This window comes from Streptomyces sp. PTY087I2, assembly GCF_001687325.1.
Taxonomy (GTDB): domain Bacteria; phylum Actinomycetota; class Actinomycetes; order Streptomycetales; family Streptomycetaceae; genus Streptomyces.
Window position 1 is genome coordinate 56,233 of sequence record NZ_LZRD01000006.1, and the last position, 57,671, is coordinate 113,903.

Genomic DNA, 57,671 nt, shown 5'->3' on the forward strand with positions numbered 1-57,671 from the left:
ACCGATCCAGGCGTTCCCCGTCCGCCAGGAGCCACAGGCGGTGCAGCGCCTCCCGGTCCTCCGCCGGTGCGCCGCACAAGCGGGCCAGCCGTTCCACCGGGGCGAACTCCGCGGGCACCGTCCGCCCCGTGCAGTACCGGTGCAGCGTCGAACCGCTGACCCCGATGCGGCGGGCCAGCGACGCGTACGTCCGGCCCGAACCCTCCCGCAGCGCGCTCAGCCGCTCCGCCAGCACCGCCCGTGCGGCGCCCTCGGCGTCACCCGACACGCTCGACCTCCCCTGCCGCTGTTCCAGGGCGTTCCAGCCCTTCGAGAACACCCACGTCACCGGGGGTGGGACGGTTCCAGCCCGGCCGGAAGCCGTGTCGCGCTTGTCGGGATCCGGGGCCGCGGCCCAGGCTGGTGCCCGTTCCGTACCGCCGCCGTACGGGCCCGACCGGGCCCCGTACGCCTCGGCGCGACGCCGTACGTACGAGCACGGCCGCACGGTACGGACCAGCCGACCGCACCATCCGAAACGGGGAACCTCACCATGCGCAACCTCCGCACCGCCCTTCTGACCGTCATGGCCGCGGGCCTGGCCGTCACCGCCCTGGCCCAGGTGCCCGTCGCCGCGGCCCCGGCCCAGGCCCCCGCCCAGCCGAAGTTCCTCAGCGCGGGCCAGCTGCCCGCCTCCCACACGCCCTGGACGGCCGGTCCGGTGCGCAAGGGCGTGCCCGCGGAAGGGTCCGTGTGCACCGCCGGGATCGCCCCGGCGGCCGGCACCCGCCACCGGGACTTCCGTACCGAGCTGGACACCACCGCCCGGCAGACCATCACGGTCGCCCCCACCACCGCCCGGGCCAAGAAGCTCGCCGCCGACCTGCGGAGCGCCCTGGAGAGCTGCCTCGACCGGCTGAAGGAGCAGGACCCCGGCCTGGAGGGCGAGGCGTTCTACCACGGCCGGATCGACGTCGAGGAGGGCGCGCACGTCTACAGCATCGACACGTCCTACCCGGAGGTCGGCTCCACGGACATCGGGCTGTTCTCCGTGGGCCGCGACGGCCGGGCCGTCACCGTCGTCGAGTGGGGGCAGCTGGGCGATCTGGACGGCGCTCCGCTGGAGGGGTTCAAGAAGACCACCCGCACCGCCGTCGCCAAGCTGTACTGATCCCGCCTCCGGCGACCGGCCGCCACAGGGGAGTGGCCGGTCGCCGAAGGTGCGGGGTACCCCGGATCGGGAGCATGCTGGCAGTGTGACCCGGCACGAAACGCCCCGGTCTTCCCCGCCCGCCGGAAGCGGAACCGCCGCCGGGGCGGCCGATGTCGGCCGCGTGCCCGACGAACTGTCCCTCGTTCTCGCCCAGGCCCTCGTCAGCGCCGTCGAGTCGAGCGACGGCTACGCGGGCGGCGTCTACCTGCGCAGCGGGACGCCGGGACTTCTGCGGCTCGCGGTGCTCGCCGGACTGCCGGGCGTGCTGTTCCGGCCCTGGTGGCGGATGCATGTGAACCGCCCCTTCCCGGTCTCCGAGGCCTACCGCTCGGGGCGGCCCGTGCTGCTCTCCGACGCGGAGGAGGCGATGCGCCGCTTTCCGCAGCTGATGGCCGGGCTGCCGTTCCCGTTCGGTTCGCTGTGGGTGCCGATCACCGGACCCCGGGGAAGCATGGGCGTCCTGGCGGTCCTGCGGTCCTCCACCCCGGGGCGGCCCGTCGCCACCGCCGACGGCGAACGGCTCCACCGCCTGGGCCACCGGCTCGGCGCAGCGCTCACCGATCTGGAGCGGCGGGGTGTCGACTGCGTGTGGGAGACCGAGCCGGTCCCCGTGCAGCTGCCCGCCGCCACCACGCCCCCGGTGCGGGTCGGCCGCTTCGACTGGGACCTGCACTCCGGGAGAGTCTCCGCCGACGACGAACTCTGCGCGATCCTCGGCTCCGAGCCCGCCGCCTTCCCGGGCACCGTCGACGCGCTCGCCGAACGGCTGGTCCCCGAGGACGTGTACGGGCTGTGGGCGCTGGCCCGGCAGACGGTGGAGTCCGCCGAACCGGTCGTCCGCCGGATGCGGCTGCGCGGCCCCGACGGCCGGTCCCATCTGCTGGAGCTGTCCGGCCGCTGGACGCACCCGGACGGCGATGTGTCCGCCAGCCATCTGACCGGCTTCCTGGTCGACCTCGGCGCGGGACCCGTCGTACCGGAGGCCGCCGACCGGCTGCCCCGGGGAATCCTCTCCCTGGACCGGCTGGGCCGGATCACGTACGCCAACGGCCTCGCCGAGGAACTGCTCGGCCACTCCCGTACGGAGCTGGTGGGCCATCCGGTCTGGCAGGCCCTGCCGTGGTTCGGGCACGAGGCCTACGAGGACCACTACCGGGCTGCCCTCATCGCCGACGAGCCCGTCCACTTCCTCGCCCGGCGCCCGCCCGCAAGCTGGCTTTCGGTGTCCCTGTACCCGGGGCACGACGGGGTGAGCGTCGTCCTCCAGGCGACCGACCAGCCGGCCTACGCCCCCGGCTCCGTCACCGCGCCGGGTCTCGGCATCGGCTCGACCGCCGACCGTTCCTCCGCGCTGTACCGGCCGGTCGCCCTGGCCATCGCGCTGACCGAGGCGGTCACGGCCCGCCAGGTCTCCTCGGTGGTCACGGACGAGCTGCTGCCCGCGTTCGGCGGCCGTCAGCTCGCGATCTACCTGCTGAACGAGCGCCATCTCCATCTGGCCTGGGAGACGGGGTTCCCCAAGGGCTTCCTCGACCGGTTCGACGGGGTCGGGCTCGACGTCAGCATCCCCGGCGTGGAGACCCTCACCACGGGCCGCCCGATCTTCTTCGAGTCCATGCAGCGCCTGGCCGAGGCCTATCCGGGCATCCCGATCGACACGGACGTGGGCGCGCGGGCGTTCCTGCCGCTGATCGCGTCGGGACGGCCCGTCGGCTCCTGCATCCTCGGCTTCGACCGGCCGCGCGGCTTCAGCCCGGAGGAGCGTACGGTCCTCACCGCCCTGGCCGGGCTGATCGCGCAGGCCTTGCAGCGCGCCCAGCGTTACGACAGCGAGTCGGCCCTCGCCCGCGGCCTCCAGGACGCCCTGCTGCCGCACCGGCTGCCCGAGGTGGACGGGGTGGACACGCTGGGGCGCTATCTCTCCGGCACCCAGGGCATGGACGTGGGCGGCGACTGGTACGACGTCATCGAGACCGGCCACGAACTCGCGCTGATCATCGGCGATGTGCAGGGCCACGGGGTCGCCGCCGCCGCGACCATGGGGCAACTGCGCAGTGCGGTGCGGGCGTTCGCGCTGAGCAAGCACGATCCGCAGGAGGTGATGAGCGGCACGAACCGGCTGCTCATCGACCTCGATCCGGGCCAGTTCGCGAGCTGCTGCTACATCGCCCTCGACCCGGCGACCGGCGTGGCCCGTGCCGTACGGGCGGGGCATCCGCAGCCCGTGCTGCGGCGGCCCGACGGCCGGACGGAGGTGCTGGACCTGCCCGGCGGCATCGTGCTCGGGATCGACGGGGACGCGGCCTACCCGGTCACGGAGATGCGGCTCGAACCGGGGGCGATGCTGGCCCTGTTCACGGACGGGCTGATCGAGCGCCCGGGGACGGACATCGACGAGGGGATCGAGCGGCTGCGGGCCACCGTCGAACGCATCGGCGCGGTCCCGCTGGCCGAGACGGCCGACCAGGTCATCGGAGAGGCCCGAGCGGCCACCGACCGCCCCGACGACATCGCGCTCCTGCTCGCCGCCCGCTGGGCCGAGGCTCCCCGGGCCCGCCCGCCCCGGACGGCACAGGAGCACGGGCCCGGACCCGATCTGTGGCGCACGTTCAGGAGGCCGGACCCGGGGCCCACGACGGGTACCCCGGATCCGGCCTCCTAGAAGACGTCCGGAAGGCGTCCGGACCGGCTGGAAGACGTCCGGAAGGATTCCGGAGGACGTCCTGCGATCAGGCGCCGGAGGCGTCCAGCATGCCCTCGCGCTCCACGACCTTGATCCGCTCACGGCCCTGGGCCGCACCGAGCGCCTGCTCGTGGGCGTCCAGCTTGTGCCAGCCCTCCCAGGTCGTGTAGCGCACGCCCCGGTCCGCCAGGAACGCCTCGACGGCCTCCGGAGCGGGCGTGGCCGGCTCGGGCAGACGGCCGGCGGCCCGGTCCTCCAGGACGCAGGCGACCGTCTCGTTGGCGTCGCCCTTGGTGTGTCCGATCAGGCCGATCGGACCGCGCTTGATCCAGCCGGTGACGTAGACCGAGGTCATGTGCTCGTCCCCGGCGATGACGCGGCCCGCCTCGTGCGGGACGGTGCCGGAGGTGACGTCGAAGGGGAGCTTGGGCAGCTCCTCGGAGTAGTAGCCGACGGCACGGTAGACGCTCTGCATGTCCCAGTCGGTGAACCGGCCGGTGCCCCGGACGTTGCCGGTGCCGTCCAGCTCGGTGCGCTCGGTGCGCAGCGCGGTGACCTTGCCGTCCTCGCCGAGGATCTCGACGGGGGACTCGAAGAAGTGCAGGAACAGCTTGTGCGGGCGGTCGCCGACGTCGCGGATCGCCCAGTTCTCCAGGGTCTGCGCGACCATGTTGGCCTGCTTGTTCTCGCGGCGGGTCGCGATGGAGCCCTCGTCGTACTCGATGTCCTCGGGGTTGACGATGACCTCGATGTTGGGGGAGTGGTCCAGCTCCCGCAGCTCCATCGGGCTGAACTTGGCCTGCGCCGGGCCACGCCGCCCGAACACATGCACCTCCAGCGCCTTGTTCTGCTTGAGGCCCTGGTAGACGTTGTCCGGGATCTCGGTGGGCAGCAGCTCGTCGGCCGTCTTGGCCAGGACCCGGGCCACGTCCAGGGCCACGTTCCCGACGCCGAGCACGGCGACCTTCTCCGCGGTGAGCGGCCAGGTGCGCGGGACCTCGGGGTGCCCGTCGTACCAGGAGACGAACTCGGCCGCGCCGTAGGAGCCGTCCAGCTCGATGCCGGGGATGTCGAGCGCGCGGTCGGCCTCGGCACCGGTGGAGAAGATCACCGCGTCGTAGAACGACCGCAGGTCGTCGAGGCCGATGTCGTGCGGGTAGCTGACGTTCCCGAAGAGCCGGATCTGGGGCTTGTCCAGCACCTGGTGCAGGGCTTTCACGATGCCCTTGATCCGCGGGTGGTCGGGGGCCACGCCGTAGCGGATGAGGCCGAAGGGCGCGGGCATGCGCTCGAAGAGGTCGATGGAGACCCCCGGGTCCTGGCAGACCTCGGATTTGAGCAGCGCGTCCGCAGCGTAGATACCGGCGGGGCCGGCTCCGACAATGGCGACGCGGACGGGGCGTGTCATGGCGTGGTGATCCTTCGGGGCGGGCGAACGCGGGCAGGTACAGCGTACGTCGGAGGTAAGGGTTGGCTTACTAGTCTCCACCCCACACCGTAAGCGATCGCCGCGCGGACCCTTCGACCGGCCCTGCCTAGAGTGCCCGATTAGCCCTTTTTGTTATTCCGATATGGTCGATTTGACCCCTATGGGCCCACTGGTTCATAAAGGGCTTATTGGGGTTGCTGGGGCATTTGCTTGGTCTCGATTTCGCCACCGTCGCGAAGGAGTGGTGAGCGTCACGTCCGAGAGGGCGGACGTCGAAGCGGACGTATCGGTTCCCTTCTGTGCGAAGAAAGTTGACGCCATGACGGCGCGGCCCGATCCGGGAATTCTGGAATTCGATCATGTACGGAAAAGGGAATCCGGAATGCGGGGCTTGTTCCTTCCGATGTTTCTCGCCTACGGTCACCGTCAATCCGGATGGAACGCCGAATCCTGCCGCCGTCCGGGAATCCGAAACCCACTCACGTACGGCAGGAGCGGGGGACCCAGGTAAGTCGCCGATCCGTAACCGGAACGGCTTGGGGTGAAGTCGCACGACCGTGCGGCCAGACATCTCCCGTCTGAACCCGACAGCTCACCTCGCAGGCGCCGGAGAGGAAATCCCCCATGCCCGCACAGGGTAAGCACCGCCGTCCCAAGTCCACCTCGCTCGGCCGCGGCATCGCCGCCGTGACCACCGGTGGAGCCGTTCTCGCCCTCCCGGTGATCGGTGCCACCAGCGCCTTCGCCGCCCCCGCGCCCGCCGCGGCCCCGCAGGCCGTGGCGCCCGCCGCAGTGGCCCCGCAGGCGAATTCCGCCGCGAAGGCCGCCCCCGCCAAGCATTCCGTGGTGGCCGGCGAAACCCTTTCCAAGATCGCCCGCGAGCATTCCGTCAGCGGCGGCTGGAAGAAGCTGTACGAAGGCAACCGGAAGATCGTCGGAGCGAATCCCGACCTCATTCACCCCGGTATCAAGCTGGTCATCGGCGCCAAGTCCGCAGCCGCGTCGGACGACAAGGCGGCCAAGGCTTCCCCGTCCGCCGCGCGCGGTGCCTCGGCGGACCGCGCCGACCGTTCGGAGCGCATCAACGCCGCCCCCGTGGCAAAGGCCGTCACCTACACGAACGACCTCGACGGCTGGATCAGGGAATCGCTGGCGATCATGGCCGAGCGGGGTATCCCCGGCACCTACGAGGGCATTCACCGCAACATCATGCGCGAGTCCTCCGGCAACCCGAACGCCATCAACAACTGGGACTCCAACGCGGCCAAGGGCATCCCGTCCAAGGGCCTGCTCCAGGTCATCGACCCGACCTTCCAGGCCTACCACGTGCCCGGCACCTCGACCGACAGCTACGACCCGGTCGCCAACATCACGGCCGCGTGCAACTACGCCGCGGACCGCTACGGCTCGATCGACAACGTCTTCGGCGCCTACTGATCCCCGCGCGACCGAACAGCACGAGGAGCCCCGGACCGCAATGGTCCGGGGCTCCTTCGTCGTACCCGGGGAACCGTCGGGAAGTTACCCCCAAGTTTCTCGTGACTTACCACGCGAACGGCAGTAGAACCTGTTGCACTCTGCCGAGAGTGAGGGAGGTCACATGAGCGACCCTACCATGCAGGACAGCGGGACCAAGGGCGTTTCGCGACGAAGATTCATCACAGGAACAGGTTCTCTTCTCGGGGCCGCGGCGATCGCCGGGCACGCCCCGCTGGCCTGGGCGGGTGTCCGCGCGGCAGCGGCGCCGATCGGCTCCGGGGCCCATGTGCCGGTGCTCGTCATCGGCACCGGATACGGCGGCTCCGTGGCCGCCCTCCGCCTCGCCGAGGCCGGCACGGACGTCCACATGGTCGAGATGGGCATGGCCTGGGACACCCCCGGCGCGGACGGCAAGATCTTCGCCAACACCACCAGGCCGGACGACCGCTCCTTCTGGCTGCGCACCCGGACCAAGCAGCCGCTGAGCAACTTCCTCGGCTTCCCCCTCGACAAGGACGTCAACCGCTACACCGGCATCCTCGACGCCGAGGAGTTCGGCGGCATCACGGTCTATCAGGGCCGGGGCGTCGGCGGCGGATCCCTGGTCAACGGCGGTATGGCCGTCACCCCGCGCCGCGAGAACTTCGGCGCGATCCTCCCGACGGTGAACGCCGCGGAGATGTACGACACCTATTACCCGCGCGCCAACAGCGGGCTCGGCGTCACCACCATCGACCCCGCCTGGTTCGACAGCGTCGACTGCTACCAGTACGCCAGGGTCGGCCGAAAACACGCCCAGCGCTCCGGCTTCCCGTTCCTCTTCGTGCCCGCCGTCTACGACTGGGACTACATGAAGCAGGAGGCGGCCGGGACCGTCCCGAAGTCAGCCCTGGACGGAGAGATCCTCTACGGCAACAACCATGGCAAGAAGTCGCTCCAGAAGACCTACATCGAACGGATCAGAGCCACCGGCCGGGTCACCATCTCCCCGCTGCACAAGGTCACCACGGTCACCCCGGCGCCGGGCGGCGGCTACACCGTGCTCATCGACCAGCTCGACACCGGCGGCCGGACCACCGTCACCAAGACCGTCACCGCCGACAAGGTGTTCTTCGCCGCGGGCAGCGTCGGCACCAGCAAACTGCTCGTCGGCCTCAAGGCCACCGGCGCGCTGCCCCTCCTCAACGACGAGATCGGCCGGGGCTGGGGCGACAACGGCAACGTCATGTGCGGCCGGGCCAACCACCTCTGGGACCCGACCGGAAAGGTGCAGTCGTCCATCCCCACCGGCGGCATCGACAACTGGGACGCCGGGGGAGCGTTCGCCGAGATCGCCCCGCTGCCCACCGGCATCGAGACCTGGGCGTCGTTCTACCTCTCCATCACCAAGAACCCCCACCGCGCCCGGTTCACCTGGAACGCGGCGGCGGGCAAGGCGGAACTGGACTGGCAGACGGCGTGGAAGCAGCCGTCCATCGACGCCGCGAAGACCATCTTCGACAAGATCAACCAGAAGGAGGGCACGATCTATCGCACGGACCTGTTCGGGGTGTACAAGATCTGGGGCGACCACCTCACCTACCACCCGCTGGGCGGCGCGGTCCTGGACAAGGCCACCGACAACTACGGCCGGCTGCACGGCTACTCCGGCCTGTACGTCATCGACGGGGCGCTGATCCCCGGCAACACCAGCGTCAACCCGTTCGTCACCATCACCGCGCTCGCCGAGCGCAACATCGAACGGATCATCGCGACCGACCTGTAGGCGACCCGCACACAGCGGGGAAGCCCACGGAGAGCCCGGGGCCGGGAGTGCCAACCCGGCGGCCCCGGACTCCGTCAGTGACCGGGCAGAACGCACACCGCGTCGATCCCCAGCACATGGTTGAGCCGCCCGAACGCCAGCCACGACCCGATGCTCATCGTCAGCTCCACGATCTCCGCCTGGCTGTAGTGCGCGGTCATCCGCTGCCAGAACGCGTCGTCCAGACCGTGGTGGTCGAGTGTGTACCGCTCGGCGTACTCCGCTGCGAGCCGGGTCCGCTCGTCGAAGGCGTCGGTCGTACGCCAATGGGTCACCGCTTCGGCGAACTCCTCCTCGACCTTCGCCCCGTCCCGCTCGGTCCGCCAGTCCAGGCAGAACAGGCACCCGTTGATCTGCGCCACCCGCAGCCGGGCCGCCTCGAACTCCCGCAGCCCCAGCGTCGTGTGCTCGTAGACGGACATCGAGAACGTGGCGGCGGCCATGCCGATACCGGGGACCATCTCCCCCCACACGTAACCGATGGGCTCCTGACCCTCCGGAACATCGATGATCATGCCGGTCTCCTTCCCAGCCTGCCGACCGCAGGCCGCAGCGGAACGTCGAGTGCGTCGTACAGCCCCGGTTTCGCGTCCACCAGCCAGTCGATCGCCGAGACGAGCCGCCCGACCGCGGTGGCGTTCCCGCCCGCCGACCGGTTCTCGCCCTCGTCCGAGGCCTCGACCGTCACCTCGATACGGGGCCGCCCCTCGATCACCACCCGGTGCGCGCCCACCCCGTCGGGCGGGGACGGCCAGTCCGGTGCGCACGAGGCGTGGATCCGGGTGATGTGCTCGATGACGATCCGGGGTTCGCCGCCCACGACGCCCTGCACCTCGAAACGCACGGCGCCCCGGGTGCCCGCCGCGAATTCGCCCATCGTGCGCGTGGTCACCGCCGTCTCCAGTGCCCGCCGGTCCAGCGTCTCGCGGATCTCGTCGAGTTCGACGCCCAGCGCCCGCGCCATCAGCCGTATCTGACCGCCCCACACCATCGTCGGAACGCCCTCCGCCAGCATCAGCGGCTGGTAGTCCAGCGGGTGCCCCATCCCGATCAGATGGCGTACCGAATCCTCCTGCTCGTACGTGGAGTAGTCGAAGATCTCCTGGCAGCGGATGACGTCCACCTCGGTGCCGAGGCCGCTGACCAGCAGCGGCAGGACGTCGTTGCCCCAGCCGGGGTCGACGCCGGAGACGAAGAGGGAGCCGCCGCCCTCGGCGACGGCGGCCAGGACCGGGTCCCGCAGCTCGGGCGGGGCGTTGCGCTGGTCGTAGAGCGGATACAGGGAGGGCGTGACGACCACCGCACCGGCCCGGATCGCCCGGCCGACGTCGGCCAGGGCGTCATCGGGACGGATGTCGCCGGACGCCGCGTAGACCACCGCCCGGGGACGGGCGGCGAGAACGGCGGCGATGTCGTCGGTGGCCGCGACCCCGAGCGTGCGCCCGAGACCGCCGAGTTCGCCCGCGTCACGGCCGGCCTTGGCGGGATCGTGCACGAGGACGGCGGCGAGTGTCAGTGCCGGATGGGCCTCGACGGCGCGGATCGCCGCGCGGCCGACGTTGCCGGTACCCCAGACAACCGTGGGAATCATGCGCGGAGGGTAGCCCCGGGACCTTGCACTTCCCAGAGCCGTGACACCACCAAATCCCCCGGGGGAAAAGGGTGTTCCCGGGCCGGCGGAGATCCGCAGGCCCGGGAACCGTTCAGCGGGTTCAGTGCTTGGCACCGGCCCCGTTCGGGGTGCCGGAGATCGTGAACTGCGAACCCGGCTCGATCAGCACATGGCCGTCGCGCGAGTCCGTGATCGTCACGTCGGTGAGCGTCGCGTTGCCGCGCGCGCCGCCCATCGCGAGGATGCCGGAGCCGTTGTTGGACTTGTCGATCCGCACGTTCTGGATCGTGACGTCCGGCATCAGGCCGCCGCCCGTCTTGAACTGGATGCCGTCATAGGTGGAGTCGATGATGTCCGTGTCGCGGATCGTGACTCCGGGGATCGGCAGGTTCTGCGGGAAGAGGGTGATCGCACCGAACTCCTGGTCCTCGTTCCAGAAGGCTCCGCCGGTGCGGTACAGGCCGTTGTTGGCGATCAGCGTCTGCCCGGAGAAGGGCAGCGGGTCGTGGTCGGTCGCCAGCATGATGGCCGGGTAGTTCATGGTGTCGGAGATCAGGTTGTTCTCGATCTTGTTGCCGTAACCGCCGTAGATCGCGATGCCGTTGGCGCGCCAGGGGAGCTGGATGGTGTTGTTGCGGAAGCTGTTGTCGTGGCCGATGTCGACGGACTGGTCCTTGACGTACTTGCTGGACCAGACGGCGAGCGCGTCGTCGCCGGTGTTGCGGAACGACGAGTTGTAGACCGTGGAATTCCGGGTGCCGTTGGCGAAGTTGATGCCGTCCGCGTACGTGTTGCGGATCCGCATCCCGGTGAACTCGACGCCGTCGCCCGGGTTCCACAGCTCCGGGATGTTGTCGAAGTCGCGGCCGGCCCAGACGCCCACGTTGGCGTGCTCGATCCAGACGTTGCTGATCTTCGTGTTCTTGCCGAACCGGCCGTTGAGCGCGACGCCGCCCTCGTGGTTGCCGTCACCGCCGCGGATGGTGCCCGAGCCGAAGATGGCGATGTCGGAGATTTGCGTGTTCTCGTCGATGTCGAAACCGAAGTTGCCCTCGTGCGGGTGGTTGATGCCGCCCGCCTCGTGCGGCGGGGTCAGCGTGTAGAGCTGGGAGTGCCACATGCCCGCGCCCCGGATCGTCACGTCCCGGATGCCGACCTGGTTCCACTGGCCCCGGTCGAGCGGGTCGTCGGTGAGGATCTTCTGCTCCTGGCGCCATTGGCCCGCCGGGATCCAGACGCAGTCGATCTCGCCGTTCTGGTTCGCCGTCACCGCGCGCTGGATGGCGTCCGTGTCGTCGAGCCCGTCGTTCGCCACCGCGCCGTACGTCGTGATGGAGACACAGCCGGACGGCTGGGAGGCGGGCGCCGCCACCTGCTCCAGGTCGATCAGGTCGATGATGTAGAAGGCGGCGTCGTCGCTCGCGTCCCGCTGGAGACGGAACTTGGTCCCCGCCGGGTAGGTCTCGGTGAGCAGGGCGTGGGACTCGTCGAACAGCCGCCGCGCGTCGCCGCCCGGCGTGTTGGTGAGCCCTTCGGGGCTGTCGGTGTTCCCGTACAGCCAGCTGTGCTTCGAGGAGAGGTCGAGCTTGCGGACGAACTCGCCGTCGGCGTACAGGCTGATGGTCGCCTCGCGGCCGCCACCGCCCGGGGCGTCGGGGATGGAGTTGCGGACGACGATCGAGTTCGCCGGGGCGGTCGAGGTGAACTCCACGTACTCACCGGTGGAGTCGAGCCGGACCGACTCGCGTCCGGAGGACTCGGTGGCGAAGTTGGTGTGCCCGAAGGTGCGTTCCGCGTCGGACCGGAGCAACGTGCCCTCGTAGTCGGCCTTCTCCGCCTCCAGTTCGGTGTACGGGACGGCCGCGCCGCGTCCGACCACGATGGACCGGGCGAAGGTGTTGTTGGTCTCGTTGGTCTCCGCGACCAGGTCGGTGGCGTCGGCGGTGGCGGTCAGGGTCGCGCCGCCGCTCGCCGCCGTCCAGCTGCCGCCGAGGGTGACGTTCGCGGTGGCGCCCGCGGCGATGGCCGGGGTGGTGCCGTTGAGCGTGGTGGAGCCGACGGTCAGCCGGGTGACCGTGCCCGCGCTCACCGCGCTGGTGCCGCGGTTGTGCACCGCCACGGTGAAGGTGACCGTCGCGCCGACGGCCGGGCTGGCCGGGTCGGAGGAGATGGAGCGGACCTCCAGGTCGGGGCCGGGGCTCTGGCCGACCACCAGTGGGGAGGCGGTGGTGCGGCTGTTGTTGGTGTCGTCCGACTCGACGACCGCGTCGGTCGGGTCGACCAGCGCCGAGACGGGGTACGACCCCTGCGGCCGCTTGCCGGCCTCGACCGAGAACGGGGCCGATGCCCCCGCCGCGAGCGGGCCGACCGGGGCGCTGCCCACGACCACGCCGCCCAGGCTCACATTGACGACGGTCGCGGGGGAGGCTGCCGATCCGATGTTGCGGACGGTGCCCTCGACGGTGATGTCGTCCGTCTCGGACGGCGCCGACGGGCTCCAGGACAGCGCGCTGACGGTCAGGTCCGGGTTGGGCGCGGCCGTCCCGAACACCTGGATCTCGGCGACCTGGGCGCCGGGCGCCTCGGTGTTGGAGAAGAACTTCAGCTGGACGTCGGCGAACCGGCCGTCCACCGGGATGGTCACGGTGTTCTGGTTGGAGCCGGGGTTGAACACATGGCCGGCGCGGGCCCGCAGCGAGGTGAACGCGGTGCCGTCCTGCGTCCGGCCGAGCACCTGGATGTCCTGCGTCCGCGTCGCCCAGGCCGGGTCCGGGTTCAGCTTGACGACCACGGACTCGAGGTCCGCGTCCGCCCCGAGCTTCACCGTCAGATCGGCGGGGTGGCCGTCGGACTCCCAGTAGCTGTCGATCTTGCCGTCGTTGGCGTTCGCGGCCGGGTATCCGCCGTGCGATCCGCTGGCGGTGACGGTTTTGCCCCGTGCGAGGTCGGTCGCCTCAGCCGCGCTCGCGGTGACGGGCAGGAGCCCGGCGGAGATCAGTCCGGCTGTCAGCAGCCCGGCGACCGTCCGTCCGGTGAGTCGCTTCCATCTCATGATGTCCTCTGCTTCCACAATATTTGAGCCCACAAGTCAATCTTTTGCGGCCAGAGGTTCACAGATTTCTGCGCTGTTTCTGATTTGTCAACGGTCTTCACATGGTCATGTCATCCGAGCGCGTAACATGACGACCCGTCAGGCGAGCTCTGTTGCGGGCCTGTTCAGCCCGCCGCGACACCCCGGACCAGCAGCAGGACCAGATCCACCGCCGCCACGGCCACCGCTCCGGCCAGTGCCGCCTTGCGCCACCGCCTGCCGAGCGCCGGGCCCGCGAGCGACACCGCTCCGGCCAGGACGAGCGCCGCCGCACCCCCGGCGTCCACCGGTCCGGGCGGCCCGAGCGCCAGCACCGCCGTCGCGCCGAGGAGCGGCAGCGGCAGCAGCAGCCGGGTCCCCTTGTCGCCCAGCCGGTGGGGAAGACCCCGGATCCCGGCCGCCCGGTCCGCCGCGATGTCCGGGAGCGTGTCGGCCAGATGCGCCGCGAACCCGAGCAGGGCCCCGGCCGCCACCGTCCACCACCGGGGCGCCGGCCCGCCGGGCAGGGAGAGGGCGACGGCGGCGGGCAGGGCGCCGAATCCGGCCACGTACGGCAGCCAGGAGAGGGCGGTCGCCTTGAGCCGCAGGTTGTAGAGCCAGGCGGCCGCGACCGCGGCGAGGTGCACCGTACCGGCGAGAGGCCCGCAGGCCAGCGAGAGCGGTACGCACAGGGCGAGCGCGCTGCCCGCCGCCGCCCACACCGTGCCCGGCGTCACCGTGCCGTCGGCTGCGGGCTTGCCCCGGCGGCTGGCCCGGGCGTCACGCCGCGCGTCGTACGCGTCGTTGCACCAGCCCACCGAGAGCTGGCCGGCCAGTACCGCCGCCGTGACCAGCGCGGAGCGGGGGCCGCCGAGGCCGGAGCCCAGGGCGAGGGCGCAGGCGAGCGCCGTCACCGCGAGCGCGGGGCCGGGGTGACACGCGAGCGCGAGCCCCACGACCCGCCCACCCCGCCGCGCGGCACGGACCGGACCCGCGTCGACCGGACCCGCGTCGACCGGGCCCGGGAGAGCCGGCCCCGCACCGTCCCGGCCCGTACCGCCCGGCTTCGCGCCCGCCGGACCGGAATCCGTCGGGCTCACCCTCTCCGTGGCGTCCATCGGGCGATCGTAGGGTCTGTCGCCCCGTCAATGCGGCGACCAGGCGGGTCTTTTACGGCGTTTCAGTCGACCATGTGGGCAGGATGGGGGCATGACGCCACCGAAGCAGGAGACAGGATGACCCGCATCGCCGCGGTGCACGGGGCTCTGCCGTCGCACCGTCACACTCAGCGCGAGGTCACCGACATGGTGGCCCGGACCTGCCTGCCGCCCGGCGCCGACCGCCGGGTCCTCGACCGGCTCCACGAGAACGCCCGGGTCTACAGCCGGCACACCGTGCTGCCGCTGGACGGCTACCGCGACCTCGACGGCTTCGGCCCCTCCAACGACGTGTTCATCCGGTCCGCCGTCGACCTCGGCGCCCAGGCCGTACGCGGCGCGCTGCGGACGGCGGGACTCCGGCCCACCGACGTCGATCTGCTGATGTTCACCTCCGTCACCGGCATCGCCGCCCCTTCGGTCGACGCCCGGCTCGTGACCCGCCTCGGGATGCGGTCCGACGTCAAACGGCTGCCAATCTTCGGCCTCGGCTGCGTCGCCGGAGCCGCCGGAACGGCCCGGCTTCACGATTACCTCCTCGGCCACCCCGACGACGTGGCCGTGCTGCTGTCCGTCGAACTCTGCTCCCTCACCTTCCAGCGCCACGACATGTCGCCCGCCAATCTCGTGGCGACCGCGCTGTTCGGCGACGGAGCGGCCGCCGTCGTCGCCCTCGGCGGCCGCCGGGCCGTCGCCGGGCCCGAGATCGTGGCGACCCGCAGCCGGATGTACCCGGACACCGAGCACGTGATGGGCTGGGACATCGGCTCCACCGGATTCCGCGTCGTCCTCGATCCCGGCGTGCCCGATGTCGTACGCCAGTATCTCGCCGACGACGTACGGGAGTTCCTCGGCGAACACGGTCTCAAACCGAAGGACATCGCCCACTGGGTCTGCCACCCGGGCGGCCCCAAGGTCCTCGAGGCGGTGACCGAGGTCCTCGATCTGCGCGACGGGGCGCTCGACGTCACCTGGCGCTCGCTGGCCGACATCGGCAACCTGTCCTCGTCCTCGGTCCTGCACGTCCTGCGGGACACCATCGAACAGCGCCGGCCGGAGCCGGGCACCCCCGGGCTGCTGGTCGCCATGGGCCCGGGGTTCTGCTGCGAACTGGTGCTGCTGCGCTGGTAGGAAGGAACAGCCCATGATCTGGTACACCGCCCTCGTGCTCGCCGTCGCCGCCGAGCGACTCGCCGAACTCGTGGTGGCCCGCCGCAACACCCGCTGGAGCCTCGCCCGGGGCGGCGTCGAATCGGGCCGGGGACACTATCCGGCGATGGTCGCGCTGCACACCGCGCTCCTGATCGGCTGCCTGGCCGAGGCCGGGTTCGCCGAACGCCCCTTCCCGCCGGTCCTCGGCTGGGTGATGGTCGCCGTCGTCGTGGCCGCGCAGGCGCTGCGCTGGTGGTGCATCCGGGCGCTCGGACCCCGCTGGAACACCCGCGTCATCGTCGTCCCCGGCCTGCCCCGGGTCACCGGCGGCCCCTACCGGTGGCTGAGCCACCCCAACTACGTCGCCGTCGCCGCCGAAGGCCTCGCCCTGCCCCTGGTCCACGGGGCGTGGGTGACCGCCCTCGTGTTCACCGTCCTCAACGCCGCGCTCATGGTCGTACGGATCCGCTGCGAGGACGGGGCGCTGGCCCGCCTCCCGGCGGCGGACGCACGCGCGTGATCGACGTCCTGGTCGCGGGCGGCGGACCGGCCGGCCTCGCCGCCGCGATCCGGGCCGCCTCCGCGGGCCTGGAAGCGGTGGTGGCCGAGCCGCGCACCGCCCCCGTCGACAAGGCGTGCGGCGAGGGCATCATGCCCGGCGGCGTCGCGGCCCTGCGCGACCTCGGCGTCCGGGTGAAAGGCCACGAACTGCGCGGCATCCGCTACACCGACGGCCGGCGCAGCGCGGAAGCCGCCTTCCGGGGCGGCCCGGGCGCGGGCGTCCGCCGCACCGAACTCCACACCGCCCTGCACGACCGCGCCACCGCCCTCGGCGTCCGCTTCGTCCCCGCGAAGGTGGGGGAGATCCGGCAGGACCGGCACACCGTCACCGCCGCCGGACTCACCGCACGCTGGCTCATCGCCGCCGACGGGCTCCACTCGCCGCTGCGCCGCGCTCTGGGCCTCGACCGCCCGGTCCCCGGCCCCGGACGCTACGGGCTGCGCCGCCACTACCCGATCGCCCCCTGGACGGACCACGTCGAGGTGTACTGGTCCCGGCACGGCGAGGCGTACGTGACCCCGGTCGGCGAGCGCCTGGTGGGCGTGGCCGTCCTGAGCCGCGACCGCCGCCCCTACGACCAGCACCTGGCCGCCTTCCCCGCCCTCGCGGCCCGGCTCGCGGACGCCCCGGGCGCCACACCCGTACGCGGAGCCGGTCCGCTGCGTCAGCGGGCGCTGGGACGGCGGGCCGGGCGCGTCCTGCTCGTCGGCGACGCCGCCGGGTACGTGGACGCCCTCACCGGGGAGGGCATCGCCCTCGCGGTCGCCACCGCGACGGCCGCGGTCGACTGCCTGAGCGCCGGGCGGCCCGAGGACTACCCCCGCCACTGGGCGCGGGCCACCCGGCGCTACCGCCTGCTCACCGCGGCCCTGCTGAGCGCGGCGGGCCACCCGTCCTCGGGCCGCCTGATCGTCGCCGCGGCCCACCGAGCGCCCGCCCTCTTCCGCACCGCCGTCCGCGCGCTCCAGTGAAGCCGCGGCGGCTAGGGGGTGTCTTGCCGATCATGCCGGGCTCGCGTGCCCTGGCACCGCACCTCGCCGCGTTGTCGTCACTCGCCATGGCTCCGCCATGACTCCCTCCTCCGCCTTGCGATGCACGGCACCAGACCCCGCTCCCTGATCCGGCCTGATCGACAAGACACCCCCTAGTGCGGCGGGCCGCCCGCTCGAATGGCAGGGTCCCCGGTTCCGGCTTAACGTCGATCGGGTGAACGCCCGCGCTCACGCGGGGCACTGCCCTCGGCACGAGAGACGGACCCCACCATGACGGGCTCCCGCGCGACACCCACACCCACGGCCACGGCACACGACAGGCACCGGAGCGGACTGGCGCTGCTGGTCATCGCCTCGTGCCAGCTGATGGTGGTGCTCGACGTCACCATCGTCAACATCGCGCTGCCGCACATGCAGAAGGACCTGGGGTTCTCCACCGAGAACCTCTCCTGGGTCGTCAACGCGTACACGTTGACCTTCGGCGGACTGCTGCTGCTCGGCGGACGCCTCGGCGACATCCTCGGCCGCCGCAGAGTCTTCATCTTCGGCGTGCTCCTCTTCGTCTTCGCCTCCCTGCTCGGCGGACTGTCCCAGGAGGGCTGGCAGTTGCTGGCCGCCCGCTCCCTCCAGGGCGTCGGCGGCGCGATCGCCTCGCCGACCGCCCTGTCGCTGATCACCACCACCTTCCGCGAAGGCCCCGAGCGCAACCGCGCGTTCGGGGTCTTCGCGGCCGTCTCGGCGGGCGGCAGCGCGATCGGTCTGCTCGCCGGCGGCCTGCTGGTGGAGTGGCTGGACTGGCGCTGGGTCCTGTTCGTCAACGTGCCGATCGGCCTGCTGATCGCCATCGCGACCCCGCGCTTCATTCCCGAGTCCGAACGCCGCCCGGGCCACTTCGACCTCCTCGGCGCGCTCACCTCGACGGTCGGCATGGTGCTGCTCGTCTACGGCTTCATCCGGGCCTCCGAGGACGGCTGGACCGACGCGCTCACCCTCGGTTCGTTCGCGGTCGCTGTGGTGCTCCTGACGGTCTTCATCCTGATCGAACGCGGTTCGAAGCAGCCCATCACCCCGCTGTGGATGTTCCGTGACCGCAACCGCGCCGGGTCGTACGCGATGATGCTCAGCCTCGCCGCGGCGATGTTCGGCATGTTCTTCTTCCTGACCCTGTTCGTGCAGAACGTCCTCGACTTCAGCCCGCTGCGGGCCGGTCTCGCCTTCCTGCCGGTCAGCGCCGTCATCGCGGTCAGCGCCGGCCTGGCCTCCCAACTGCTGCCCCGCTGGGGACCCAAACCCTTCATGGTGGTGGGCGCGCTCCTGGCGGCCGTCGGCCTCGGCTGGCTGACGCTGACCGACGTCCACAGCTCCTACCTCGGCTCGATCCTCGGCCCGATGCTCGTGTTCGGCTTCGGTATGGGCATGCAGTTCGTGTCGCTGACGCTGATGGCCGTCTCGGGCGTCGCCCCGAAGGAGGCGGGCGCCGCCTCCGGCATCCTCAATGCCACCCAGCAGGTGGGCGGCTCGCTGGGGCTGTCGATCCTGGTGACGACGTTCGGCACGGCCAGCCGCCACGAGGCGACCGACCAGGTGCCGAAGTTCCTCGAGGAGGCCACGCCCGCCCAGAAACTGGAGTTCCAGAGGACCGAGGTGCTGCCGGCGCCCTGGGGCGACCAGGTGCTCACCTCGGGTGTCTCCAGTGCCTTCGTCGTCGCTGCCTGCTTCGCCGTGCTCGCCGCCCTGGTCGCCCTGTTCGTCATCCAGGTCCGGCCCGCCGACCTGGCCCGCCTCCAGGGCGGCGCGACGCCGCTGGTCTCGGAGGCGGAGGCGGAGGGGACGGGCACCGGCGGGACGGACGAGCCGGCGCCCGGCGCAGACGCCACCCGGCCCGACCCGGAGGCACCACCGCCCGACCCGGAAGGGCCACCTTCCGACCCGGACACCGACCGACCCGCGAAAGGGCACTGACCCATGGACTGGACCCTCGAAGTGATCGTGCTTCCCGTGACCGACGTCGACCGGGCCCGGGACTTCTACCGGGACAAGCTCGGCTTCCACGTCGACATCGACGCCGAGGTGATGCCGGGCGCCCGTGTGGTCCAGCTGACGCCGCCGGGATCCGGCTGTTCGATCGCCCTCACCGACGGCCTGCCCAACCCGACGGGAACCCCGCGGCCGGGCACGTACCACGGGCTCCAGCTCTGTGTCACCGACATCGCCGCCGCGCACGCCGAACTCGTCGGCCGGGGCGTCGAGGTCTCCGAGCCGCAGCGATACGCCCCCGACGACGGGGCGACCTTCATGTACTTCACCGACCCGGACGGCAACGGGTGGGCGGTGCAGGAGTACCGCCGCCGGGAGACCGAACCCCTGCACAAGCTCCTCGCCGACCAGGCCGCCGCCGGGAACGGATCGAACGCGGGGGACACGGTGGGGTGAACCGGATGTGGAGGTGGATCGCGCCGCGTCCGGTCCACCAGAATGCTCCCCGTATCGAGTGCAGAGATCCATCAGCGCAAGGGAGCGGCATCCACATGGGCGGCAACGCAGAGATGGTGGCCTTCGTCCGGGCGCGGCTCGCCGACGAGGAAAACGTCGCACTGGCCGCCGGCGGGGACCGATGGCGGTGCCCGGCCGACGTGCCGGGCGAGGTCCACGACCGCACGGGAGGCGTGGCGTTCACGGTGCGCGGCCGGGGCTTCGACCAGCACATCGCCCTCCAGAACCCCGCGCGGGTCCTGGAGCGCATCGAGACGAACCGCGTGATGCTCGGCGAGTACGTCGAGGTGGCCGACCTGGACACCGACCGCCCGGCCGAGGACTTCCGCTCCGGCCGCGCGGTGGGTCTGGGCTTCGCCGTGCGGCAGCTCGCCGCCGAGTACGCGGGCCACCCGGACTACCAGGCACGTTGGCTGCCCCGGTTCATCCAGTAGCCGAAATCGCCCGAACGGGTGGCGGCCACTGTCGTACGAGCCGGTGACCAAGAGGATGATCCACGCCAAAATGGCGTTGCTCTCTGGTGAGGAGTGATCCCGCCGTGTAGCGTCGCCGACAGATGTCGTGGTTCGCAGTACCTGCCCGCGCCTGGCGCGGGCGTTTTGCTGTGCAGTGCCTGAGAACCAGGGCGATCACCTCCGGGTCCGCGCGGTGCGGATCCGTTTACTGCTGAGAGGTACAGGCATGGCCAGCGGAACCGTCAAGTGGTTCAACTCGGAAAAGGGCTTCGGCTTCATCGCGCAGGACGGCGGCGGCCCCGACGTCTTCGCGCACTACTCCAACATCAACTCCACCGGCTTCCGTGAGCTCCAGGAAGGCCAGGCGGTGACCTTCGACATCACCCAGGGCCAGAAGGGCCCGCAGGCGGAGAACATCACCACCGCCTGATCCGGGTTGACCGACCCTGGAGCCCCGGAGCGCACCGCGCTCCGGGGCTCCAGGGCGTTCGGGGCGTCCCGCCCGCACCCCGGGCCCGGGAGAGTCCGGCAGAAGATGCGAGGCCCCTCGCGTACGGCCATATTGGGAGTCCCGGGCCGCGGAGGCGTCGCCCGGGGCGTGTGGCCCGCCCGGGCGCGGGTACCCGTGGCGTCGATCCGGCTCGGGCGCACGTCGCCCCGACCGCTGTCGAGCGTCGAAGGGGAGGCCCCGTGGTCCGCACGGTGGGAGTCGAGGAAGAACTGCTGCTGGTCGACGAGGGCAGCGGAGAGGCCCGGGCGCTGTCCTCGGCGGTGCTGGCGATCGCCGAGAAGGACACGGCGGGGGAGTCGCCCTTCGAGCCGGAGCTGCACCGTCAGCAGCTGGAGTTCTCCACGCACCCCTGCGCGGACATGGGCGAACTCGCCGGGTCGGTCCGGCGGTGGCGGGCCCAGGCGGTCCAGCACGCCGCCGACGCCGGGGCGTCCGTCGTGGCCCTGGCGACCTCCCCGCTCCCGGTCAGCCCGAAGATCGGCACAGGAGAGCGGTACCGGTGGATGGCGGAGCGCTTCGGTCTCACCGCCCAGGAACAGCTGACCTGCGGCTGCCACGTCCATGTCTCGGTGGACTCGGACGAGGAGGGCGTCGCCGTGCTCGACCGGGTGCGCTGCTGGCTGCCCGTCCTGCTCGCCCTGAGCGCCAATTCGCCGTTCTGGCAGGGGCAGGACAGCCGGTACAGCAGCTACCGCAGCCAGGTGTGGGGCCGATGGCCCTCGGCCGGCCCGGTGGACGTCCACGGCTCCGCCGAGGCGTACCACGCGGGTGTGCGGTCCCTCGTCGCCACCGGAGTGCTCCGGGACGAGGGGATGGTCTACTTCGACGCGCGCCTCTCGCACCGCTACCCCACGGTCGAGGTCAGGGTCGCGGACGTCTGTCTGGACCCGGCCGACACCGTGCTGCTCGCCACCCTGGTACGAGGACTGGTGGACACGGCCGCGAGGGAGTGGCGCGCCGGTGAGCCGCCGTCCGGGGCCGGTACGTCCCTGCTCCGGGTCGCCTGCTGGCAGGCGGGCCGCTCGGGCCTGGAGGGCCGTCTTGTCCACCCCCGGACCTGGCGGCCGGAGCCCGCGCCCGATGTCCTCACGGCCCTGCTGGACCACGTGCGGGACGCGCTGGAGGACAGCGGCGACCTCAAAGCGGTGGAGACGGCCCTGACCACCGTGGTCCGGCGCGGGAACGGGGCACGGATCCAGCGCGAGACCCTCGCGCGGACCGGCAGCCTGCGCGACACCGTGGCCGAATGCGTACGCATCACGGCCGGATGAGCCCCCGCCGCCCCCCGCCGCGAACGTTCGAACAGACGAACACACCCGGCATCACAGGAACGGAGCAGTCCATGTCCACCACCGCTCTCGACGACCGCCGGATCCTGGCCGTCGTCACCAACTACGGCGTCGAGCAGGACGAACTCGTCGTCCCCGTGAAGCACCTGCGCGACCACGGGGCGCAGGTCAGCGTGGCGGCGGTCTCCGCCGACACGATCCGCACCCTCGTCGGCGACCGCGATCCCGGCGAGACCGTGCGGCCCGATCTCACCCTGGACGACGTCGACCCCGCCGCGTACGACCTCCTCCTCGTCCCGGGCGGCACGCTGAACGCCGACTCGCTGCGCCTGGAGGACGCCACCACCCGGATCGTCAGCTCGTTCGCCGCTTCCGGCCGGCCGGTGGCCGCCATCTGCCACGGCCCGTGGGCGCTGGTCGAGGGCGGCTACGTCCAGGGCAAGACGCTGACCTCGTACGCCTCCCTGCGGACCGACATCACCAACGCGGGCGGCACCTGGGTCGACAAGCCGGTGGTCCGCGACGACGCCGAGGGCTGGCCGCTGATCACCTCCCGGAACCCCGGAGACCTGGACGACTTTCTCGGCGAGATCGACGCGGTGCTCGCCGAGAGCTGAGGCGGCCGCCACGGGGCGTCCTGTAGGGGCCCCGCGACAGGTGCGCCCGGGCAATAGGGCCAGGCCGCACTTACCGGCCGGGACGTGCGCGGGGTATCCAGGAAACAGGCTGCTGGCCAGAGATCCTGAAGCGGGCCGACCCGAGGAGGGCCCATGAACCCCCCGACCGCCACCACGGCCGACGCGGACGTGACCGAAGCCCCTCCGGAAGACCCGACCGTTCACATTCTGTGGATCAACGCGGGGCTGAGCTGTGACGGGGACTCGGTCTCCCTCACCGCCGCCACCCAGCCGAGCATCGAGGAACTGGCGCTCGGCGCGCTGCCGGGTCTGCCCAAGGTGGCCGTCCACTGGCCGCTCATCGACTACGAGTGCGGGCCCGTCGAGGGCGCCGACAACTTCGTGGAGTGGTTCTTCAAGGCCGACCGGGGCGAGCTGGAACCCTTCGTCCTGGTGGTCGAGGGTTCCATCCCGAACGAGCGCATCAAGCCCGAGGGCTACTGGTGCGGCTTCGGCGACGACCCCGAGACCGGCCAGCCCATCACCACCAGCGAATGGCTCGACCGCCTCACTCCCAAGGCCCTCGCCGTCGTCGCGATCGGCACCTGTGCGACGTACGGCGGCATCCACGCCATGGCGGGCAACCCCACCGGGGCGATGGGCGTACCGGACTACCTGGGCTGGGAGTGGAAGTCCAAGGCGGGCATCCCGATCGTCTGCATCCCCGGCTGCCCCGTCCATCCCGACAACGCCTCCGAGACCCTGCTGTACCTGCTCTACCAGGCCGCCGGCGCCGCGCCCATGATTCCGCTGGACGAGGAGCTGCGGCCCACCTGGCTGTTCGGCGCCACCGTCCACGAGGGCTGCGACCGGGCCGGCTACTACGAGCAGGGCCAGTTCGCCGACGCGTACGGCTCCCCGCAGTGCCTGGTCAAGCTGGGCTGCTGGGGCCCGGTCGTCAAGTGCAACGTGCCCAAGCGCGGCTGGATCAACGGTGTCGGCGGCTGCCCGAACGTCGGCGGCATCTGTATCGGCTGCACCATGCCCGGCTTCCCGGACAAGTTCATGCCGTTCATGGACGAACCGCCCGGCGGCCATGTCTCGGCGGCGGCGAGCGGTGTCTACGGCTCCGTCATCCGGCGGCTGCGCCACTTCACCGAGAAGACGGCCGACAAGGAACCGAAGTGGCGGACCAAGACCGAGACCATCAAGACCGGCTACCGGCCGCCCTGGTGACCCGCGCCCCCGGACACCCCGGAGGGCGGTCAGGGCCAGGGCGAGCAGCACGACCTACCAGGAAGGCGGCGCGGGACCATGGCGACTGCGACCGGCAAACCCGTCGTCGACGCTGACGGCCTCATGGAGATGTCGTGGGACCCGATCACGCGCATCGTCGGCAGCCTCGGCATCCACACCAAGATCGACTTCGCCGCGAAGCGGGTCGCGGAGTGCTACAGCACCTCGTCGATCTTCCGTGGCTACAGCGTCTTCATGAAGGGCAAGGACCCGCGCGACGCCCACTTCATCACCAGCCGCATCTGCGGTATCTGCGGTGACAACCACGCGACCTGTTCCGTCTACGCGCAGAACATGGCGTACGGGGTCGCGCCCCCGCACCTCGGCGAGTGGATCATCAACCTCGGCGAGGCCGCCGAGTACATGTTCGACCACAACATCTTCCAGGAGAACCTGGTCGGCGTGGACTACTGCGAGCGGATGGTCCGCGAGACCAACCCCGGCGTCCTCGAACTCGCCGAACGCACGGAGGCCCCGCACGCCGCCGACCACGGCTACCGCACCATCGCCGACATCATGCGCTCGCTGAACCCGCTGGAGGGCGAGTTCTACCGTGAAGCCCTCCAGGTCAGCCGCTACACCCGCGAGATGTTCTGCCTGATGGAGGGCCGTCACGTACACCCGTCCACGCTCTACCCGGGCGGTGTCGGCACGGTCGCCACGATCCAGCTCTTCACCGACTACCTCACCCGCCTCACCCGCTACGTGGAGTTCATGAAGCGGGTCGTCCCGCTCCACGACGACCTCTTCGACTTCTTCTACGAGGCGCTGCCCGGCTACGAGGAGGTCGGCCGGCGACGCGTCCTGCTCGGCTGCTGGGGCGCGCTCAACGACCCGGAGTTCTGCGACTTCACGTACGCCAACATGGAGGACTGGGGCCGCAAGATGTTCGTGACCCCCGGTGTCGTGGTCGACGGCAAGCTCGTCACCAACAGCCTCCTCGACATCAACCTGGGCCTGCGCATCCTGCTCGGCAGCTCGTACTACGAGGACTGGGCGGGCATGGGCAAGTTCGTCGAGCGCGACCCCCTCGGCAACGAGATCGACGAACGCCACCCCTGGAACCAGCACACCGTCCCGGCCCCGCAGAAGCGGGACTTCGACGACAAGTACAGCTGGGTCATGTCGCCGCGCTGGTTCGACGGCACCGACCACCTCGCCCTGGACACCGGCGGCGGGCCCATCGCCCGGCTCTGGTCCACGGCCCTGTCCGGACTCGTCGACATCGGCTTCATCAAGGCCACCGGCCACAGCGTGCAGATCAACCTCCCGCGCACCATGACCAAGCCGGAGATGGCGCTGGAGTGGAAGATCCCGAAGTGGTCCAACGCCCTCGAACGCAACCGGGCCCGCACCTACTTCCAGGCGTACGCGGCCGCCGCCGCCCTCCACTTCGCCGAGCAGGCGATGGAGGAGGTACGGGACGGACGCACCCAGACCTGGGAGCAGTTCGACGTCCCCGACGAGTCGATCGGCTGCGGCTTCACCGAGGCCGTACGCGGCGTCCTCTCCCACCACATGGTCATCCGGGACGGGAAGATCGCCAACTACCACCCCTACCCGCCGACCCCGTGGAACGGCAGCGTCCGTGACATCTACGGCACCCCCGGACCGTACGAGGACGCTGTCCAGAACACGCCCATCTTCGAGGAGAACCCGCCCGAGAACTTCAAGGGCATCGACATCATGCGGGCCGTCCGCAGCTTCGACCCGTGTCTGCCGTGCGGCGTCCACATGTACGTCGGCGGCGGCCGGACCGTCGAGGAGACCCATATGCCGACCGGGCTGAGCGGACTGGCGGGCGGCTGAACCCACCGCACCGGGCGCGTACTTCGGAAAGGGGCCCACCATGGCGGGAGCCGACCCCGGCGCACACATCGGTGAACTGCTGGACCGACTGGGACGCGAGGCGGGACCACGCGCCCGCGAGACCGCCGACGAACTCGTGCGCAGTGTCGTCGAGTTCTACGGCGAGGGCCTGGCCCGCACCGTACGGCTGCTGCGCGCCGCCCCGGCCGGCTCCGACCCGCTCGCCGTGCTCACCGCCGACGAACTCGTCGGCGACCTGCTGATCCTGCACGACCTGCACCCCGACGACACCATGACCCGGGTCGGCCAGGCCCTCGACAAGGTCCGCCCCTACCTCGGCTCCCACGCCGGGGACGTCGAGGTCGCCGGACTCGACCCGGACGCCGCCGAAGGGCCCACCCTGCGCCTGCGGTTGCGCGGCAGCTGCGACGGCTGCCCGTCCTCCACCCAGACCGTGCGCTGGACCATCGAGGAAGCCGTCGCCCGCCTCGCCCCCGAGATCGCGCACATCGAGGTCGAAGGCGTCGCCGAGGCAGCTCCGGCCGAGCAGCCGCTGCTCCAGATCCAGCCCCGCCCGCCCGACGACATCCCGGGCCCGCCGCCCGGGTCCGGGAACGGGTCCGCGTCTCCGGCGGCCGACGCACCGGCCCGGGCCCCCGGACCCCCGCCGGCCGACGCCTCCGCCGAACCACCCCGCTGGCACACCCTCGCCGCCCCCGCCCTGCCCGCCCACGACCGCACCACCCGCGTCGCCGACATCGACGGCAACGCCCTCCTGCTCGTCCGCCTCCCCGGCAACCTGTACGCCTACCGCGACCGCTGCCCCGGCTGCGGGGCCGACCTGCGCACCGCCCCTCTCGACGGCGAATTCCTCAGCTGCGCCGCGTGCGCCGCCCGGTTCGACGTACGGCACGCGGGGCGCGGCGACCACACCCACCTGGAACCGCTGCCGCTCCTGGAGGAGGACGGGGCGGTGCGGGTCGCGCTGCCCGAACTGCTGGGAGCCGGGCCGTGAGCACCAACCCGGCCGGTGTCCTGGCCCAGTTCACCCGGCGGCCGCCACCGCCGGGGGAGCGGTGCGAACTGTGCGGGGAGCCGCTGCCGGACGAGCACCGGCATCTCGTCGACACCACCCGCCGCTCCCTCAAATGCTCCTGCCCGCCCTGCCATCTGCTCTTCACCCGGCCCGGCGCGGGCCAGGGCCGCTTCCGGGCCGTCCCCGACCGCTACCTCACCGACCCCGGCTTCGCCCTCGACGGCGACCGCTGGAACCGGCTCCAGATCCCCGTCGGGCTCGCCTTCTTCTTCCGCAACTCCGCCCTCGACCGGCTCGCCGCCTTCTACCCGAGCCCCGCCGGAGCCACCGAGAGCGAACTCGACCCCGCGACCTGGGACGCCGTCATCGGCGGCACCCGGCTCGCCGGGCTGCTCGAAGACGATGTGGAGGCGCTGCTCCTGCACGCCGAGCGCGGGGAGCCCGCCACCTGCACCCTCGTCCCCATCGACGTCTGCTACGAACTCGTCGGCCGGATGCGGCTCCACTGGAAGGGCTTCGACGGCGGAGCCGAGGCCCGCGCGGCCTTGGCCGAGTTCTTCGGACGGGTCGAGAGCCGCGCACGGCCCCTGCCGGCCGAGGACGGGGGCGCCCCGTGACCGACCTCGACTTCCGCTGCACCGGTGTCCGGCCCGAGCCCTTCGGCGCGAGCCCCACGCTCCTGTTCGGCCTGCGCATCGAGGAACGCGACCACCAGCCCGTCCACGCCGTCGCCCTGCGCTGCCAGATCCGCATCGAACCCGCCAAGCGCACCTACGACCCGGACGAGGTCGACATGCTCGGCGACCTGTTCGGCGAACCCACCCGCTGGAGCAGCACCCTCAAACCGCTCCAGTTCGCCCACGCCTCCATCACCGTGCCCGCCTTCAGCGGCACCACCCACGTCGACCTCCCGGTGCCCTGCACGTACGACACCGAAGTGGCCTCCGCCTCCTACTTCCGGGCCCTGGCACGCGGCGAGGTGCCGCTGCTGATGCTCTTCTCCGGCACGGTCTTCACCGGCCACGACCGCTTCCGCGCCGAGCCGATCCCCTGGCACAAGGAGGCGTCCTGCCTGATGCCGGTGGCCGTCTGGCAGGAGCTGATCGAGGCCTACTTCCCCAACACGGGCTGGCTGCGCCTGCGCAAGGACTGCCTGGAGGATCTGCGCCGCTACCGGTCCGCGCACGCCCTGCCCTCCTGGGAGCGCGTCTTCGAAGACCTGCTGGCCGCAGCCGGAGCCGCCGAGCCGAAGGGGGCCGAGTGAGATGACCGCCCCGCACCTCGAAGCCCCCCTGGACGAAGCGCTCGACCAGGCCCGCGCCGTCGCCGACGCCGTCCTCTTCGAGGGCTACGTCCTCTACCCGTACCGCGCCTCCTCCGCCAAGAACCGGATGCGCTGGCAGTTCGGCGTCCTGGTACCGCCCGCCCGTACCGCCGACAACGGCGAACACGCCGAGCAGCGCACCGACCTCCTCCTGGAACCCCGCTCCGGCGACCGGCTCGACGCCGAACTGCGCTTCCTGCACGTGCGGCGGCGGACCGTCGAACGCCTCGAACCCGACGGCTCCTACACCGAGGTCCCCGAACTGGAGCTGCCCGACCGGGTCCTGGTCCCCTGGGACGAGGGCCACGAGGAACGCATCCGGCTCCACGCCCCCCTCGCCGAACTCACGGGGGAGCAGGCCCACACCCGTAACGTCACCTTCGACCTGCCGCCCGGCACCGAACACGAACCGGTGCTCGACGAGGACGGCCGGACCGTGGGCCGGCTGGTACGCCGGCGCGGCCGCCTCTCCGGCGAGATCCGCCCGTACGTGGAACAACTCCCCGGCCCCTACCGGCTCTCCCGCCTCACCGTCACCGTCCACAACACCGTCGACGCGCCCCCGCCGGCCGACGGCGGCAGCCGCGACGACGCCCTCCCGCACAGCATGATCGGCGCCCATCTGCTCCTCGCGGTGGAGGGCGGCCGCTTCCTGTCGATGACCGACCCGCCCGAGTGGGCCCGACCCGCCGTGGCCGAACTGCGCAACGAGAACACCTGGCCCGTCCTCGCCGGACCGGCGGACCGGCAGGACGTCGTGCTCTCCTCGCCGATCATCCTGGAGGACCACCCCGCCCTCGCCGACGAGAGCCCCGGCCCCCTCTACGACGCCACCGAGATCGACGAGATCCTCTCGCTGCGCACCGCGGCCCTCACCGACCACGAGAAGCGCGAGGCACGCGGCACCGACGCCCGCGCCGCCGAGGTCATCGACCTGGTCGACACCATGCCCGAAGCGGTACGGGAACGGCTGCACGGGGCGATCCGGGGGCTGCGCGAGGTCACGGGGGAGGAGGACGGGACCGGTGGGCCTGCCGGGTCTGTCGCGTCCGCCGGCCCCGCCGTCGGACTGACCCTGCCCGAAGGCGCGGGGCACCCCTGGTGGGACCCGCAGCAGGATCCCGAGGCGGCCGACGCCCCCTCCACCGTCTCCATCGACGGCGAGGCGGTCGGCGAGGGAAGCCGCGTCCTCCTCGCCCCCGGGTTCCGCCGTACGGATGCCCAGGACGCGTTCCTGCGGGGCTGCCGGGCCACCGTCGAAGCCGTGGTCACGGACCTGGACGGGGAGGTGCACCTCGCGGTCGTCCTGGACGACGACCCTGGCAACGACATCCGCCGCCAGCAGGGCCGGTTCCTCTACTTCAAGCCCGACGAGGTGACCCCGCTGCGGGAGGAGGAGCCATGACCGGCACGGAGACGCCCGCGCGCACGCTCGTCGCCGGGGTCGGCAACATCTTCCTCAAGGACGACGGATTCGGCGTGGAGACGGTCCGGCGGCTCGGCCGCCTGGACCCCTCGCGCCTGCCGCCCGGCACCGAGCTGATGGACGCCGGAATCCGGGGGGTCCACCTCGCGTACAAGCTGCTGGAGGGCTACCGGACCCTCGTCCTCGTCGACATCATCGGCCGGGGAGGCGAACCCGGCACGCTCTACACCATCGACGTCGGGCCCGCGCCGCCGGACGTCCGCCCCGCCCCCGGGCCGCTGGACACCCACGCCATGGACCCCGCCACCGTCCTCGGCCTGCTGCACGATCTGCACGCCGGAGCGGGAGGCACCCTGCCCGACGAGGTGTACGTCGTGGGCTGCGAGCCCCTGGACACGGCGGACGGCATGGGGCTCAGCGACCCCGTCGAGGCGGCGGTGGAGCCGGCGGTGGAACGGGTGCTCGACCTGCTGTCCCGCGACCCCGCCCCCGTACCGGATTCCGTATCGCGGAACGACTGAGACCACGAAGAGCTGAGACCACGACCTTGGAGGCCAGGATGCACTGGATGTGGATCGGCTTCGCCGCGGGCCTCGCGGCCCTGTACGGAGTCGCCAGGAACCTGCCCGACGTACGGCGCTACCTGCGCATGCGCCGGATGTAGTCCTCGTGTCCCACGTGGTGCGGAGGTTCGTCCCCGCCCCCGACGTCCTCCAGCTGCACATAGCGCTCGAGGAAGAGATGGAGGGTGCTGTGCAGTTCTCCCAGCCGGACGAACCAGAGGGCGAGATCCATGGCGCCCTGCGGAGTGATGGCGTACACGCGGCGCGCCGGTCCGGAACCGGAGGCACACCACTGCGAGGTCACCTCGCCGCACTTCTCCATCCCCCGCAGCAGCCGGTACACGTGCGCCGACTCGGCTTCCTCCCAGCCGAACGCACCCAGGCGCTGCACCAGCTCGTAGCCGTGATCCCGACGTTCGGCCAGGAGCAGAAGCAGGACCGGGGTGAGCAGCGCCCGCCGTTCGACCTCGTGACCAGCCATCTTCTCAGGGTAGCCAGGGGGTGAGCGCCGTGCATGAGCTGTCCATCGCGATGGCCGTCGTCGACCAGGTGGAGAGCGCGGTCCGCGAGCAGGAGGCCGGGCCCGGGGAAGCCCGCGTCCGGTCCTTGACGCTGCGGGTCGGGGAGCTGTCCGGCGTGGTGCCCGAGGCGCTCGACTTCTCCTTCGAGGTGGCCGCCCAGGGCACTGTGCTGGCGGACGCCCGGCTGCTGATCGAAACTGTTGAGGGGAGGGCCCGCTGCGAGGAGTGCGGCCGGGACACCGCGACCGGGATGCCCCCGGACCTGTGGTGCGGCGTCTGCTCACGGGCGATGAGCCTGACCGGCGGGCGCGAACTGGAGATCGCCCGCGTCGTCCTGGAGGACCCGGAGATCCGACGCGGGGGCGACGTACCGGAGGCGAGCCATGTGCCGCACCGTTGACCTGCATCAGGCCGTGCTGGCGAAGAACGACACCAACGCCGTGGAGCTGCGCCGCACCCTCGACGAACGGGGCACCACGGCCGTCAACCTGATGTCGAGCCCCGGCAGCGGCAAGACGGCCCTGCTGGAACTGCTTCTCACCCGGGCCGTCGCGGGCGGCACCCCGGCCGCCGCCGTCACCGCCGACCTGGCCACCGAGAACGACGCGACCCGCCTGGCCCGCTCGGGCGCCCCCGTACGGCAGATTCTCACCGACGGGCTGTGCCACCTGGAGGCCGGGATGCTGGGGAGCAAGCTGGACGGCTGGCTGCCCGAGGGGACCCGGCTGCTGTTCGTCGAGAACGTCGGCAATCTCGTCTGCCCCGCCTCCTACGACCTCGGCGAGACCCTGCGGATCGCGCTCGCCTCGGTGACCGAGGGCGAGGACAAGCCGGTGAAGTACCCGGCGGCGTTCGGCCTCGCCCACCTGGTGGTCGTCACCAAGTCCGACCTGGCCGAGGCGGTGGAGTTCGACCGGGACGCCTTCCTCGCGGGCGTCCAGCAGGTGAATCCGGGTGTGCCGGTGATCGAGACGTCCGCCCGCACGGGCGCGGGCGTCGACGATCTGCTCGCGCATGTGCTGCGTGCCGCCGACGGCGGGGAGCCGCACACGCCGGTCCTCGCGCAGCAGCACGAGAAGCATCTGCACCACCACGGTGGGGGCGACCCGGAGCACGACAACCCGCCTATGGACGACCGGGCAGCGTCGCACGAGGATCCGGCACCCGCTCACGTACCGCAGGATCCGGCACCCGCTCACGCCCCGCACGACCACGACCGGTCACCCGCCCGCCCCGCCGCCACTCCCGCACCGGCCGGAAGCCCGCGATGACCCCCCGGAAGCCCCCGCCCGCGACGGCCCCACGGGTCCGCCGCCACCTCACCGTGCGCGGCGCGGTCCAGGGCGTCGGCTTCCGGCCCTTCGTCTACACCCTCGCCGAGGAGCACGGCCTCACCGGCTGGGTCACCAACGACGCCGACGGCGTCCACACCGAGGTCGAGGGCCCGGCGGCCGACGTGGACGCCTTCACCGACGCCATCGGGACCCGCGCACCGCCGCTCGCCCTCGTCGAATCCGTCGAGCACCGCGCCGTCCCCGTCACGCACGACGACGGCGGCTTCACCATCCGCCCCTCCGCCTCCGGCCCCGGGCGCACCCTGATCCCGCCGGACACGGCCACCTGCGACGCCTGCCTGGCCGAGCTGGCCGACCCGGCCGACCGGCGGTACCGGCACCCGTTCATCACCTGTACGCACTGCGGCCCCCGGTTCACCATCGTCACCGGGCTGCCCTACGACCGGCCGTTGACCACCATGGCCGGCTTCCCCCTGTGCGCGGACTGCGCCCGGGAGTACGCCGATCCCGCCGACCGCCGCTTTCACGCCCAGCCGATCGCCTGCCCGCGCTGCGGCCCCCGCCTCAGCCTGTGCCGGGGTCCCGACGACCCCGGCACGCTGCGCGACGCCGAGGCGCTGGACGAGGCCCGCAGGCTGCTCGCCGACGGGGCCGTCCTCGCCGTGAAGGGGATCGGCGGCTACCACCTGGCCTGCGACGCGGGCGACCCCACCGCCGTACGCACGCTGCGCAAGCGCAAGAACCGGGGGGACAAACCGTTCGCGGTGCTGGCCGACTCCCTGGCCACCGTCGAAGCGCTCGCCCACGTCGACGACGCCGAACGCGCCCTCCTCACCGGCACCCGCAAGCCGATCGTGCTGCTGCGCCGCCGCACCCCCGCGACGGGCGACGTGGCACCGGGAGTCGCCCCCGGCAGCCCCGACCTCGGAGTGATGCTCCCGTACACCCCGCTGCACCGCCTGCTCCTCGGCCTGCCCGGCGACCCGTCAGGACCGCCCGTCCTCGTCATGACCAGCGGAAACCGCTCCGGCGAGCCGATCGTCACCGACGACACCGAAGCCCTGACCCGGCTCGAAGGTCTCGCCGACGCCTGGCTCGGGCACGACCGGCCCATCCATGTGCCCTGCGACGACTCCGTGGTCCGGATCCGCGCCGGGGCCGAACTCCCGGTCCGCCGCTCGCGCGGCTACGCCCCGCTGCCGCTCGCCCTGCCCCTGCCCGTCGTCCCGGCCCTCGCGGTCGGCGGCGACCTGAAGAACACCTTCTGCGCCGCCGACGACCGCTACGCCTGGCTCTCCGCTCACGTCGGCGACATGGACGACCTCGCCACCCTCACCGCCTTCGCGTGGGCCACCGCACACCTCACCGACCTCACCGCCGTCACCCCGCGCCTCCTGGTCGCCGACCGGCACCCCGGCTACCGCTCCACCCAGTGGGCCCGCCGCACCGCCGAGGCCCGTGGCATCCCGCTGCGGCAGGTCCAGCACCACCACGCCCATGTCGCCTCCACGATGGCCGAGCACGGCCTCGACGGCGCTTCCCCCGTCATCGGCGTCGCCTTCGACGGCACCGGGTACGGCGACGACGGCGCGGTCTGGGGCGGCGAGATCCTCATCGCGGACTACGACGGCTTCGAACGCTTCGCCCACCTCCGTTACGTCCCGCTGCCCGGCGGCGACGCGGCGGTCCGCAACCCGTACCGGATGGCGCTGTCCCACCTGCGCGCCGCCGGGGTGCCGTGGTCCGACGCCCTGCCCTGCGCCGCCATCGCACCGCCCGGCGAACGACGCCTGCTGGAGCGCCAGTTGGAGCGCGGACTGAACTGCGTCCCCACCTCCAGCATGGGCCGCCTCTTCGACGCGGTGTCCTCGCTCGCCGGTGTCTGCCACCGGGTGGAGTACGAGGCGGAGGCCGCGATGCGCCTGGAGAACGCGGCGCTGACCGGCACGGACGAGGGCCGGGGCGACGGCGACGACGGGCGGAAGTCCTCGTACAGGTTCATCCTGGGAGCAGAGCCGGACGGGCCGGCGGCCCCCCTGACCGCCGACCCCCGACCGGTCCTCGTCGCCGCCGCGGCGGACGTCCTGGCGGGTGTCCCGGCTGCCACCGTGGCCCGCCGCTTCCACCGCGCGGTGACCGTCCTCGTACGGGAGGTGTGCGCGGCGGCCCGGCAGCGTACGGGCATCGCCACCGTGGCCCTGACCGGTGGAGTCTTCTGCAACGCCCTGCTCACCGAAGGCTGTTGTACGGGACTGGAGGCGGACGGCTTCACCGTACTGAGGCACCGCAAGGTGCCCCCCAACGACGGCGGACTCGCCCTCGGTCAACTGATCGTCGCCGCCCGGACGAAGGAGTGAGGGAGGAGAGCGCCATGTGTCTGGCCGTACCCGGCCGAGTGCTGGAGATCGAGGAACGCGACGCCACGCGAATGGCCAAGGTCGACTTCGGCGGCGTCGTCAAGGACGTGTGCCTGGAGTACGTCCCCGACATGCAGGTCGGCGACTACGCCATCGTGCACGTCGGATTCGCCCTGCAACGGCTCGACGAGGAATCGGCGCGCCAGACCCTGGAACTCTTCGAGAACCTCGGCGTGCTGGAGGAGGAGTTCGGCGACCACTGGGGCAAGGCGGCGAAGGACGCCGGCGCCGAACGCCCGGCGGGGACCGAACTCCCCGCCCCGGCAAGCGATAAGGAGGCGCGGTCATGAAGTATCTGGACGAATTCAGCGACCCGGTCCTCGCCAAGCGGCTCTTCGACGACATCCGGGCCCTCACCACGAAACCGTGGGCCCTCATGGAGGTCTGCGGCGGGCAGACGCACTCGATCATCCGCCACGGCATCGACCAACTGCTCCCCGACGGGATCCGGTTGATCCACGGCCCCGGCTGCCCCGTCTGCGTCACCCCGCTGGAGATCATCGACAAGGCCCTGGAGATCGCCTCCCGGCCGGACGTGATCTTCTGCTCGTTCGGCGACATGCTCCGCGTCCCGGGCAGCGGCCGCGACCTGTTCCAGGTCAAGAGTGAGGGCGCGGACGTGCGGGTGGTCTACTCCCCGCTGGACGCCCTGCGCATCGCCCAGGAGAACCCGGACAAGGAGGTCGTCTTCTTCGGCATCGGCTTCGAGACGACCGCCCCGCCCAACGCGATGACGGTCTACCAGGCGAAGAAGCTGTCCATCCCCAACTTCAGCCTGCTGGTCTCCCACGTACGGGTGCCCCCGGCGATCGACGCGATCATGAACTCGCCGGACTGCCAGGTCCAGGCGTTCCTCGCCGCCGGACACGTCTGCACGGTCATGGGCACCAAGGAGTACCCGGCCCTCGCCGCAGAACACGAAGTCCCCATCGTCGTCACCGGGTTCGAACCCCTGGACATCCTGGAAGGCATCCGGCGTGCCGTACGGCAGCTGGAGGCGGGGGAGCACACCGTCGAGAACGCCTACCCGCGTGCCGTCAACGAGCAGGGCAGCCCGGCCGCCCAGAAGATGCTGGCCGACGTCTTCGAGGTCACCGACCGGTCCTGGCGCGGGATCGGGATGATCCCGCAGAGCGGCTGGCGGCTGTCGCCCAAGTACCGTGATTACGACGCCGAGTACCGCTTCTCCGTCGGCGGCATCGAGACCGAGGAGTCCACGGTCTGCCGCAGCGGCGAGGTCCTCCAGGGCCTGATCAAACCGCACGAGTGCGCAGCCTTCGGCAAGCAGTGCACCCCGCGCAACCCGCTGGGCGCGACCATGGTCTCCAGCGAGGGCGCCTGCGCCGCGTACTACCTGTACCGGCGGCTGGAGGCCCCGACGGCGAACGCCCCGGCGAAGGAGGCGAGTTCCGTTGGCTGACATCGCCCCGGCCCCCGCCGACTTCTCCGGCTGGACCTGCCCCGCCCCGCTGCGCGACCACGAACGCATCGTGATGGGCCACGGCGGCGGCGGAACGCTCTCCGGCGAACTGGTGGAGCACCTCTTCGCACCCGCCTTCGGCAGCGACGTCCTCGCCGAGCTCGGCGACTCCGCGCACGTGACGCTGGGCGGCGCCCGGCTGGCCTTCTCCACCGACTCCTTCGTCGTCCGGCCGCTGTTCTTCCCCGGCGGCAGCATCGGCGACCTCGCCGTCAACGGCACGGTCAACGACCTGGCCATGGCGGGGGCCGCGCCCGCCTACCTCTCCTGCGGCTTCATCCTGGAGGAGGGCATCGAACTGTCGGTGGTCGGCCGGGTGGCGCAGGCGCTCGGCGACGCGGCCCGCACGGCGGGCGTGACCGTCGCGACCGGCGACACGAAGGTCGTCGACGCCGGCCACGGCGACGGGATCTTCATCAACACCGCCGGGATCGGCCTGGTCCCCGACGGCGTGGACATCCGCCCGCAGCGCGCGGCCGCCGGTGACGCGGTCCTGGTCAGCGGGCAGATCGGGGTGCACGGCGTCGCCATCATGAGCGTCCGGGAGGGCCTGGAGTTCGGCGTCGAGATCCAGAGCGACACCGCGTCCCTGGCCGGCCTGGTCGCCGACATGCTCGCCGTCTGCCCGGACCTGCACGTCCTGCGCGACCCGACCCGGGGCGGCCTGGCCACCTCCCTCAACGAGATCGCCGGAGCCGCGGGCATCGGCATCACCCTGGACGAGGGCTCCCTCCCGGTCCCCGAGACCGTCGCCAACGCCTGCTCCTTCCTCGGCCTCGACCCCCTGTACGTCGCCAACGAGGGCAAGCTCGTCGCCTTCGTCCCCCCGGACCACGCCGAAGCGGTCCTGGAAGCGATGCGCGCCCACCCGCTGGGCAAGGAGTCGGTCCGGATCGGGACCTGCGTGGAGGAGCACCCCGGCATGGTGGTGGCGGCCACGGGCCTGGGCGGTACACGGGTGGTGGACATGCCGCTGGGCGAGCAGCTGCCACGCATCTGCTGACGCCGGGTGCAACGGTTGCCGGTGCTCAGTCCAGCGTCTGCGTCACCTCGCTGCGCGTGGCGGTGTGCACGACCCGGCACCGCGCCCCGTTGACGAGCGGCAGGTACGGCGGCACATGGCCGCACTCGACGTCGGCGATGATCGGCACGTTCAGCGGTCCGAGCGCGTCCAGCACGGCCTCGTGCTGGGTGAGCGACGCGGTGGCCGGGGCCGAAGTGCGGCCCACGAGCACGGCGTTGGCCGCGTCGAAGAAGCCGGCCAGGCGCATCCCGTGCAGATAGCGGCAGATGGCGAACGCGTCGTCGCCGCCTGCCTCCACGTACACGAGAAGCCCCTCCGGGGCGTGGGCCCGGGCGAACGCCGAGGTGTCGAGGTACGGCGTCCCGGCGAGGTTGCACAGCATCTCGACGCAGCCCCCGATCAGCCGCCCCTCGACGTCCACGTCACCGCCGCCGTCCAGCCGGGTCCACCGGCCCGGCACGTCGAGCGTGAACGTACGGGAGTCGGGGTGCGCCGCCCAGTCGTCCCAGCCGGAGGCCCGGTGCCGTTCCGGCGGGACCTGGGTGAACCGGTGGCCCGGCGGGGCGGCGACGATGTCGAACCAGGACACCAGCCCCTCCGGCACCCAGTACGGGGTGTCCATGAGGTTGTTCCCGTGCACGGTCGCCACCCCGGTGAGCAGGGTCAGCGGCGTGATGACGGTCGACATGTCCGAGTAGCCCACCACCCAGGTCGGCTCCGCCGCCCGCACCGCCTCCCAGTCGATCAGCGGCAGCAGATCGATGGCGGTCTCCCCGCCCCACGGCGGCACCACGGCCCGGATACCGGGGTCGGTCAGCATCGCCGTCAACTCGGCCGCCCGGTCCGCCGCGGGCGCGCTGACGTGCCCGGATCCGTCCATGCACCGGCCGGTCACGACCTCGTACCCCCGCGCCTCCACATCGCGCACCGCCACGGCGAGCCGCCCGCTCAGCTCCTTGGGCACCCCGCTCGACGGGGACGTGATGCCGACGCGGTCACCGGGGCGCAAGGGGCGCGGATATCGAACTGGCATGCGTGGGATTTTGGCACAGCGGCGACCCGGTGATCGATGCCGTCTCGAACCCCCACGCATGGAAGGTTAGGCTGACCTAAGTCAATTCGGTTCTCTCGTCCCCGCGGGCGAGGCGCTCAGGCCGACCACGCGTACGAAGGGGCAGTGTCCATGACGATCCACCGAGCCGTCGTCGCCCGAGTGCAGCCGCTCACCCCGAGCATGACCCGCGTCACCCTCCACGGCGAAGGGCTGGCGGGCTTCCGGACCACCGGGGTCGGCGACGAGTACGTGCGGATCTTCCTCCCGCACGGCCCCGACCGCACCGACGTCTCCCTGCCCCGCACCACCGAGCAGGGCGGCTGGGAGACCCCCGAGGGGCAGCCCGTCGCGCCGATGCGCACGTACACGATCCGCGCCGTGCGCCCGGAGGTCGGCGAGGTCGACATCGACTTCGTGCTGCACGAGGGCGGTGTGGCGTCCGGCTGGGCCGCCGAGGCGCGCCCCGGTGACGTCGTGGGCGTCAACGACCCCACCGGGCTCTACAGCCCCCCGGACGATCTCTCCTGGCAGGTGCTCGTCGCCGACCAGACCGGTCTGCCCGCCGCCGCCCGGCTGCTGGAGAACACCCCGGAGCATGTCCGGACCCGGGTCGTCCTGGAGGCGCCCGACCCCTCGGCCGCGCTGCCGCTGCGCGAACCGGCCGACTCCAAGGTGACCTGGACCTACGGCGGCAACGGCCACGGCCCGAGCCGCCTGGCCGACCTGGTCACCGCCGCCGTCCCGCCCGGCACGGACCTCGCGGGCGGGTACGTCTGGGTGGCCGGGGAGACCAACGCCCTGCGCGCCGTGCGCCGCTACCTCCGGCGCGAGCTGGGGCTCCCGGCGGAGCGCTTCAAGGTCGTCGGCTACTGGATACCGAACTCCGACACCTGGTCCGAGCGGTACGAAGCCCTCCCCGACGCCGTGCGCTCCGAGCTGGAGGCCCTCTGGGACAACCCGGCCGGCGACTCCGAGGACCTCACCATCCGCTACGAGGCCCGCCTCAGCGACCTCGGACTCTGACGGCCCGATTCCGCGTCCCCCGGGCCTCGCGGCGCACCGAGCGCCGGGGCCCGGGACCGCCTTCCTCGGCCGCCGCGAACTTGGGTAAGGTCAGCCTTACTTCGCGGGGGCTTCTCCGGTTCGCCCGACCCTCAACCGGTGCGTATGGCAGGACGGTTGACGGTCCGTCGCGCCGCCGCCCGCCGCGATGACAGCGGACGCGACGGAAGGCTGCACGATGCGCGTGGTTATGTTCGGCTCTCGGACCTGGGGGTCTCACGTGCCCCGGGCCTTACACGAGGGCCCCCCTCGGCCGCTCCGGACGGGCGGGACGCCGACATGACCGCCGCCCCGCCCGCCGCCCTCGGCCGCCGGTCCGCCGCCCGCAAGCCGCAGCCCGAACCCACCGCCGCACGCTCCGCCCTGCGCGGCGGCGGACTCCTCGTCCTCGCCGGACTGCTTCTCCTCCTCGTCGTCCTGAGCACCTGGATCGGCACCAAGGGCACCACGCTCGGCCAGGTGTGGACCGCCCTCTGGAACGACGACGGCTCCTACGCCACCGATGTCATCCGCCAACTCCGCCTGCCCCGCACGCTCGTCGGCCTGATGACCGGTGCTGCGCTCGGCGTGGCAGGGGCGGTCATGCAGGCCGTCACCCGTAACCCCCTGGCCGACCCGGGGCTCCTCGGCGTCAACGCGGGCGCCTCGGCGGCCGTGGTGTTCGGCATCGGCATCGTGGGGCTGGCGGGCTTCGGGTCGCTGGTGTGGTTCTCCTTCGTCGGCGCCGCGCTCACCACGGTGATCGTGTACGTCCTCGGCGCCTCCGGCAGGGCCGGGCCCACGCCCGTACGCCTCGCACTGGCCGGGGCCGCGGTGAGCGCGAGCCTCAGCGGCGTCATCGCCGGGCTCACCGTCTTCGACTCCGCGACCTACGACTACCTGCGGTTCTGGATGGTCGGCTCGCTCGCCGGACGCGAACCCGAACTCGTCGTGCAGTTGGTGCCGTTCGTGGCCGTCGGCCTGGTGATCGCCCTGCTGCTCGCCCGCCCGCTGAACTCCCTCGCCCTCGGCGAGGAGCTGGGCCGGGCGCTCGGCGCGCGGATCGCCCGCACCCGGATCGCCGCGGTGGTCGCCGTCACCCTGCTCTGCGGGGCCGCGACCGCGGCCGCCGGGCCGATCGGCTTCGTGGGCCTGGTCGTTCCGCTCGTCGCGCGCTGGCTCACCGGCCCCGACCTGCGCTGGGTGCTCCCGTACTCGATGCTCCTGGCGCCCGTCCTGCTGCTGGTCTCGGACATCATCGGCCGAGTCGCCCTGCCCGGCGACGAGTTGGAGGTCGGCGCGGTGACCGCGGTGATCGGCGCGCCGGTGTTCATCGCGATGGTGTGCCGACGCAAGGAGGCCTCGCTGTGACGGCGACCGACGTCCGTACGGCCCCGGAGAACAGCCCCCGCGCCCCGGTCACCGCCCGCCCCGTGCGCTGGTGGTCCGGCAGGGTCAGCTTCCGCATGCACCGGCGTACGGCCGTGGTGAGCGGCGGCGCCCTGCTGCTGGCGGCACTCCTGCTGCTGGTCAGCCTGTCCGTCGGCTCCTACCCGGTGCCCGTGCCCGACGTGGCGCGCGCCCTCTTCTACGGAACGGGGGACCGGCTCGCGGTCCACTTCGTCAACCAGGAGCGCCTGCCGCAGGCCCTGTTGGCGATCCTGGCCGGCTGTGCGCTGGGCATGAGCGGTGCGATCTTCCAGAGCGTGTCCCGCAACGCTCTCGCCAGCCCGGACGTCATCGGCTTCAACAGCGGGGCGGCGACCGGCGCGATCCTGGTCATCGTGACGTTCGGCGGCGCGGCGGCCTCGGTGGCCGCCGGAGCGATCGTCGGCGGCCTGGTCACCGCCCTGCTCGTCTCCGTTCTGGCGAGCAGGGGAGGGCTGCACGGCATCCGGCTGGTCCTCATCGGGCTCGGCGTGACCGCGATGCTCGGATCGGTCAACTCCTATCTGCTCACCCGCTCCTCCCTCAACGACGCCCAGAACGCGCACATCTGGCTCGTCGGGACGCTCAACGGGCGGGGCTGGTCCTCCGTGCAGATCATGGCCGTCGCGCTGCTGGTCCTCGTGCCGCTGGTGCTGCTGTTCGGCAGACGGCTGCGGATGATGGAGCTCGGCGACGATCTCGCCACCGGCCTCGGCGTCCGGGTGAACCGCTCACGGCTCGCCCTGACGGTGCTGGGGATCGGGCTGTGCGGCGTGGCCGTGGCGAGCGCCGGGCCCATCCCGTTCATCGCGCTGGCCGCCCCGCAGATCGCCGTCATGGTCAGCCGCAGCCCCGGCGTCAGCCTGGTCTCGGCGGGGGCGGTGGGCGCCGGACTGCTCTCGGCCGCACACCTCGCTTCCAGCCAGTTCTTCCCCGCCCTGGTGTGGGCCGACCGGCAGATCGGATGGGTCCGGGTGGTGGAGGAGTCCCAGCGCAACAATCTGCTGCCGGTGGGCGTCACCACCGCCGTGCTGGGCGGGGTGTACCTCGCCTGGGTGCTGTTCAAACGGCGCGGCACCGGGACCGCCTGACGGAGGAGCCCCCGGGCGCCGAGCCGCCCGGGGATTGTCCAAGGGGTGCCGAAATCCAGCCAACAAATCCGGTGGGACGCACGTGAGTTGTGAGATTCGGTGAGTCAACCCCGAGATGGGTGGGTAGGGTCGCTATCGATCAAGTAAAGATAGCCTTACCTAAGTCTCTGGAGGATGCGGTGACCAATCCGTTCGAGGACGAGGACGGCACCTACCTGGTGCTCGTCAACGACGAGGGGCAGCACTCCTTGTGGCCCGCGTTCGCCGAGGTGCCCGCCGGATGGACGGTGGCCCACCCGGAGGACACCCGCCAGGCCTGCCTGGACTACGTCGAGCAGAACTGGACCGACCTGCGGCCCAAGAGCCTGATAGAGAGCATGGCGGCCGATCCGACATGAGAACTCCCCCCAAGCCGTCGGACCTGGTAGCCCGCCGGGGGTTCCTCATCGGAGCCGGGGTGGCGGGCGCGGGGGCGGCCCTCGGCACCGGACTCGCCCTCCCCGGCGGATCCGGCCGCGCCGTGGCCGCCACCGCCCCACCCCGGTCCGCCCTCATGACGGCAGCCCTCGGCACCCCCCTCGACGACCTGCCCGACGCCGTCCGTGAAGCCCGGGAGACCGGCCCCCGGCTCACCGGGGCCGCCGCCGACAAGGCCGCCCGCGCGGCAAAGGCCGCGAAAAGCCTCGTGCCCTTCCTGGACCCGCTGCCCGTTCCCCGGGTGATCAGCGGCCGCAAGGGCGAGCTGACCGTCACGATGCGCTCGGCCCGCGTCCGCCTCCACCGCAGCCTCCCGCCCACCCGGCTGTGGACGTACGAAGGCACACATGTCGGGCCGACCATCGAGGCGAAGCGCGGCAGCCGGCTCCGTATCGCCTGGGAGAACGACCTGACCGGCGCCTACCCCCTGCCCGCCGTGCGCGTTCCCTTCGCGTACGACCCCGAGCTGCCCCTCATGTGGGACCGCCCCGGACGTGAGGGCGCCACCGCGCGCGCCGACGTCGCCCGACTGCCCCCATGGGCCGTCGTGCACCTGCACGGAGCCGTCACCGGCGGCGGCAACGACGGCTGGGCGGAGAACGCCGTCCTGCCGGGCGCCGCCCAGCTCGCCGAATACCCCAACGAACAGCCCGCCGCCGGACTCTGGTACCACGACCACGCCATGCACATCACGCACCTCAACGTGATGACCGGCCTCGGCGCGGGCGCCTATCTCATCCGGGACGAGGAGGAACGGCGGTTACGCCTGCCGACAGGCGACCGGGAGATCCCGCTCGTCTTCTTCGACCGCAACCTCGACCTCGACGACGACGGCGCGTTCACCGGCGACCTCCTCTACAAGGGCATCGTCGTCGCCGACGACCCCTACGAGCTGGTCCGCCCCTTCACCGGACCGTTCAACCTGGTCAACGGGGTGATCTGGCCGCACCTCGACGTGGAGGCCGGGTGGTACCGCTTCCGGGCCCTCAACGCCTCGAACAACCGCCCCTACCTCCTGAAGATCCTCGACGAGGACGGCAAGGAACTCTCCTCCGACGCCTTCCGGCTGATCGGCACGGACAGCGGACTGCTGCCGAAGCCCGACCCGGTGACCGACGGCGTCCCGCTCACCCCCGGTGAACGCGCCGACCTGCTGGTCAACTTCGGGTCCCTGCACGGCAGAAGACTCCGGCTCGTCAACGCCCTTCCCGAACCCGGGGCCCGTCCCGACCTGATGGAGTTCCGCGTCGCCTCCCGGGCCGGACACGACACGTTCGTCCCGCCGAAGCGCCTCGCCACCTCCTTCACCCCGGCCAAACCCCCGGCCTCCGCCCCCGAACGCCTCGTCGTCGTCACCCCCGTCTACCCCAAGGACCCCGAACTCTGGGAGATGGAGGAGACCGAGGCACCCGAGGGCAAGCTCCCGATCGACGGCATCGTCCAGATCGAGGACGAGCACGGCACGGTCCGCACCTTCCGGCGGGTCTCCGCCACCTTCGACGACCCCGTACGGTTCACCGTCGCCGCCGGAGCCACCGAACGCTGGAGATTCCTCAGCCTGGAGAAATCCGAAGGCGCCTACCCACACCCGATGCACCTCCACGCGGTCGCCTTCCAAGGACTGAGCCGCGAGGTGTACGACGTCAGCTCCTTCACCTTCTTCGAGCTGCCGGGCGGCGGCTACGGAGCCGGCACCACCACCCCGATCCGCTGGACGAAGAACGCCCCGCTGACCGCCGCCGAACAGGGCCCCAAAGACGTCATCTCCCTGGCGCCCGCCCAACTCATCACCGTCGGGGCCACGTTCACCGGGCCGCCCGGCCGGTTCATGCACCACTGTCACGTCTACGAGCACGAGGACATGATGATGATGCGCCCCTTCGTGGTGCAGCCCGAAGCCGTCATGAAACTCGCCCCCCACCACGGTCACAGACCCCACGCCTGACCCACCCCCCACCCCGGGCCCGGCGAGGCCCCGCACCGGGACGCCGCCCGCCCCCGCACCACCGGCCGGCCGGTCCCGGTGCGCCCCCGCGCCCGCTCACCCCCCACCAGTCACTTCACTCACCCTCGCCCCACTGACGTAACACCGCCGCGCCGACGGCCTCGTCCGCGTGCCCTTCGGCACGCCCTGCCCACGAACCTGCCCACCTCACCGGGAGAAAAAATCCGGCCGAGGTTTCCTGCCGGGAGAATGCGCATGAGCACCCACCGCGAACGCCTGCCGCTGACCGAAGCCCAGCTCGGTCTCTGGTCAGCGCAGCGAATCGATCCGGCGAACCCCGTGTATCTCACCGCGGAGTACGTCGAGTTGACGGGACCCCTGGACGAGCGGGCGTTCGCGGAAGCCGTGACCCGGGCCGTCGGCGAGGCCGACGGGCTCTCCGTACGCTTCACGGCCGACGGCGACGACATCCACCAGGAGACCGGCGCGGTCGCCCCGGCCGGACCCGAACTCCTCGACCTCCGCACCGCCGACGACCCGCACGACACCGCCCTGGCCTGGATGGAGGAGGAACGCTCCACCCCGGCCGACATGGAGCACGGCCCGCTCTACCGGCACGCCCTGCTGCGCACCGGCGACCGGCGGTGGCTGTGGTACCACCGCTGCCACCACATCCTCCTCGACGCCTACGGCTACGCCCGCCTCGCCGAACGCGTCGCCGAGCTCTACGGCCACGCATGTGCGGGCACCCGGCCGCCCGCTCCATCGTTCGGCACCCTCCGCGACGCGATCGAGGAGGACCAGCGCTACACGGACTCCGAACAGCACGCGCTCGACGCCCGGTTCTGGCAGGACCTGATGGCCGACCGGCCGCACCCGCCGACCCCGGCCCGCACCGCACCCAGCCGTATCCCGCCCCGCTTCCTGCGCAGCCGCCTCACCCTCGGGGCCGAAGACGCCGAACGGCTCGCCGCCTTCGCCCAGCGGTCCCGCGCCACCTGGCCCGAGGCCGTGACCGCCGCCTGGGCGCTCTACCTGACCCGGCTCACCAACACGCCCGAAGCCGTCATCGGCTCGCCCGTCAGCAACCGCACGGGCAGCGTCCTCGCCCGCACTCCCGTCACCGCCGTCAACGTCGTCCCGCTCCGGGTCGCCGTCGACGAACGGGAAGCGGTCGGCGACCTCCTGCGCCGCATCACCCGCACCCTGCGCCGCCAGCGCCGGCACCAGCGGTACCGGGGCGAGCAACTCCGGCGTGACCTCCAGCTGTTGGGCCACGGCAGACGGCTCGTCGGCCCCCAGCTGAATATCAAGCCGTTCACCACGGACCTCGCCTTCGGCGACTGCCGGGGCGCGGTGCACTCGCTGGCCGCCGGAGCCGTCGAGGACCTCAACGTCACCGTGAGCGACCGGGGCGGCCCGGACACCGGCCTCACCGGCCTCGACCTCGTCCTGGACGGCAATCCCGACCTGTACGGGCCCGAGGAGCCGGCCACGCACCTGCGCCGTTTCGCCACCCTTCTGGACCGGCTTTCCCGCGCGGAGCCCGACCTCCCGGCGGGCCGCGTCGGCTACCTGGACGAGGCCGAACAGCGACGCGTGCTGGAGGAGTTCAACGCTCCCGCCGACGAGGCCGCTGAAGGCGTTCCGGCCCCGGGCCTCGCCGAGGGCTTCGCGGCGCAGGCCCGCCGCACCCCGCACGCGCCCGCCCTCCGCTGCGGCGACGCCGTCGTCACGTACGCGGAGCTGGCGGACCGCGCCGACCGCCTGGCTTCGGTCCTCCGGGCCCGGGGTGCGGGCCGGGGCAGCCTGATCGCCGTCGCCCTTCCCCGGGGCGAAGCGCTCCTGGTCGCGCTGCTGGCCGTGGCGTCGGCGGGAGCCGCGTACGTACCGCTGGACCCGCGCTACCCGGCAGACCGCCTGCGGTACATGCTGGCGGACAGCCGGCCCCTGCTGCTGGTCACGGACCGGGCCCACCCCTGGGGCGGCGGGCTGCCGCTGCTCACGGTGGCCCCGGACGGCACGGTCGGGGGCGGGGGACCGGAGGCCGACGACTCGGCCCGGGGAGCGGAGGGCGTCGGCTCGGCCCCGGGAGCGGAGACCGAGGCCGACGGCCCGGCAGCATCGGGACAGGCCCACCCGGGCGACCCCGCCTATGTCATCTACACCTCCGGTTCCACCGGCCGCCCCAAGGGCGTCGTGGTGCCCCGCCTCGCCCTCGACAACCTCCTGGCCGCCATGGGCCGACTGCTCGACCTGTCCGGCGAGGACCGTCTGCTCGCGGTCACCACCGTCTCCTTCGACATCGCCGCCCTCGAACTCTTCGTCCCGCTCCTCGGCGGGGCCACCGTCGTGCTCGCGGCCGACGACGACGTACGCGACCCCTTCGCGCTCGCCGGGCTCATCCGGTCGACCGCGCCCACGGTCATGCAGGCCACCCCCTCCCTCTGGCGCGTCCTCGCCGACGCCGACCCGGACGCGCTGGGCGGTCTGCGGGCGCTCAGCGGGGGAGAGCCGCTGCCCGCCGACCTGGCGGACACCCTGACCCGGCACGCGAACGGTCTCGTCAACCTGTACGGGCCGACCGAGACCACCATCTGGTCCACCGCGGCCGTCCTCGACCGCGGGGAGCCGCCGCACGTCGGCCGCCCCGTCCGCCGCACCCGCGCCTACGTCCTGGACCGCACCCTCACCCCCGCCCCCGTCGGCGTGACCGGCGAACTGCACCTCGCTGGAGACGGGGTCGCCGACGGCTACTCCGGCCGGCCCGCGCTCACCGCCGAACGCTTCGTCGCCGACCCCTACGGCCCGCCCGGCAGCCGGATGTACCGGACCGGGGACCTGGCCCGGTTCCGCGACGACGGCACCCTGGAGGTGCTGGGCCGCGCCGACCACCAGGTGAAGATCCGCGGGCACCGCGTGGAGCCGGGCGAGATCGAGGCCGCGCTCCTGGCGCACCCCTCGGTCGCGGAGGCCGCCGTGACCGCTGTCCCGACGCCGGGCGGCGACCTGACCCTCGCCGCGTACTGCGTACTCGTCCGTACGGGGCAGGGGGCCGCGCGTACGGAGAACGAGCCCGTCGCCGAGGTTGGAGCAGGCAGCGACGGTCTCTGGGCCGAGCCCCTACGCGCCGCGCTCGCCGAGCAGCTGCCCGAACACCTGGTGCCCGGCCACTTCGTGGCGCTGGACCGGCTGCCGCTGACCCCGAACGGCAAGACCGACCGGGCCGCGCTGCCCGCCGTCGGGACCGCCGCCCGCCCCGTACCCGGACGGGCTCCGAGGCCCGGAGCGGAGGCGCTGCTGTGCGAGCTGTACGCCGACGTGCTCGGCCACGGCTCCGTGGCGCCCGACGACGACTTCTTCCTCCTCGGCGGCCACTCGCTGTCCGCAGCCCGCCTGGTGACCGCGCTCCGTTCCCGTACCGGGGCCGAACTCCCCGTACGCGCCCTGTTCGACGCGTCCACCCCGGCCCGCCTGGCCCCCGTCCTGGAAGCGGCCGAGGCCGCCCGGCGGTCGGCCGGGGCGCCGCCTCCGCTGGTCCGACGGCCCCGCCCCGAGCGGCCGCCGCTCTCCTTCGGGCAGCGGCGGCTGTGGTTCCTCGCCCAGAGCCATGGCGAGGACGGCTCGTACAACATCCCCCTCGCCCTGGACATCGCGGGCCGGCTCGACCCGGACGCCCTGCGCCGCGCACTGGCCGACATCGCAGCCCGCCACGAGATCCTGCGCACCGTGCTGCCTGTTCAGGGCGGGGAGGCCTGGCAGCGCGTGCTGGACATCGCGTCGGCCGAGCCCGCGCTCACCGAAGTCGCCGTGCCCGAGGCGGAACTGGCCGACCGCATCGCCGCCGAGGCCGCGAGGCCGTTCGCCGTCGAGCGCGAAACACCGTGGCGCGCAGTGCTGTTCACGCCCGAGCGGGAGAACGGGAAGCCCGTCCGGCAGACCCTGCTGCTCGTCCTGCACCACATCGCCGCCGACGAGTGGTCGCTGCCGTCCCTCCTCGACGACCTCGCCGCCGCCTACACCGCCCGCCTCTCCGGCGCCGCCCCCTTGCTGCCGCGCCTGCCCGTGGACCACGCCGACTTCACCCTCTGGCAGCGCGACGCCGTGGCCGCGAGCGAAGACGTGGACGCGGACTACTGGCGCACCCTGCTGAGCGGCGCACCCGAACAGCTGACCCTGCCCTGGGCCCGGCCCCGGCCCGACCGTACCGGCGGCCCCGCCCGTACCCACGACTTCGTCCTCGACGCCGAACTGCACCAGCGCGTCCGGGCGTTGGCCCGGCGGACCCGCACCACGACCTTCATGGTCCTGCACGCCGCGTTCGCCGCCACCCTCTCCCAGCTCGGCTGCGGCGACGACCTCGTCATCGGCACACCCGTCGCGGGACGCGACGACGAAGCGCTCCGCGACAGCGTCGGGTTCTTCATCAACACCCTGCCGCTGCGCACCACTCTGCACGGCTCACCGAGCTTCCTCGACCTGCTGGCCCGCACCAGGGACGACGATCTCGCCGCCCTCGCCCACCAGCGCCTCCCGCTGGAGCGCATCGTCGCCGAGGTCAACCCGCCCCGCCTGCCGGGCGTGAGCCCCCTGTTCCAGGTGCTGTTCGCCGTACGGGAGGAGTTCCCCGACCGGCCCGTGCTGCCCGGGCAGACCGGGCGGCCCCGCCTCGTCGCGACCGGGGCCGCCAAGTTCGACCTCCAGTGCACCATCAGCGAGGACCCCGCCACCGGCCGGGCGACCGGGCAGCTCGAATACCGCACCGACCTCTGGGACGCCTCCGCCGCCGACCGGTTCACCGCTGCCCTGCTCAACGTTCTCGACCAGGCCACCGCCGCCCCGGAACGCCCCGTCGCCACACTGCGGACGGCCTCCGGCGCGGTCGTGACGCCCGAGCCGCGCTTCGTCCCGGCCACATCGCCCGCCGAGCTGTGCGCCGCCCAGGCCGCCCGCACTCCCTCCCGTACCGCACTGATCTGCGGGGCCGACGAGATCAGTTACGCGGAACTCGACGAGCGCGCCGCCCGGTTGGCCCGGCTGCTTGCCGAACGCGGTGCGCGCCCCGGTGTCCTGGTGGGCGTCAGCCTGCCCCGGAACGCCGACCTCCTCGTCACCCTGCTCGCCGTCGGCCGGACCGGGGCCGCCTACCTCCCCGTCGACCCCGACTTCCCGCCCGACCGCATCCGGATGCTGCTGGCCGACGCCGCACCGGCCCTCCTCGTCACCGACCGGGCCACCGCCGACTCCCTCGAAGCGGATCCGCGCACCGCCCTCCTCCTGGACGACCCCGCCACCGTGCGCGCCGCCGCCGACGCCGTACCGCTCGCACCCCGGCCCGCCCACGGCGACGCGCCCGCCTACGTCATCCACACCTCGGGCTCCACCGGCCGCCCCAAGGGGGTGGTCGTCACGCGGGCCGCCGTCGTCAACTTCCTGCTCTGCCTCGCCGACACCCTGGATTTCCGGGGCTCCGAGCGGCTCCTCGCCGTCACCACCGTCGGCTTCGACATCGCCGTCCTCGAACTGTTCCTGCCCCTGATCACCGGAGGCACGGTCGTCCTCGCCGACCGGGAACAGGTCCGTGACCCCGCCCTCCTCGCCGGGCTCATCGACACCGCCCGCCCCACCGTCATGCAGGCCACACCCTCCCTGTGGCGGTCCCTGCTGGACGCCCGGCCCGATGCGGTGGACGGGCTGCTCGCTCTCGCCGGCGGCGAAGCCCTCGCCCCCGACCTCGCCCGGCGGCTCATCGCCCACGGGGCCCGACTCGTCAACCTCTACGGACCCACCGAGACCACCATCTGGTCCACCGCGGGCGCCCTCGACGCGACGGCCGCCGAGGCCCCGCACATCGGGACGCCGCTGTGGAACACCCGCGCCCTGGTCCTCGGCCGAGGCCTGGTTCCGGTGCCCGCCGGAGTGACCGGTGAGCTGTATCTCGCGGGCGACGGACTGGCGTTGGGCTATCTGGGCCGCCCGGGGCAGACCGCCGAACGCTTCACCGCCGAGCCCGGCGGACCGCCCGGGGCCCGCATGTACCGCACCGGCGACCTCGCCCGGCTGCGCACCGACGGCACCCTGGAGATCGTCGGCCGCGCGGACCACCAGGTGAAGATCCGCGGCCACCGCATCGAACCCGGCGAAGTCGCCGCCGCACTCCGCGCCCACCCGGCGGTCGAGGACGCGGCCGTCATCGCCCACCAGGGCCCCGCCGACCCCACGCCCCGCCTCGTCGCCTACCTCACCGGGCTCACCGGCACCCCCGAAACCCGGGCGACCACGGCCGCCCGGGTCCGCGAGGAGCTGCGCACCGTGCTGCCCGGCCACCTCGTCCCGGACCTCTGCCTCCCGCTCGACGCCCTCCCGCTCACCCCCAACGGCAAGCTCGACCGCAACGCCCTGCCCGTGCCCCGCCCCGCCGCCGCACCCACCGGACGCGCCCCTGCCGGACAGCGCGAGGAACTGCTCGCCGCACTCTTCGCCGAACTCCTCGGCCTCGAACAGGTCAGCGCCGAAGCCGACTTCTTCGCCCTCGGCGGACACTCCCTGCTCGCCGCCCGGCTGGCCACCCGAGCCGCCGACGTGCTGGGACACCCGATCCCCGTCCGGCAGATCTTCGACACCCCGACCGTCGCCGCGCTCGCCGCCCGGTCGGCGCCCCCGGGCACCCTCCTGCCCGCACTCCAACAGACCGTCCATGACAGCCCGTTGCCCCTCTCGCCCGCCCAAGCGCGGCTGTGGTTCCTGAGCAGCCTCCAGCCCGGCCCCGCCTACCACCTGCCCTTCGTCCTCACCCTCACCGGCGAGGTCGACCACGAGGCCCTGACCGCCGCCGTCGGAGACCTCGCCGCGCGCCACTCCGTCCTGCGCACCGTGTTCCCCGAGGCCGACGGGGAGCCGACCCAGCGCGTCCTGGACCAGGTCGACGCCGTGCGGCTCCGGACCGTGCAAAGCCGGGAGGAAGCAGAGGAGTTGCTGGGTGCGCTGAGTGCCGAGCCCTTCGACCTCGCCACCGAACCGCCCTTCCGCGTCACCGTCCTGACGGAGCCCGACCGCACCACCGTCCTGCTTCTGATCCACCACATCGCCGCCGACGAATGGTCCGTCGAACCGCTGCTCACCGATCTGTCCGCCGCCTACCGCGCCCGGCTCGCCGGGAACGCCCCCGACCTGCCGCCGCTCACCGTGCACTACACGGACTACGCCCACTGGCAGCGCACCCTCCTCGACCAAGGTCACCTCGGCGACCAGGCCGACTTCTGGCGGCGGACGCTCCACGGCGCACCCGCCGTCCTCGACCTGCCCACCGACCGCCCCCGGCCCGAAACCCCCAGCGGACGCGGCGGGTTCGTCCCCTTCGCCCTCCCCGACGAGGTCGCCTCCGGGCTGCGCTCCTTGGCCGCCGACGCCGGAGTGACCCCGTTCATGGTCACCCAGGCGGCCCTGTGTTCCCTGCTCGCCGGACTCGGGGCCGGGGACGACATCCCCCTCGGCGTGCCCACCGCCGGCCGGGGCGAGCGCAGTACGGAAGACCTCATCGGCTTCTTCGTGAACACGCTCGTCCTGCGCACCGATCTCTCCGGCGACCCGACCTTCCGTGAACTCCTCGGCCGAGTCAGGGCGGTGGACCTCGACGCCTTCGACCACGCGGAACTGCCCTTCGAGCGGGTCGTTGAGGAGCTGAACCCCGAACGCGGGGCGGCCAACCCGCTGTTCCAGGTGATGCTGACGTACCAGAACCGCACCCCGGTCCCGTTCGCCGCACCCGGTATCGACGACGCCGCGTTCACCCTGCGGGAGACGGACACCGCGAAGTTCGACCTCATCGTCGGGTTCACCGACCATCTCTCCGGCGGCACCGTCGACGGGGCGATCAACTACAGCGCCGACCTGTTCGACGCCGCCACCGTCCGCACCCTCGCCGACCGGCTGGTGACGGTCCTGTCCCGCGCGGTCGCCCACCCCGACACGTCGATCGGCTCGCTCGGCGTCCTCGTCGCGGGGGAGGAGGACACTCTCCTGCGCGGCTGGAACCCCACCGGTGACCACCACGGCACCCCGTCCGTCCTCGACCGCTTCGCCCGCGCTGCCGCCGACCACCCCGACGCCCCCGCCCTCACCCACGACGGCGACTCCCTCACGTACGCCGAACTCGACTTCCGTACCAACGCGTTGGCTCGGCTACTCCTGTCGTACGGCATCGGCCCCGAGGACCGGGTCGCGCTGCTGCTGCCCCGCTCGGCGACGCTCGTCGAAGCGGTCCTCGCCGTCGCCAAGACCGGGGCGGCGTACGTCCCCGTCGACCCCGCGTACCCCCAGGACCGCATCGCCTGGACCCTCCAGGACGCCGCCCCCGCCCTCGTCCTCACCGACACCCTGACCGCCGGCCGCACCCCCGCCACCTGCACCGCACCCGTACTCGTCCTCGATGACCCGACTACCAACGACAGTTGGCGGCGACAGACGGACCGGCCGGTCACCGACGCCGAACGCCCCTCGCCGCTCCGCCAGGACAACGCCGCCTACCTCATCTACACCTCGGGCTCCACCGGCCGCCCCAAGGGTGTCGTCGTCACCGGACGCAACCTCGCCCGCCTCTTCGACGCCACCGCCGAGGACGCGTTCGGCCCCGACGACGTCTGGACCCTCGTCCACTCCTACGCCTTCGACTTCTCCGTCTGGGAGATGTGGGGCGCCCTCCTCCACGGCGGCCGTCTCGTCGTCGTCCCGCACACCGTCACCCGGTCACCGGACGACTTCCTGAACCTGCTGCACCGCGAGCGCGTCACCGTCCTCAACCAGACCCCGTCCGCCTGCTACCAGCTCACCGAAGCGCTCACCGCCCCCGGCTCGCCCGGCATCCCGCCCGCCCTGCGGCTGATCGTCCTCGGCGGCGAGGCGCTGGACCCCGCCCGCCTCGCCCCCTGGCTCCGGACGCCCGACGCGCCCCGCGTGGTCAACATGTACGGGATCACCGAGACCACCGTCCACGTCACCACCCACGACCTCACTCCCGACACTCTGGTCCCGGGCACCAGTCCCGTCGGCCGGGCCATCGACGACCTGCGGCTCTACGTCCTGGACCGGCGGCTGCGGCCCGTGCCGCCGGGTGTCACCGGTGAGCTGTACGTCGCCGGGGCCGGGCTCTCCCGCGGCTACCGGGGACGCCATGTGCTGACCGCCGAGCGCTTCGTCGCCGACCCGTTCGGGGCGCCCGGCACCCGGATGTACCGCAGTGGCGACCTCGCCCGCTGGTCCGCCGACGGCACCCTCCACTACCTGGGCCGGGCCGACAGCCAGGTGTCCCTGCGCGGGTTCCGCATCGAGACCGCCGAGATCGAGACCGTGCTGTGCGACACGGGCGGGGCCCGCGCCGCCGCCGTCCTCCTGCGCGAGGACCTGCCCACCGGGCCCGGCCTCGTCGCCTACACCACGGGCGGCATTGCGGCCGCCGACCTGCGCGCCGCGTGCACGGGGCGGCTGCCCGACTACATGGTCCCGACCGCGTTCGTCTCCCTGGACCGGCTGCCTCTGACCGCCAACGGCAAGCTCGACCGGGCCGCCCTGCCCCTCCCGGACGCCGCCGACACCGGGGAGCAGCCGCCCACCGGACGCGCCCCCCGCACCGCACAGGAACGCCTCGTCGCCCGGCTCTACGGCGAAGTCCTCGGCCGCGCCCCCGTCGCCGTGGACGAGGACTTCTTCGCCCTCGGCGGCCACTCCCTGCTGGTCACCCGCCTCGCCGGACGAGTGCGCACGGAACTCGGCCTCGACGTCCCCGTACGGACCCTCTTCGAAGCCGCCACCGTCGCCGCACTGGCGGCCCGGCTCACCGGACTGACCCGCACGTCGGACACCCGTGTGCCCGCGCTCGCCCCCGCCCCGGCGCGACCCGACCGGCTCCCGCTGTCGCCCGCCCAGGCCCGGCTGTGGTTCCTCCACCGGCTCGGCGGATCCGCCGTCACCTACGCCGTACCGCTGCTGCTGCGGCTGCACGGGCCCGTCGACGAGGACGCTCTCGGGCGGGCGCTCACCGCCCTCACCCGACGCCACGAGATCCTGCGCACCTGCTACCCCGAGCACGAGGGACGCCCGGTCCAGCAAGTGCTGCCCGAGGCCGCCCCCGTACCCCTGACCGCTGTGCACCTGGACGGAGAAAGCGCCGAGGACGCGGCACGCCGGCTCGCCACCGACCCCTTCGACCTGGCCGACCGGCCCCCGCTCCGCGCCCACCTGCTCACCGGACCCGGCGGCGAGCGGGCCCTGCTGCTCGTGGTCCACCACATCGCCTACGACGAGGCCTCCACCGAACCCCTCGTACGGGACCTCGCCCAGCTGTACGCCACCAAACTCGACCCGGACCACACCCCGCTCGCCCCGCCCGCTCTCCAGTACGCCGACTACACCCTCTGGCACCAGCAGGCCACCGCCGCCCGGGAGGACGGGCTGCTGGCCTACTGGCGCACCGCACTCGCCGGAGCGCCCGAGGAGATCGCCCTGCCCCTGGACCGGGCCCGCCCGCCGGAGGTCGACGAACGCGGGGACTCCGTGGAGTTCACCCTGCCCGCCGCCACCCACCGGGCCGCCGAGCGGGTCGCCCGGGGCAACGGCGCGACCCTCTTCATGGTGCTCCAGTCCGCCCTGGCCGTTCTGCTCTCCGCGCACGGGGCGGGCCACGACCTGCCCATCGGCACCACGCTCAGCGGCCGGGGCGAACCCGCCCTGGAAGAACTGCCGGGACTCATCGCCAACACCGTTGTCCTGCGCACCGACACCTCCGGCAGCCCCACCTTCGCCGAACTCCTCGCGCGGGTCCGCGCGGTCGACCTCGACGCCTTCGACCACGGCGACCTGCCCTTCGAACGGCTCGTCGACGCCCTCGCCCCGCAGCGCTCGCTCTCCCGCCACCCGCTCTTCCAGGTCGCCCTGATCCACCAGAACGCCCCGGACCGCACCCACCCCTTCGGGCCCGGCACCGTCACGGCGGAACTCGTCGAGACCCGCGCCGCGAAGTTCGACCTCACACTCGCCGTCATCGAGGAACCCGGAACGTACGGGCTGCGCGCCGCCCTCAACTACCGCACCGCCCTCTTCGACCGCCCGACCGTCGAAGCCCTGGCGACACGGCTCACCGCCCTGCTCGAACGGCTCTGCGCCGAGCCCGAACTGCCCGTGAACCACAGGCATGTTCTGGACGAGACGGAGACGCGGCGCGTGCTCACCACCTCCACCGGTCCCGAAGTCGCCCTGCCGGAGCGGACCTTGGTGGACCTGGTACGCGAACAGGTCGCCCGTACCCCCGCCGCCGAGGCCCTGCGCGACGGGGTCCGCAGCTGGAGCTACGGCGAGTTCGACACGGACGCCGACCGGCTCGCCGGACTCCTCGCCGAGCGCGGCGTGGGGCGCGGCGACACCGTCGCGGTCGCCCTGCCGCGCTCCGCCGAACTCGTCATCGCCGTCCACGCCGTGCAGCGCGCCGGAGCCGCTTACCTGCCGCTCGACCCGGCCCAGCCGGCCGCCCGCATCACGTCCCAACTCCAGGACGGGGGAGCGGTCCTGCTGATCACCGATCCCGCCGTGCCCCTGCCCGAGAACGTTGTCGACGGCCTGCCGGTCCTCGACATCACCGCCGACGAAGTGCCCCGCTTCACCACCGTTCCCGACGCGCCCCGCCCCGGCGACCCCGCCTACCTCCTCTTCACCTCCGGCTCCACCGGCCGCCCCAAGGGGGTCTGTGTCCCGCACAGCGCCGTCGCCAACCGACTCCGCTGGGCCCAGGACACCTACCGGCTCACCGAGGACGACCGGGTCCTCCTCAAGACCCCGGCGACCTTCGACGTATCCGTCTGGGAACTCTTCTGGCCGCTGCTCGCCGGCGCCACCCTCGTCACCGCGGGGCCCGACGACCACCGCGACCCGACCGCCCTCGCCCGGCTGCTGCGCCAACACCGCATCACCACCGTCCACTTCGTGCCGTCGATGCTCACCGCCTTCTCCGGCGTCGCCGTCCCCGACGACTGCGCCTCCCTGCGCCGTGTCCTCGCCAGCGGCGAAACCCTCACCCCGGCAGCCGCCGACGGACTGCTGCGACTCGCCCCGCACACCGAACTGCACAACCTCTACGGGCCGACCGAGGCCGCCGTCGACGTCACCGCCCACCCCGTCACCACCACCGACATCGCCTCGGGACACATCCCCATCGGCCGGCCGGTGTGGAACACCACCACCCTCGTCCTGGACGAGTGGCTGCGCCCGGCCCCGCCCGGCGCACCTGGCGAGCTGTACCTCGCCGGAGCCCAACTGGCGTACGGCTACCACAATCGCGCCGCCCTCACCGCGTCGCGGTTCGTCGCCGACCCGTACGGCCCGCCCGGGGCCCGCCTCTACCGCACCGGCGACCTGGCCCGGCTGCGGGCGGCGGACGGGAAGCTGGAGCACCTCGGGCGCGTCGACGACCAGATCAAGCTGCGCGGTCAGCGCATCGAACCCGGCGAGATCCGGGCCGCGCTCGACGCCCACCCCGAGGTCGCCGGCAGCGCGGTGGTGGCCCACGAGGACACGGCCACCGGTACCACCCACCTGATCGGCTACGTCGTCCTCCGTACGGGAGACGGCACCGCGCTCCCGGCCGGCCTGGACGAACACCTCGCCGCCCGGCTCCCCGCCCACCTCGTCCCCACCGCCCTGATGCCGCTGCCCGCCCTCCCCGTCACCGCCAACGGCAAGCTCGACCGCGCCGCCCTCCCGGCACCCCGCCTGGTCTCCTCGGCCACCCGCATCGCACCGCGCACGGACGAGGAGCGCCGCCTCGCCGCCCTCTTCGCCGAACTCCTGCGGACCGAACACATCGGCGTCGACGACAGCTTCTTCGCCCTGGGAGGGGACAGCATCCTGTCCATCCAACTCGTCGGCGCGGCCCGCAAGGCCGGGCTCGTCTTCACCCCGCAGGACGTCTTCCGCCACCGGACCGTCAGCGGCCTGCTCGCCGTCGCCGAACGCGCCACCCCGGACGCCGGGACGCCCGCCGGGCAGCCTGAAACCCCGGGCGGTGGCGAATCCGGCCGGCTCACCCCGCTCCAGGAGGGCTTGCTGTTCCTCTCCCAGTACGACGGACCGGAGGCCACCGGCACCGGCGGCGACCCGCTCGACGTCTACCACGTCCAGGTCGTCATCCGCCTCACCGACGACCTCGACGCGGACCGCCTCCGTCACGCGCTGCGCACCGTCGTACGCCGCCACGCCCCGCTGCGCACCGCGTTCATCGGTGAGGAGGGCGGCTGGACCCAGCGCGTACACGCCGACGTCGAGCCGGAGTTCGAGGAACTGGACCTGCGCCGCCGCAAGCCGAAGGAGCAGGACCGGCGCGCCGTGCGACGGGCCGGAGACGACCGCCGCCGACGCTTCGACCTGTCGGCTCCACCGCTGCTGCGTACCACGCTCATCCGCCGCTCGGATGCCTGCGAACTGGTCCTCACCGGGCACCATCTGGTCCTCGACGGCTGGTCGTTGCCGCTGCTCGTCCGCGAACTCCTGCACGCGTACGCGGACATCGAACTGCCTGCCCCGCCCGCCTACCCGCTCCACCGCGCCTGGCTCGACGCCCAGGACGAGAAGGGCGCCGCCGAGGCCTGGCGCACGGCGCTGGAAGGCGTCACCGAACCCACCCGGCTCGTCCCCGACGACCCCGGCGAGCAGGAACTCCCCGACGAGTACACGGTGCTGCTCGGCGCCGAACTGACCGACCGGCTCGCGGCGTTCGCCCGGGAACGGGAGCTGACCCTGAGCACCCTCACCCAGACGGTGTGGGGGCTGGTGCTGAGCGCTCACACCGGACGGCGCGACGTCGTCTTCGGCACGGTCGTCTCCGGCCGGCCCGCCGAAGTGCCCGGAGTGACGGACATGATCGGCCTGTTCGTCAACACCGTCCCCGTACGCATCACCGTGCGC

At 72.4% G+C, this 57,671-nt stretch carries 40 protein-coding genes and 1 riboswitch (2 of these 41 only partly in view); of the genes, 32 read left to right on the forward strand and 8 right to left on the reverse strand.

The features are described 5' to 3' along the window. Nucleotides 1–268: the start of a helix-turn-helix transcriptional regulator gene (locus tag A3Q37_RS38205; protein ID WP_065480239.1), read on the reverse strand. 1,295 nt of this gene lie to the left of the window's left edge; only the first 268 of its 1,563 coding nucleotides appear in the window; it begins with the start codon at nucleotides 266–268; the stop codon falls past the left edge of the window. Nucleotides 269–532: 264 nt separating this feature from the next. On the opposite strand from A3Q37_RS38205, the gene A3Q37_RS07840 reads away from it, so the two are divergent. Beyond that, nucleotides 533–1,150: a hypothetical protein gene (locus tag A3Q37_RS07840; RefSeq protein ID WP_065479708.1), complete on the forward strand. Its 618-nt coding sequence runs from the start codon at nucleotides 533–535 to the stop codon at nucleotides 1,148–1,150. A 163-nt stretch (nucleotides 1,151–1,313) separates the two neighbouring features. After that, a complete protein-coding gene (locus tag A3Q37_RS07845; RefSeq protein ID WP_065479711.1) occupies nucleotides 1,314–3,854 on the forward strand; it encodes a SpoIIE family protein phosphatase in 2,541 nt (846 codons plus the stop codon). Between the two features lie 67 nt (nucleotides 3,855–3,921). Here A3Q37_RS07845 and A3Q37_RS07850 read toward each other — a convergent pair whose 3' ends face one another. Continuing rightward, nucleotides 3,922–5,283: an FAD-dependent oxidoreductase gene (locus A3Q37_RS07850; protein WP_065479716.1), complete on the reverse strand. Its 1,362-nt coding sequence runs from the start codon at nucleotides 5,281–5,283 to the stop codon at nucleotides 3,922–3,924. Between the two features lie 452 nt (nucleotides 5,284–5,735). Further along, nucleotides 5,736–5,923: riboswitch (cyclic di-AMP (ydaO/yuaA leader) on the forward strand. A 5-nt stretch (nucleotides 5,924–5,928) separates the two neighbouring features. On the opposite strand from A3Q37_RS07850, the gene A3Q37_RS07855 reads away from it, so the two are divergent. Together A3Q37_RS07855 and A3Q37_RS07860 are read left to right on the forward strand one after the other, a co-directional pair. After that, entirely contained in the window at nucleotides 5,929–6,741 is an 813-nt protein-coding gene (locus A3Q37_RS07855) for a transglycosylase SLT domain-containing protein (RefSeq protein ID WP_065479720.1), read from the forward strand. A gap of 163 nt (nucleotides 6,742–6,904) precedes the next feature. Next, nucleotides 6,905–8,548, forward strand: coding sequence for a GMC oxidoreductase (locus A3Q37_RS07860; protein WP_176711372.1), 1,644 nt, complete (start codon nucleotides 6,905–6,907; stop codon nucleotides 8,546–8,548). 74 nt (nucleotides 8,549–8,622) lie between these two features. On the opposite strand, the gene A3Q37_RS07865 is transcribed toward A3Q37_RS07860, so the two are convergent. From A3Q37_RS07865 to A3Q37_RS07880, 4 genes are all read right to left on the reverse strand, one after another. After that, on the reverse strand, nucleotides 8,623–9,102 hold the full coding sequence (locus tag A3Q37_RS07865) for a carboxymuconolactone decarboxylase family protein (protein ID WP_065479730.1): 480 nt from the start codon (nucleotides 9,100–9,102) through the stop codon (nucleotides 8,623–8,625). Then, nucleotides 9,099–10,178: a dihydrodipicolinate reductase gene (locus tag A3Q37_RS07870; protein WP_065479731.1), complete on the reverse strand. Its 1,080-nt coding sequence runs from the start codon at nucleotides 10,176–10,178 to the stop codon at nucleotides 9,099–9,101. The genes A3Q37_RS07865 and A3Q37_RS07870 overlap by 4 nt, the downstream gene beginning before the upstream one ends. Before the next feature lie 121 nt (nucleotides 10,179–10,299). After that, entirely contained in the window at nucleotides 10,300–13,251 is a 2,952-nt protein-coding gene (locus A3Q37_RS07875) for a CARDB domain-containing protein (protein WP_065479733.1), read from the reverse strand. A 164-nt stretch (nucleotides 13,252–13,415) separates the two neighbouring features. Continuing rightward, nucleotides 13,416–14,387, reverse strand: coding sequence for a UbiA family prenyltransferase (locus A3Q37_RS07880; RefSeq protein WP_065479738.1), 972 nt, complete (start codon nucleotides 14,385–14,387; stop codon nucleotides 13,416–13,418). A 117-nt stretch (nucleotides 14,388–14,504) separates the two neighbouring features. Between A3Q37_RS07880 and A3Q37_RS07885 the strand changes: the two genes are divergently transcribed. The 16 genes from A3Q37_RS07885 to A3Q37_RS07960 all read left to right on the forward strand — a co-directional run bounded on the left by A3Q37_RS07885 (nucleotide 14,505) and on the right by A3Q37_RS07960 (nucleotide 29,909). Continuing rightward, nucleotides 14,505–15,557, forward strand: coding sequence for a type III polyketide synthase (locus A3Q37_RS07885; protein ID WP_065479743.1), 1,053 nt, complete (start codon nucleotides 14,505–14,507; stop codon nucleotides 15,555–15,557). Between the two features lie 13 nt (nucleotides 15,558–15,570). Beyond that, nucleotides 15,571–16,098 carry an isoprenylcysteine carboxyl methyltransferase family protein gene (locus A3Q37_RS07890; RefSeq protein ID WP_065479746.1) on the forward strand — a complete coding sequence of 176 codons (528 nt, stop codon included), beginning with the start codon at nucleotides 15,571–15,573 and terminating at the stop codon, nucleotides 16,096–16,098. Beyond that, nucleotides 16,095–17,111, forward strand: a complete 1,017-nt coding sequence (locus A3Q37_RS07895; protein ID WP_065479753.1) for an NAD(P)/FAD-dependent oxidoreductase — start codon at nucleotides 16,095–16,097, stop codon at nucleotides 17,109–17,111. Before A3Q37_RS07890 ends, A3Q37_RS07895 begins: the two co-directional genes overlap by 4 nt. A 291-nt stretch (nucleotides 17,112–17,402) precedes the next feature. Next, nucleotides 17,403–19,094, forward strand: a complete 1,692-nt coding sequence (locus A3Q37_RS07900) for an MFS transporter (protein ID WP_065479758.1) — start codon at nucleotides 17,403–17,405, stop codon at nucleotides 19,092–19,094. Nucleotides 19,095–19,097: 3 nt separating this feature from the next. Further along, nucleotides 19,098–19,565: a VOC family protein gene (locus tag A3Q37_RS07905; protein ID WP_065479761.1), complete on the forward strand. Its 468-nt coding sequence runs from the start codon at nucleotides 19,098–19,100 to the stop codon at nucleotides 19,563–19,565. Between the two features lie 95 nt (nucleotides 19,566–19,660). After that, nucleotides 19,661–20,059, forward strand: coding sequence for a DUF6221 family protein (locus A3Q37_RS07910; RefSeq protein WP_065479764.1), 399 nt, complete (start codon nucleotides 19,661–19,663; stop codon nucleotides 20,057–20,059). A 247-nt stretch (nucleotides 20,060–20,306) separates the two neighbouring features. Beyond that, nucleotides 20,307–20,510, forward strand: a complete 204-nt coding sequence (locus A3Q37_RS07915) for a cold-shock protein (protein WP_003964323.1) — start codon at nucleotides 20,307–20,309, stop codon at nucleotides 20,508–20,510. Between the two features lie 260 nt (nucleotides 20,511–20,770). After that, complete coding sequence (locus A3Q37_RS07920; RefSeq protein WP_065479768.1) at nucleotides 20,771–21,862, forward strand: glutamate--cysteine ligase; 1,092 nt, start codon at nucleotides 20,771–20,773, stop codon at nucleotides 21,860–21,862. A gap of 71 nt (nucleotides 21,863–21,933) precedes the next feature. Then, nucleotides 21,934–22,497: a DJ-1/PfpI/YhbO family deglycase/protease gene (locus A3Q37_RS07925; RefSeq protein WP_065479771.1), complete on the forward strand. Its 564-nt coding sequence runs from the start codon at nucleotides 21,934–21,936 to the stop codon at nucleotides 22,495–22,497. A 153-nt stretch (nucleotides 22,498–22,650) separates the two neighbouring features. After that, nucleotides 22,651–23,733 carry a hydrogenase expression protein HypE gene (locus A3Q37_RS07930; protein ID WP_065479775.1) on the forward strand — a complete coding sequence of 361 codons (1,083 nt, stop codon included), beginning with the start codon at nucleotides 22,651–22,653 and terminating at the stop codon, nucleotides 23,731–23,733. Between the two features lie 78 nt (nucleotides 23,734–23,811). Next, nucleotides 23,812–25,602 carry a nickel-dependent hydrogenase large subunit gene (locus A3Q37_RS07935; protein ID WP_065479778.1) on the forward strand — a complete coding sequence of 597 codons (1,791 nt, stop codon included), beginning with the start codon at nucleotides 23,812–23,814 and terminating at the stop codon, nucleotides 25,600–25,602. A 40-nt stretch (nucleotides 25,603–25,642) separates the two neighbouring features. Then, nucleotides 25,643–26,617 carry a NifU family protein gene (locus A3Q37_RS07940; RefSeq protein WP_065479781.1) on the forward strand — a complete coding sequence of 325 codons (975 nt, stop codon included), beginning with the start codon at nucleotides 25,643–25,645 and terminating at the stop codon, nucleotides 26,615–26,617. Then, on the forward strand, nucleotides 26,614–27,255 hold the full coding sequence (locus tag A3Q37_RS07945; protein WP_065479784.1) for a DUF5947 family protein: 642 nt from the start codon (nucleotides 26,614–26,616) through the stop codon (nucleotides 27,253–27,255). The genes A3Q37_RS07940 and A3Q37_RS07945 overlap by 4 nt, the downstream gene beginning before the upstream one ends. Beyond that, nucleotides 27,252–27,902: a DUF6084 family protein gene (locus A3Q37_RS07950; protein WP_065479787.1), complete on the forward strand. Its 651-nt coding sequence runs from the start codon at nucleotides 27,252–27,254 to the stop codon at nucleotides 27,900–27,902. Before A3Q37_RS07945 ends, A3Q37_RS07950 begins: the two co-directional genes overlap by 4 nt. Before the next feature lies 1 nt (nucleotide 27,903). Then, nucleotides 27,904–29,367 carry a hypothetical protein gene (locus tag A3Q37_RS07955; protein WP_065479789.1) on the forward strand — a complete coding sequence of 488 codons (1,464 nt, stop codon included), beginning with the start codon at nucleotides 27,904–27,906 and terminating at the stop codon, nucleotides 29,365–29,367. Beyond that, entirely contained in the window at nucleotides 29,364–29,909 is a 546-nt protein-coding gene (locus A3Q37_RS07960) for a hydrogenase maturation protease (RefSeq protein WP_065479792.1), read from the forward strand. The genes A3Q37_RS07955 and A3Q37_RS07960 overlap by 4 nt, the downstream gene beginning before the upstream one ends. A 118-nt stretch (nucleotides 29,910–30,027) precedes the next feature. On the opposite strand, the gene A3Q37_RS07965 is transcribed toward A3Q37_RS07960, so the two are convergent. Beyond that, complete coding sequence (locus tag A3Q37_RS07965; protein WP_065479796.1) at nucleotides 30,028–30,432, reverse strand: helix-turn-helix transcriptional regulator; 405 nt, start codon at nucleotides 30,430–30,432, stop codon at nucleotides 30,028–30,030. A 29-nt stretch (nucleotides 30,433–30,461) separates the two neighbouring features. Between A3Q37_RS07965 and A3Q37_RS07970 the strand changes: the two genes are divergently transcribed. The 6 genes from A3Q37_RS07970 (at nucleotide 30,462) to hypE (ending at nucleotide 36,667) form a co-directional block, all read left to right on the forward strand. Next, nucleotides 30,462–30,872 carry a hydrogenase maturation nickel metallochaperone HypA gene (locus A3Q37_RS07970; protein ID WP_065480242.1) on the forward strand — a complete coding sequence of 137 codons (411 nt, stop codon included), beginning with the start codon at nucleotides 30,462–30,464 and terminating at the stop codon, nucleotides 30,870–30,872. After that, a complete protein-coding gene (gene hypB, locus A3Q37_RS07975; RefSeq protein WP_079137698.1) occupies nucleotides 30,856–31,743 on the forward strand; it encodes a hydrogenase nickel incorporation protein HypB in 888 nt (295 codons plus the stop codon). Before A3Q37_RS07970 ends, hypB begins: the two co-directional genes overlap by 17 nt. Then, a complete protein-coding gene (gene hypF, locus A3Q37_RS07980) occupies nucleotides 31,740–34,124 on the forward strand; it encodes a carbamoyltransferase HypF (RefSeq protein ID WP_065479799.1) in 2,385 nt (794 codons plus the stop codon). The genes hypB and hypF overlap by 4 nt, the downstream gene beginning before the upstream one ends. A gap of 14 nt (nucleotides 34,125–34,138) precedes the next feature. After that, on the forward strand, nucleotides 34,139–34,474 hold the full coding sequence (locus tag A3Q37_RS07985) for a HypC/HybG/HupF family hydrogenase formation chaperone (RefSeq protein WP_065479804.1): 336 nt from the start codon (nucleotides 34,139–34,141) through the stop codon (nucleotides 34,472–34,474). Then, nucleotides 34,471–35,604 (forward strand): hydrogenase formation protein HypD, encoded by a 1,134-nt coding sequence (gene hypD / locus A3Q37_RS07990; RefSeq protein ID WP_065479808.1) that lies wholly within the window; start codon nucleotides 34,471–34,473, stop codon nucleotides 35,602–35,604. Before A3Q37_RS07985 ends, hypD begins: the two co-directional genes overlap by 4 nt. 73 nt (nucleotides 35,605–35,677) lie before the next feature. Next, nucleotides 35,678–36,667 (forward strand): hydrogenase expression/formation protein HypE, encoded by a 990-nt coding sequence (gene hypE, locus A3Q37_RS07995; RefSeq protein ID WP_369691445.1) that lies wholly within the window; start codon nucleotides 35,678–35,680, stop codon nucleotides 36,665–36,667. A 25-nt stretch (nucleotides 36,668–36,692) separates the two neighbouring features. On the opposite strand, the gene A3Q37_RS08000 is transcribed toward hypE, so the two are convergent. Continuing rightward, nucleotides 36,693–37,721: a S66 peptidase family protein gene (locus A3Q37_RS08000; RefSeq protein ID WP_065479811.1), complete on the reverse strand. Its 1,029-nt coding sequence runs from the start codon at nucleotides 37,719–37,721 to the stop codon at nucleotides 36,693–36,695. Nucleotides 37,722–37,871: 150 nt separating this feature from the next. Between A3Q37_RS08000 and A3Q37_RS08005 the strand changes: the two genes are divergently transcribed. The 6 genes from A3Q37_RS08005 to A3Q37_RS08030 form a co-directional block, all read left to right on the forward strand. Continuing rightward, on the forward strand, nucleotides 37,872–38,765 hold the full coding sequence (locus A3Q37_RS08005; protein WP_065480248.1) for a siderophore-interacting protein: 894 nt from the start codon (nucleotides 37,872–37,874) through the stop codon (nucleotides 38,763–38,765). A 318-nt stretch (nucleotides 38,766–39,083) separates the two neighbouring features. Continuing rightward, nucleotides 39,084–40,154 carry an iron ABC transporter permease gene (locus A3Q37_RS08010; protein ID WP_065479814.1) on the forward strand — a complete coding sequence of 357 codons (1,071 nt, stop codon included), beginning with the start codon at nucleotides 39,084–39,086 and terminating at the stop codon, nucleotides 40,152–40,154. Next, entirely contained in the window at nucleotides 40,151–41,302 is a 1,152-nt protein-coding gene (locus A3Q37_RS08015) for an iron chelate uptake ABC transporter family permease subunit (protein WP_065479817.1), read from the forward strand. The genes A3Q37_RS08010 and A3Q37_RS08015 overlap by 4 nt, the downstream gene beginning before the upstream one ends. A 179-nt stretch (nucleotides 41,303–41,481) precedes the next feature. Beyond that, nucleotides 41,482–41,700, forward strand: coding sequence for an MbtH family protein (locus A3Q37_RS08020; RefSeq protein ID WP_065479820.1), 219 nt, complete (start codon nucleotides 41,482–41,484; stop codon nucleotides 41,698–41,700). Further along, nucleotides 41,697–43,724 carry a multicopper oxidase family protein gene (locus A3Q37_RS08025; RefSeq protein ID WP_065479824.1) on the forward strand — a complete coding sequence of 676 codons (2,028 nt, stop codon included), beginning with the start codon at nucleotides 41,697–41,699 and terminating at the stop codon, nucleotides 43,722–43,724. Before A3Q37_RS08020 ends, A3Q37_RS08025 begins: the two co-directional genes overlap by 4 nt. A 255-nt stretch (nucleotides 43,725–43,979) precedes the next feature. Next, nucleotides 43,980–57,671: the 5' portion of a non-ribosomal peptide synthetase gene (locus tag A3Q37_RS08030; RefSeq protein ID WP_065479827.1), read on the forward strand. The gene runs 3,669 nt beyond the window's last position; the window shows 13,692 of its 17,361 coding nt (coding positions 1–13,692); it begins with the start codon at nucleotides 43,980–43,982; its stop codon lies off the right edge, out of view.

Bases quoted from the DNA above. Each gene is read 5' to 3' on its own strand.
- A3Q37_RS07840 (WP_065479708.1), top strand. From the start codon at position 533: ATGCGCAACCTCCGCACCGCCCTTCTGACCGTCATGGCCGCGGGCCTG.
- A3Q37_RS07850 (WP_065479716.1), bottom strand. From the start codon at position 5,283: ATGACACGCCCCGTCCGCGTCGCCATTGTCGGAGCCGGCCCCGCCGGT.
- A3Q37_RS07855 (WP_065479720.1), top strand. From the start codon at position 5,929: ATGCCCGCACAGGGTAAGCACCGCCGTCCCAAGTCCACCTCGCTCGGC.
- A3Q37_RS07860 (WP_176711372.1), top strand. From the start codon at position 6,905: ATGAGCGACCCTACCATGCAGGACAGCGGGACCAAGGGCGTTTCGCGA.
- A3Q37_RS07865 (WP_065479730.1), bottom strand. From the start codon at position 9,102: ATGATCATCGATGTTCCGGAGGGTCAGGAGCCCATCGGTTACGTGTGG.
- A3Q37_RS07870 (WP_065479731.1), bottom strand. From the start codon at position 10,178: ATGATTCCCACGGTTGTCTGGGGTACCGGCAACGTCGGCCGCGCGGCG.
- A3Q37_RS07875 (WP_065479733.1), bottom strand. From the start codon at position 13,251: ATGAGATGGAAGCGACTCACCGGACGGACGGTCGCCGGGCTGCTGACA.
- A3Q37_RS07880 (WP_065479738.1), bottom strand. From the start codon at position 14,387: ATGGACGCCACGGAGAGGGTGAGCCCGACGGATTCCGGTCCGGCGGGC.
- A3Q37_RS07885 (WP_065479743.1), top strand. From the start codon at position 14,505: ATGACCCGCATCGCCGCGGTGCACGGGGCTCTGCCGTCGCACCGTCAC.
- A3Q37_RS07890 (WP_065479746.1), top strand. From the start codon at position 15,571: ATGATCTGGTACACCGCCCTCGTGCTCGCCGTCGCCGCCGAGCGACTC.
- A3Q37_RS07900 (WP_065479758.1), top strand. From the start codon at position 17,403: ATGACGGGCTCCCGCGCGACACCCACACCCACGGCCACGGCACACGAC.
- A3Q37_RS07905 (WP_065479761.1), top strand. From the start codon at position 19,098: ATGGACTGGACCCTCGAAGTGATCGTGCTTCCCGTGACCGACGTCGAC.
- A3Q37_RS07910 (WP_065479764.1), top strand. From the start codon at position 19,661: ATGGGCGGCAACGCAGAGATGGTGGCCTTCGTCCGGGCGCGGCTCGCC.
- A3Q37_RS07915 (WP_003964323.1), top strand. From the start codon at position 20,307: ATGGCCAGCGGAACCGTCAAGTGGTTCAACTCGGAAAAGGGCTTCGGC.
- A3Q37_RS07925 (WP_065479771.1), top strand. From the start codon at position 21,934: ATGTCCACCACCGCTCTCGACGACCGCCGGATCCTGGCCGTCGTCACC.
- A3Q37_RS07930 (WP_065479775.1), top strand. From the start codon at position 22,651: ATGAACCCCCCGACCGCCACCACGGCCGACGCGGACGTGACCGAAGCC.
- A3Q37_RS07935 (WP_065479778.1), top strand. From the start codon at position 23,812: ATGGCGACTGCGACCGGCAAACCCGTCGTCGACGCTGACGGCCTCATG.
- A3Q37_RS07940 (WP_065479781.1), top strand. From the start codon at position 25,643: ATGGCGGGAGCCGACCCCGGCGCACACATCGGTGAACTGCTGGACCGA.
- A3Q37_RS07955 (WP_065479789.1), top strand. From the start codon at position 27,904: ATGACCGCCCCGCACCTCGAAGCCCCCCTGGACGAAGCGCTCGACCAG.
- A3Q37_RS07960 (WP_065479792.1), top strand. From the start codon at position 29,364: ATGACCGGCACGGAGACGCCCGCGCGCACGCTCGTCGCCGGGGTCGGC.
- A3Q37_RS07965 (WP_065479796.1), bottom strand. From the start codon at position 30,432: ATGGCTGGTCACGAGGTCGAACGGCGGGCGCTGCTCACCCCGGTCCTG.
- hypB (WP_079137698.1), top strand. From the start codon at position 30,856: ATGTGCCGCACCGTTGACCTGCATCAGGCCGTGCTGGCGAAGAACGAC.
- hypF (WP_065479799.1), top strand. From the start codon at position 31,740: ATGACCCCCCGGAAGCCCCCGCCCGCGACGGCCCCACGGGTCCGCCGC.
- A3Q37_RS07985 (WP_065479804.1), top strand. From the start codon at position 34,139: ATGTGTCTGGCCGTACCCGGCCGAGTGCTGGAGATCGAGGAACGCGAC.
- hypD (WP_065479808.1), top strand. From the start codon at position 34,471: ATGAAGTATCTGGACGAATTCAGCGACCCGGTCCTCGCCAAGCGGCTC.
- hypE (WP_369691445.1), top strand. From the start codon at position 35,678: ATGGGCCACGGCGGCGGCGGAACGCTCTCCGGCGAACTGGTGGAGCAC.
- A3Q37_RS08000 (WP_065479811.1), bottom strand. From the start codon at position 37,721: ATGCCAGTTCGATATCCGCGCCCCTTGCGCCCCGGTGACCGCGTCGGC.
- A3Q37_RS08005 (WP_065480248.1), top strand. From the start codon at position 37,872: ATGACGATCCACCGAGCCGTCGTCGCCCGAGTGCAGCCGCTCACCCCG.
- A3Q37_RS08010 (WP_065479814.1), top strand. From the start codon at position 39,084: ATGACCGCCGCCCCGCCCGCCGCCCTCGGCCGCCGGTCCGCCGCCCGC.
- A3Q37_RS08025 (WP_065479824.1), top strand. From the start codon at position 41,697: ATGAGAACTCCCCCCAAGCCGTCGGACCTGGTAGCCCGCCGGGGGTTC.